The sequence below is a fragment of the Luteibacter sp. HA06 genome, assembly GCF_054061215.1.
On record NZ_JBSSDZ010000001.1, the window covers coordinates 3,343,545 to 3,401,215 of the forward strand.

47 protein-coding genes and 1 pseudogene (2 of these 48 cut by a window edge) are annotated in these 57,671 nt (G+C 64.8%); 16 read left to right on the top strand and 32 right to left on the bottom strand.

Going from position 1 to position 57,671, the window contains the following annotated elements:
- Positions 1-124, top strand: the 3' portion of a protein-coding gene (locus ACVWWJ_RS15395) for a hypothetical protein (RefSeq protein WP_456968557.1). Its footprint begins 533 nt before the window's first position; the window shows 124 of its 657 coding nt (coding positions 534-657); its start codon lies off the left edge, out of view; its stop codon occupies positions 122-124.
- Between the two features lie 587 nt (positions 125-711).
- Here the strand turns inward: ACVWWJ_RS15395 and ACVWWJ_RS15400 are convergent.
- The 6 genes from ACVWWJ_RS15400 to gltX all read right to left on the bottom strand — a co-directional run bounded on the left by ACVWWJ_RS15400 (position 712) and on the right by gltX (position 4,866).
- Entirely contained in the window at positions 712-879 is a 168-nt protein-coding gene (locus ACVWWJ_RS15400; protein WP_159893793.1) for a 30S ribosomal protein THX, read from the bottom strand.
- Positions 880-963: 84 nt separating this feature from the next.
- Positions 964-1,929: a cation diffusion facilitator family transporter gene (locus tag ACVWWJ_RS15405; protein WP_456968559.1), complete on the bottom strand. Its 966-nt coding sequence runs from the start codon at positions 1,927-1,929 to the stop codon at positions 964-966.
- Positions 1,930-1,965: 36 nt separating this feature from the next.
- Positions 1,966-2,424, bottom strand: a complete 459-nt coding sequence (locus tag ACVWWJ_RS15410; protein ID WP_159893850.1) for a MerC domain-containing protein — start codon at positions 2,422-2,424, stop codon at positions 1,966-1,968.
- Between the two features lie 223 nt (positions 2,425-2,647).
- Entirely contained in the window at positions 2,648-3,121 is a 474-nt protein-coding gene (locus ACVWWJ_RS15415; RefSeq protein WP_159893797.1) for a transcriptional repressor, read from the bottom strand.
- A gap of 40 nt (positions 3,122-3,161) precedes the next feature.
- A complete protein-coding gene (locus ACVWWJ_RS15420; protein ID WP_456968560.1) occupies positions 3,162-3,470 on the bottom strand; it encodes a hypothetical protein in 309 nt (102 codons plus the stop codon).
- Positions 3,463-4,866, bottom strand: coding sequence for a glutamate--tRNA ligase (gltX, locus tag ACVWWJ_RS15425; RefSeq protein ID WP_456968561.1), 1,404 nt, complete (start codon positions 4,864-4,866; stop codon positions 3,463-3,465). Before gltX ends, ACVWWJ_RS15420 begins: the two co-directional genes overlap by 8 nt.
- A 133-nt stretch (positions 4,867-4,999) precedes the next feature.
- Between gltX and ACVWWJ_RS15430 the strand changes: the two genes are divergently transcribed.
- Positions 5,000-6,160: a glycosyltransferase family 4 protein gene (locus tag ACVWWJ_RS15430; RefSeq protein WP_456968562.1), complete on the top strand. Its 1,161-nt coding sequence runs from the start codon at positions 5,000-5,002 to the stop codon at positions 6,158-6,160.
- Positions 6,132-6,674 carry a phosphatase PAP2 family protein gene (locus ACVWWJ_RS15435; RefSeq protein ID WP_200851777.1) on the top strand — a complete coding sequence of 181 codons (543 nt, stop codon included), beginning with the start codon at positions 6,132-6,134 and terminating at the stop codon, positions 6,672-6,674. The genes ACVWWJ_RS15430 and ACVWWJ_RS15435 overlap by 29 nt, the downstream gene beginning before the upstream one ends.
- Positions 6,675-6,693: 19 nt before the next feature.
- Here ACVWWJ_RS15435 and ACVWWJ_RS15440 read toward each other — a convergent pair whose 3' ends face one another.
- The 14 genes from ACVWWJ_RS15440 to ACVWWJ_RS15505 form a co-directional block, all read right to left on the bottom strand.
- Complete coding sequence (locus ACVWWJ_RS15440; protein WP_456969720.1) at positions 6,694-6,933, bottom strand: XRE family transcriptional regulator; 240 nt, start codon at positions 6,931-6,933, stop codon at positions 6,694-6,696.
- A gap of 435 nt (positions 6,934-7,368) precedes the next feature.
- Positions 7,369-8,247 (bottom strand): acetyl-CoA carboxylase, carboxyltransferase subunit beta, encoded by an 879-nt coding sequence (accD, locus tag ACVWWJ_RS15445; protein WP_456968563.1) that lies wholly within the window; start codon positions 8,245-8,247, stop codon positions 7,369-7,371.
- Positions 8,248-8,284: 37 nt separating this feature from the next.
- Positions 8,285-9,085 carry a tryptophan synthase subunit alpha gene (trpA, locus tag ACVWWJ_RS15450; RefSeq protein WP_456968564.1) on the bottom strand — a complete coding sequence of 267 codons (801 nt, stop codon included), beginning with the start codon at positions 9,083-9,085 and terminating at the stop codon, positions 8,285-8,287.
- Positions 9,085-10,296, bottom strand: coding sequence for a tryptophan synthase subunit beta (trpB, locus tag ACVWWJ_RS15455; protein WP_159893813.1), 1,212 nt, complete (start codon positions 10,294-10,296; stop codon positions 9,085-9,087). Before trpB ends, trpA begins: the two co-directional genes overlap by 1 nt.
- A 10-nt stretch (positions 10,297-10,306) precedes the next feature.
- Positions 10,307-10,918, bottom strand: a complete 612-nt coding sequence (locus tag ACVWWJ_RS15460; RefSeq protein WP_456968565.1) for a phosphoribosylanthranilate isomerase — start codon at positions 10,916-10,918, stop codon at positions 10,307-10,309.
- A complete protein-coding gene (gene truA, locus ACVWWJ_RS15465) occupies positions 10,915-11,682 on the bottom strand; it encodes a tRNA pseudouridine(38-40) synthase TruA (RefSeq protein ID WP_456968566.1) in 768 nt (255 codons plus the stop codon). The genes ACVWWJ_RS15460 and truA overlap by 4 nt, the downstream gene beginning before the upstream one ends.
- 175 nt (positions 11,683-11,857) lie before the next feature.
- A complete protein-coding gene (locus tag ACVWWJ_RS15470; protein ID WP_456968567.1) occupies positions 11,858-14,368 on the bottom strand; it encodes a FimV/HubP family polar landmark protein in 2,511 nt (836 codons plus the stop codon).
- Positions 14,369-14,536: 168 nt separating this feature from the next.
- A complete protein-coding gene (locus ACVWWJ_RS15475; RefSeq protein ID WP_456968568.1) occupies positions 14,537-14,827 on the bottom strand; it encodes a hypothetical protein in 291 nt (96 codons plus the stop codon).
- Positions 14,827-15,855, bottom strand: coding sequence for an aspartate-semialdehyde dehydrogenase (locus tag ACVWWJ_RS15480; RefSeq protein WP_456968569.1), 1,029 nt, complete (start codon positions 15,853-15,855; stop codon positions 14,827-14,829). Before ACVWWJ_RS15480 ends, ACVWWJ_RS15475 begins: the two co-directional genes overlap by 1 nt.
- Before the next feature lie 31 nt (positions 15,856-15,886).
- Positions 15,887-16,888, bottom strand: a complete 1,002-nt coding sequence (locus ACVWWJ_RS15485; RefSeq protein ID WP_456968570.1) for a 2-hydroxyacid dehydrogenase — start codon at positions 16,886-16,888, stop codon at positions 15,887-15,889.
- A complete protein-coding gene (aroC, locus tag ACVWWJ_RS15490) occupies positions 16,885-17,997 on the bottom strand; it encodes a chorismate synthase (RefSeq protein ID WP_456968571.1) in 1,113 nt (370 codons plus the stop codon). The genes ACVWWJ_RS15485 and aroC overlap by 4 nt, the downstream gene beginning before the upstream one ends.
- An 18-nt stretch (positions 17,998-18,015) precedes the next feature.
- The gene (gene prmB / locus ACVWWJ_RS15495; protein WP_159893825.1) at positions 18,016-18,936 is read right to left on the bottom strand and encodes a 50S ribosomal protein L3 N(5)-glutamine methyltransferase; all 921 of its coding nucleotides are present in this window, start codon (positions 18,934-18,936) and stop codon (positions 18,016-18,018) included.
- 257 nt (positions 18,937-19,193) lie between these two features.
- On the bottom strand, positions 19,194-21,347 hold the full coding sequence (locus tag ACVWWJ_RS15500; protein WP_456968573.1) for a phosphocholine-specific phospholipase C: 2,154 nt from the start codon (positions 21,345-21,347) through the stop codon (positions 19,194-19,196).
- A gap of 7 nt (positions 21,348-21,354) precedes the next feature.
- On the bottom strand, positions 21,355-22,146 hold the full coding sequence (locus ACVWWJ_RS15505; protein WP_456968575.1) for an inositol monophosphatase family protein: 792 nt from the start codon (positions 22,144-22,146) through the stop codon (positions 21,355-21,357).
- Between the two features lie 169 nt (positions 22,147-22,315).
- On the opposite strand from ACVWWJ_RS15505, the gene ACVWWJ_RS15510 reads away from it, so the two are divergent.
- From ACVWWJ_RS15510 to ACVWWJ_RS15535, 6 genes are all read left to right on the top strand, one after another.
- Positions 22,316-23,317 carry an extracellular solute-binding protein gene (locus ACVWWJ_RS15510; RefSeq protein ID WP_456968577.1) on the top strand — a complete coding sequence of 334 codons (1,002 nt, stop codon included), beginning with the start codon at positions 22,316-22,318 and terminating at the stop codon, positions 23,315-23,317.
- 29 nt (positions 23,318-23,346) lie between these two features.
- Positions 23,347-24,348, top strand: a complete 1,002-nt coding sequence (locus ACVWWJ_RS15515; protein ID WP_456968580.1) for an ABC transporter ATP-binding protein — start codon at positions 23,347-23,349, stop codon at positions 24,346-24,348.
- Positions 24,345-26,003 carry an ABC transporter permease subunit gene (locus ACVWWJ_RS15520; RefSeq protein ID WP_456968582.1) on the top strand — a complete coding sequence of 553 codons (1,659 nt, stop codon included), beginning with the start codon at positions 24,345-24,347 and terminating at the stop codon, positions 26,001-26,003. The genes ACVWWJ_RS15515 and ACVWWJ_RS15520 overlap by 4 nt, the downstream gene beginning before the upstream one ends.
- Positions 25,993-26,748, top strand: coding sequence for a DeoR/GlpR family DNA-binding transcription regulator (locus ACVWWJ_RS15525; RefSeq protein WP_456968583.1), 756 nt, complete (start codon positions 25,993-25,995; stop codon positions 26,746-26,748). The genes ACVWWJ_RS15520 and ACVWWJ_RS15525 overlap by 11 nt, the downstream gene beginning before the upstream one ends.
- Positions 26,749-26,867: 119 nt before the next feature.
- On the top strand, positions 26,868-29,882 hold the full coding sequence (locus ACVWWJ_RS15530) for a TonB-dependent receptor (protein ID WP_456968585.1): 3,015 nt from the start codon (positions 26,868-26,870) through the stop codon (positions 29,880-29,882).
- Between the two features lie 10 nt (positions 29,883-29,892).
- The gene (locus ACVWWJ_RS15535; protein WP_456968586.1) at positions 29,893-31,836 is read left to right on the top strand and encodes a CocE/NonD family hydrolase; all 1,944 of its coding nucleotides are present in this window, start codon (positions 29,893-29,895) and stop codon (positions 31,834-31,836) included.
- A gap of 210 nt (positions 31,837-32,046) precedes the next feature.
- Here the strand turns inward: ACVWWJ_RS15535 and ACVWWJ_RS15540 are convergent, their stop codons facing one another.
- The 6 genes from ACVWWJ_RS15540 to ACVWWJ_RS15565 form a co-directional block, all read right to left on the bottom strand.
- Entirely contained in the window at positions 32,047-32,982 is a 936-nt protein-coding gene (locus tag ACVWWJ_RS15540) for a LysR substrate-binding domain-containing protein (protein WP_456968588.1), read from the bottom strand.
- Entirely contained in the window at positions 32,973-34,139 is a 1,167-nt protein-coding gene (gene hemH, locus ACVWWJ_RS15545) for a ferrochelatase (RefSeq protein ID WP_456968589.1), read from the bottom strand. Before hemH ends, ACVWWJ_RS15540 begins: the two co-directional genes overlap by 10 nt.
- Before the next feature lie 2 nt (positions 34,140-34,141).
- The gene (gene hemA / locus ACVWWJ_RS15550) at positions 34,142-35,401 is read right to left on the bottom strand and encodes a 5-aminolevulinate synthase (protein WP_456968591.1); all 1,260 of its coding nucleotides are present in this window, start codon (positions 35,399-35,401) and stop codon (positions 34,142-34,144) included.
- A gap of 66 nt (positions 35,402-35,467) precedes the next feature.
- Positions 35,468-36,904, bottom strand: coding sequence for a catalase (locus ACVWWJ_RS15555; RefSeq protein WP_456968593.1), 1,437 nt, complete (start codon positions 36,902-36,904; stop codon positions 35,468-35,470).
- A gap of 912 nt (positions 36,905-37,816) precedes the next feature.
- Positions 37,817-38,029 carry a tautomerase family protein gene (locus ACVWWJ_RS15560; RefSeq protein ID WP_159895551.1) on the bottom strand — a complete coding sequence of 71 codons (213 nt, stop codon included), beginning with the start codon at positions 38,027-38,029 and terminating at the stop codon, positions 37,817-37,819.
- 9 nt (positions 38,030-38,038) lie between these two features.
- Complete coding sequence (locus tag ACVWWJ_RS15565) at positions 38,039-38,773, bottom strand: SDR family NAD(P)-dependent oxidoreductase (protein WP_456968594.1); 735 nt, start codon at positions 38,771-38,773, stop codon at positions 38,039-38,041.
- A gap of 98 nt (positions 38,774-38,871) precedes the next feature.
- On the opposite strand from ACVWWJ_RS15565, the gene ACVWWJ_RS15570 reads away from it, so the two are divergent.
- Positions 38,872-39,786 (top strand): LysR substrate-binding domain-containing protein, encoded by a 915-nt coding sequence (locus tag ACVWWJ_RS15570; RefSeq protein WP_456968596.1) that lies wholly within the window; start codon positions 38,872-38,874, stop codon positions 39,784-39,786.
- Between the two features lie 190 nt (positions 39,787-39,976).
- Here ACVWWJ_RS15570 and ACVWWJ_RS15575 read toward each other — a convergent pair whose 3' ends face one another.
- Entirely contained in the window at positions 39,977-40,597 is a 621-nt protein-coding gene (locus tag ACVWWJ_RS15575; protein WP_456968597.1) for an autotransporter outer membrane beta-barrel domain-containing protein, read from the bottom strand.
- Positions 40,598-41,234: 637 nt separating this feature from the next.
- Positions 41,235-45,470, bottom strand: a pseudogene (locus tag ACVWWJ_RS15580) (beta strand repeat-containing protein); the annotation flags it as partial.
- Between the two features lie 269 nt (positions 45,471-45,739).
- Between ACVWWJ_RS15580 and asd the strand changes: the two are divergent.
- On the top strand, positions 45,740-46,594 hold the full coding sequence (gene asd, locus ACVWWJ_RS15585; RefSeq protein WP_456968599.1) for an archaetidylserine decarboxylase: 855 nt from the start codon (positions 45,740-45,742) through the stop codon (positions 46,592-46,594).
- A gap of 127 nt (positions 46,595-46,721) precedes the next feature.
- Positions 46,722-47,165: a hypothetical protein gene (locus tag ACVWWJ_RS15590; RefSeq protein ID WP_200851783.1), complete on the top strand. Its 444-nt coding sequence runs from the start codon at positions 46,722-46,724 to the stop codon at positions 47,163-47,165.
- A gap of 10 nt (positions 47,166-47,175) precedes the next feature.
- Here the strand turns inward: ACVWWJ_RS15590 and ACVWWJ_RS15595 are convergent, their stop codons facing one another.
- The gene (locus ACVWWJ_RS15595) at positions 47,176-48,720 is read right to left on the bottom strand and encodes a transglycosylase SLT domain-containing protein (protein WP_456968600.1); all 1,545 of its coding nucleotides are present in this window, start codon (positions 48,718-48,720) and stop codon (positions 47,176-47,178) included.
- A 133-nt stretch (positions 48,721-48,853) separates the two neighbouring features.
- Between ACVWWJ_RS15595 and ACVWWJ_RS15600 the strand changes: the two genes are divergently transcribed.
- Genes ACVWWJ_RS15600 through greB form a run of 3 tightly spaced genes read left to right on the top strand, consistent with a single transcriptional unit; the run spans position 48,854 to position 52,124 of the window.
- Positions 48,854-50,362, top strand: a complete 1,509-nt coding sequence (locus ACVWWJ_RS15600) for a helicase HerA-like domain-containing protein (protein WP_456968602.1) — start codon at positions 48,854-48,856, stop codon at positions 50,360-50,362.
- 2 nt (positions 50,363-50,364) lie between these two features.
- Positions 50,365-51,627, top strand: coding sequence for a hypothetical protein (locus tag ACVWWJ_RS15605; protein WP_456968604.1), 1,263 nt, complete (start codon positions 50,365-50,367; stop codon positions 51,625-51,627).
- On the top strand, positions 51,624-52,124 hold the full coding sequence (gene greB, locus ACVWWJ_RS15610; RefSeq protein WP_159893900.1) for a transcription elongation factor GreB: 501 nt from the start codon (positions 51,624-51,626) through the stop codon (positions 52,122-52,124). The genes ACVWWJ_RS15605 and greB overlap by 4 nt, the downstream gene beginning before the upstream one ends.
- Positions 52,125-52,230: 106 nt before the next feature.
- Here the strand turns inward: greB and ACVWWJ_RS15615 are convergent, their stop codons facing one another.
- Entirely contained in the window at positions 52,231-55,788 is a 3,558-nt protein-coding gene (locus tag ACVWWJ_RS15615) for an ATP-binding protein (RefSeq protein WP_456968606.1), read from the bottom strand.
- Between the two features lie 81 nt (positions 55,789-55,869).
- Here ACVWWJ_RS15615 and ACVWWJ_RS15620 point away from each other — a divergent pair, with 81 nt between their 5' ends.
- Positions 55,870-56,505, top strand: a complete 636-nt coding sequence (locus ACVWWJ_RS15620) for a response regulator (RefSeq protein WP_456968608.1) — start codon at positions 55,870-55,872, stop codon at positions 56,503-56,505.
- Positions 56,506-56,527: 22 nt separating this feature from the next.
- Here ACVWWJ_RS15620 and ACVWWJ_RS15625 read toward each other — a convergent pair whose 3' ends face one another.
- Both ACVWWJ_RS15625 and rimO read right to left on the bottom strand, forming a co-directional pair.
- Positions 56,528-57,325: a DUF3025 domain-containing protein gene (locus ACVWWJ_RS15625; protein ID WP_456968609.1), complete on the bottom strand. Its 798-nt coding sequence runs from the start codon at positions 57,323-57,325 to the stop codon at positions 56,528-56,530.
- A gap of 5 nt (positions 57,326-57,330) precedes the next feature.
- On the bottom strand, positions 57,331-57,671 hold the 3' portion of the coding sequence (gene rimO / locus ACVWWJ_RS15630; RefSeq protein WP_063574184.1) for a 30S ribosomal protein S12 methylthiotransferase RimO. 976 nt of this gene lie beyond the right edge of the window; the window shows 341 of its 1,317 coding nt (coding positions 977-1,317); the start codon falls outside the window, past its right edge; its stop codon occupies positions 57,331-57,333.

Sequence of the window (57,671 nt, forward strand, 5' to 3'; positions counted from 1 at the left end):
TCTCTACAACGTCGACAACCACGCCGGAATCGACAGGAACATTTTCCCTGGCATCGTCCAGCAGAACGCGATTGCGGCCCCGGCGGACAGCCATGTCGACTTCGGTGACCGGCTCGAACTCTGATCCGGTCTTCTGAGACAAAAAAGGGTTCATCGCGGGCTACCGGGGCTTGGGCGCTCGCCTTCGGCCTCGCTGGCTCGGCTTCGCCATCGCTTTCTACACTTGGGCGTTTCGCGGGGAGACCTTGGTGTCCACCCTCGCTGCTCAGACAGGTCCTCCGCGTTCGAAAAGGAAAGCCGCTCCGCGGCCATGTTCTTACTGGCCTACGGCCGCTCCACTTGTGCGGAACTCGCCTCGAGGGTGGACACCAAGGTCTCTCACGACGATACGGTCAGCTGAAAGGAGAGACGGCAGCCGAAGCGGCTTTGCTTCGTCGGCTCGACCCGCACGGACCTCAGGGTCCGGGAGAGCCTTCGGTGCCCACCCTCGAGGCGAGTTCCCGACAAGTGGAGCGGCCGGAGGCCAAATAAGAACACGGGCCGCGGTAGCGGCCTTCCGGTACGAAACGCGGAGGGGTGTCTGAGCAGCGAGGGTGGGCACCGAAGGCTCTGCGCCTTACCCTCCGACACGTTCGGCGTCCGCGGAATTTCGCGATGACCCAAACAAAAAGCCCCGCGATGCGGGGCTCTTCGTCTCACGCTGGAAGGAAATTAAGCCTTCTTGCGCGGGGCTGCCTTCTTGGCAGCAGCAGCGGCCGGCTTGGCAGCGGCCGGCTTTGCAACGGCTGCACCGGTGACAACGTCAACGTGCGGACGAGCATTGCCATAGCTCTGACGGTTGATCTTGCCGCGACGGGTGCGGCGATCGCCCTTGCCCATGGGAAACTCCTTGATTCGGAATGATGAAGAGGAACGGCCGGCCATCGTATCAGCGGCGGCGTAAATGGCAAGCCTGAAGGCGGTTCAATGAGCGCGCTGGCTGCCCTTGCCGCAGCCTTCAAGCTCATCGGGACAGCGGCCCGGGTCGAACTGGACCGTGGCGTGACCCACCTGCCAGCGCTCGACGAGCATGGTCTTTATGGCCGTGAGACAGCGCGCCGGATCGGCGCCGGGCCTCAGTTCGGCGTGTAGCGTGGCCATCCTCGAGCCTGCCGTGACCTGCCAGACGTGCACGTGGTGGATGTCCAGGATGTTCTCGTCAGCCTCGCGCAGGCCCTTTTCAATGTCGGCCAGATGCACTCCCTCGGGGGTACCTTCGAGCAGGATATGACCCGACCGGCGCAGCAGCGACCAGGCGCTGCGCAGTATCAACAGCGAGACCAGGATCGAAAGCAGCGGATCGGCCCACAGCCAGCCGGCCCAGCGGACAGCGAGGGCGGCGAGCACCGCCGCCACGGAACCAAGCAGGTCGCCGAGCACGTGCAGGCTGGCGCCGGCGATGTTTACGTCGTCCGGATCGTGGCCGTGCAGGGTGCGCAGGACCACGATATTGGCCAGAAGGCCGACGACCGCGACCACCAGCATCACGCCGGAAAGGATCGGCTGCGGCGCGAACAATCGCTGCACCGCCTCGATGATGATGAAAGCGACCAGGGCGAACTGGGTCAGCGCATTGACGAGACCGGCGAGCACCTCGATGCGCCCGTAGCCGAAGCTGCGCCTTGCGTCGGCGGGTCGCGCCGCGAAACGCGCACCGAGGAAGGCGAGCAACAAGGCCAGCGCATCGACCAGCATGTGACCGGCATCGGCCAGCAGCGCGAGCGATCCCGACACCAGGCCACCCGCAGCCTCCACCAGCAACATGAGCAGGGTGATGACGAACGCGAAGAGCAGCTTCTTCTCGCTGCTGCCCTCAAGGTGGCTGTGATCGTGCGTGTGCGCCCCGCCGTGCGAATGGCCGGCGTGGTCGTGGGAGTGATCGTGTGCCATGCGCGAAGGCTAGGTAATCGTGCCGCGGTTACACAATCACGGGTGCGAGCACGACGGCCCGTGGATGTGCCCCGCATGGGCGCTGCGGTCTACACGCAGGTTGACGAAGTGCGCCGAGGCCAGCAGGAAACCGCCACAGGTGACCAGCACGCTATGCAGCAGCAGCGAGTCGTTGTGCATGAAGGTCACGCCCAGCACCAGCAGCATCAGGCCCGGCGTGGCCAGCACAAGCGGCAGCCGACGGCGATGCCGACGAAAGCCCGAGATGAGGGCCGCGCTGGCAAGAACACAGGCGAACGCCACAAAGCCGGCCTCGAAGCGGTGGTCGGCCAGGAACGAAAGGCCCAGCACTGGCAGCAAAGCCAGCACGAAGGGCAGCGCCGCGCAGTGGATGGCACACAGGAACGACGCCATCGCACCAACGCGATCGGCCGCATGCCACCAGCGACGGGGAGCTTCGGGATCGATCGGTGATTCGACGGGGAAATCGGTCATGGGATACATAGCGTGACTTCTTGCACGGGTGCAGGCAAGCGATGATACTTTATAACATCGCACAAGCCAAGCGAGCGCTTGCCGACCTGGACTCTCTCCGGGAGCCCTTAGTGGGCGCCGATTCATCGGCGAATGGGTGCTTGCCTCACCTGCCCCGCTGCCGCGGGATCGCCGATGAATCGGCTCCCACAAAAGCTGCACAGCGCCTTCTACAACGCGCCGGTTAGCGGCAGTTCTTGCAGATGCCGTGGACTTCCAGGGTCTGGGCTTGCGGACGGAAGCCAAGCGCCTTGGCCTGCGCTTCGATCAGCTCAGCGACACGCTCGTCGCAGACTTCCTGGGCGCACTGGCATTTGTCGCAGATCAGGAAGGGCACCTGATGCGCTTCGGCCGGGTGATGGCAGGACACGTAGGCGTTGATCGACTCGAGCTTGTGGATGAAGCTGTTCTCGAGCAGGAAATCGAGCGCCCTGTAGACCGTGGGCGGCGCGGCATTGCCGTGCTTTTCGCGCAAGCGGTCAAGCAGGTCGTACGCCTTCACGGGCTTGCCCGCGCCTGCTACCAGCTCCAGCACTTCCCGGCGCAACGGAGTCAGCCGCAGCCCACGCTCGCTCGAGGCGTGCTCGACCGCCGCGACGAAGCTGCGTGCGTCGTCATGGTGCTCGTGATCGTGTCGGTGGGCGGCTTGCGTGGTCACATCGAAATCCTCGTGTGCGTCAGTCTAACATGAGGCCGCGTCAGCGCTTTTTCGAGCCCGGCAGGGGCGGTGGAAGCGGGCCGCGCCCCACTGGCGGCGACGGAGAGGCACGCTTCGGCAAGAATGGGACGACCCAGCCGAAGGGCCCGAGGATGAGCGCCGCAATGATGCCGGCCTTCGTACGGCCCCGCCACCAGCCCAGCAAGGCGCCGACCAGCACGAAGAAGACCTGCCATGCGACCAGGTTCCACCAGGGCACCAGGGCCATGAGGTTGCTGAAAATCTGCAGCGACGCCGCAGGGTCGCCGGGATCGACGCCCTGCATGGCCCTGGCGAGCAGTTCATCCACGCGAGCGGGCGAGCGCCTCGTCGACACGCGAGATGGCGCCCTCGCGTCCAGCCAGGTAGATGGTGTGCTCGATCGAGGGCGAGACCTGGGTGCCGGTCATCGCCACACGCAGTGGTGCCGCGACCTTGCCCATGCCCAGCTCCAGCGAAGCCGCGATCCGCTCGACGGCGCCGTGAATCGCTTCCGGTGTCCATTCGGCTAACGCGCTGAGTTCCGCCTTCGCTGCCTCGAGGGCAGCCGGCGCCGTCTCGGTACGCAGGTGCTTCTCGATGGCCTTGTCGTCCCACTCGACGATCGGGCCGTACCAGATCTTCGCGCGCTCAGCCATTTCCTTGAACGTCTGCACGCGGTCGCGCAAGGCGACGACGACATCCGCCGGATTCGGGCCCTTCGAGGCATCGATGCCGATCTTCCCGAGGTGCCAGGCCAGTTCGGGACCGAGCAGGGCCGGATCGTCCGTCTTCAGGTAGTGCTGGTTGAGCCAGGAGAGCTTGCTGACGTCGAAGCGCGATGCTGCCTTGTTCACGTCGGCGACGTCGAACAGGGTCTTCATCTCATCGACCGAGAAGATCTCCTGGTCGCCGTGCGACCAACCGAGGCGAACGAGGTAATTGAGCAGCGCGTGCGGCAGGAAACCATCGTCGCGGTACTGCATGACGCTCACCGCGCCGTGGCGCTTGGACAGCTTCTGGCCGTCCGGACCGAGGATCATCGGCAGGTGCGCGAACTCGGGGACCGGAGCGCCCAGCGCCTTGTAGATGTTGATCTGGCGCGGCGTGTTGTTGACGTGGTCGTCGCCACGGATCACTTCCGTGATACCCATGTCGATGTCATCCACGACCACAGCGAAGTTGTAGGTCGGGAAGCCGTCAGAGCGGAAGATCACCAGATCGTCCAGCTCCTCGTTCGACCACTCGATGCGACCCTTTACCTTGTCGTCGAAAACGACGCTGCCGGTGGCCGGATTCTTGAAACGAATCACCCGGTTCGCATCATCGCGCGCTGGCTCGTTGCGATCGCGGTAGTAGCCGTTGTAGCGCGGCTTCACGCCCGCTGCCATGGCGGCGTTACGCATCGCCTCGATCTCTTCCTTCGTCTCGTAGGCGTAGTACGCCTTGCCCTCGCGGAGCAGTTGATCGGCAACCTCGCGGTAACGCTCCATGCGCAGCGTCTGGTAGTACGGGCCTTCATCGTGGACCAGGCCAAGCCAGGACATGCCATCGATGATCGCCTGCACGGCTTCCTGCGTGGACCGCTCGCGATCGGTGTCCTCGATGCGCAGCACGAACTCACCGCCCCGGCGGCGGGATTCCAGCCAGCAATACAGCGCGGTGCGGGCACCGCCGATATGCAGGTAGCCGGTGGGACTGGGAGCGAAGCGGGTACGGACGGTCATCGTGTGGGTCGTTCGGCAGGCAAGACCCCGATTTTAACCCACCGTCGCTGTCATATGCCGGTCATGCCTTGATAACCGCCCGGACACGCCGCTACGGGAGGATGCATCAAGCCAGGCCAGAAGGGGCACCGCCATGCGAGTGGGCATCGTCACCGAGACCTATGCACCGGACGTCAACGGCGTAGCCATCACCGTCCAGGCGCTAGCCCGTGGACTCGTCCGGCGGGGCCACACGGTCGACCTGATCCGGCCGACCCATCCCCAGACGCCGCCCCTCGCCGACCCCGGCATGGATGTCATGGAAGTCGACGGTGCCGCCCTGCCCCGCTATTCAGGCCTTCGCTTCGGCCTCCCTGCCCGCTTTCGCATCGAACGCCGCTGGCGCTCGGAGCGCCCCGACGCCATCTATGTGGCCACGGAAGGTCCTCTCGGCTGGACGGCCGTCAGCGCCGCGCGGAGGCTCGGCATCCCGGTCGCTACCGGCTTCCACACGCGTTTCGATTTTTACGTCGGCCACTATGGCTTCAGCGCACTCACCCCGTTCGTGCGTCGCTACCTGGCACGCTTTCACCGCCGGGCGCAGACCACCCTCGTACCGACCGGCCAACTCGCTGGTGAACTGAACGACCTCGGCATCCACGATGTGCGCGTATTGCGCCGTGGGGTGGATACCAACCGCTTCCACCCCGAACGTCGGGACGATGAGCTTCGTGCGCGCTGGGGAGCGGGCCCGGATACACCGGTCGTGCTCAGCGTGGGTCGCGTGGCGCCGGAAAAGAACCTGCACGTTGTGATCGCCGCCTACCGCGCGCTCGCGCGCCGGGTACCGGGGGCACGCTGCGTCATCGTCGGCGACGGCCCCGGCCGTGCCGCCCTCGAAGCCGCCAACCCGGATGTGATCTTCGCCGGCACGCGAAACGGACATGAGCTGGCGGCGTTCTACGCCAGCGCCGATCTCTTCGTCTTCCCCAGCCTCACTGAAACCTTTGGCAACGTCGTGCTCGAGGCGATGTCGTCCGGCGTCCCGGTCGTGGCCTATGCCGAAGCCGCCGCGCGCGAATTCATTCGCAACGGACAGAACGGCATCCGCGTGGCACCGGGCAATGAAGGCGGTCTCATCGAACGCGCCGCGACCCTGGGCGCCGACGCGGCGCTACGCATGGCCATGGGGCATGCCGCTCGCAGCTCCGTCGCTGGTCTTTCGCCCGAGTCCGTCGTGTCCGACTTCGAAGCCATCATGCGGTCCCTTTCCGAGGAGAATGTCCATGAGCGCAGCACCGCCGTCGCCGCGTAGGGCGAGCCTCGATCGTCGCGTGTGCGTCGCCGCCAATCGCTGGGGCGCGCGCCGGGCCATCGGAATTTTCTTTGGCGCCGTCAGCCGTCTCGGTGATGGCGTTTTCTGGTATTCGCTGATGACGGTCATCGCCATTGTCGGCGGCTGGCATGGTGTTGCGGTCGCGGCACAGATGGCTGTGACCGGCCTCACTGCCTTGATGCTGTATCGGGTGCTGAAGCGCTGGACACGTCGTCCGCGTCCGTTCCGCACTTGCCCCGGTGTCATTGCCCATGTGCCGCCGCTGGATGAGTTCAGTTTTCCGTCCGGGCATACGCTGCAGGCCGTCGCGTTCACTGTCGTTGCGGTGGCGCACTACCCGATCCTGGCGCCCTTCCTGATCGGCTTCGCAGCACTGGTCGGCGCATCCCGCGTGGTGCTCGGACTGCATTATCCGAGCGATGTGTTGGCTGCCACCGCGATCGGCGCGGGGCTTGGCACACTGTCGCTGTGGGCGGAGCGCGTTTTGGTTTAAAGCTTGTAGGCTAACGGGCCTACGCGTAATCCACTGCGCGAGCCTCGATGCGACCCACCGGCTCCGGCTCAAACGACACCATGACGCCTACGCGGATTCGACCCATGTAACCGTTGAGGGTCGCGGAAGACAATGCGGTGATCTTGCCCGTCATCAGCTCGCTCACCCTCGGCTGCGGTACACCGAGCGCCTCGCCAATTTGCCCTTGACTCATGCCTTTTGCTTTGAAGAATTCGCGAAGCGCGACACGGCGTGGGATGGGCTCTAGTGCCTTCTACACTTGGGCGTTTCGCGGGAAGATCTTGGTGTCCACCCTCGCTGCTCGGACACGTCCTCCGCGTGCTGGTACGACATTCCGGCGCGCTGAGCGACTTCCTCGCCGCTGCGCCGCCTCGCGCGGACGATCGCGACTGGCGGGCTGGTTGACCGCTTGACGATGTCGATGACCCGACAGCCGAAGCGGCGTTGCTTCGTCGGCTCGACCCCCCGCGAACCTAGGGGCTGGGGAGAGTCTTCGGTGCCCACCCTCGAGGCGAGTTCCCGACAAGTGGAGCGGCCGTAGGCCAAATAAGAACATGGGCCGCGGTAGCGGCCTTCCGGTACGAAACGCGAAGGGGTGTCTGAGCAGCGAGGGTGGGCACCGAAGGCTCTGCGCCGCTACGTCCGGGCCCGCCGTGGCGTGAGCTGGTCGCCATCACGCCGCGGCGCGCGGCGCCTTCTGCATGATGCCAAGCATCGCGCCGAGCTTGTCGCGCATCTCGCGGCGGTCGACGATGACGTCGATGGCGCCGTGTTCGACCAGGAAGTCGGGACGCTGGAAGCCTTCCGGCAGCGTCTCGCGCACCGTCTGCTCGATCACGCGCGGACCGGCAAAGCCGATCAGGGCCTTCGGCTCGGCGACGTTGATGTCGCCCAGCATGCCCAGGCTTGCCGATACGCCACCCGTGGTCGGATGCGTGAGCACCGAGATGTAAGGCACGCCCGCATCGCGCATGCGCGCCAGTGCGGCCGAGGTCTTCGCCATCTGCATCAGCGAGAACAGGCCTTCCTGCATGCGTGCACCACCGGTGGCGGCGAAACAGACCAGCGCACTCTTGTCGGCCAGGGCGCGCTCAGCGGCACGGGCGAACTTCTCGCCGACCACCGAGCCCATCGAGCCACCCATGAAGGCGAATTCGAAGGCGACCGATACCACAGGGCGCTCGAGCAGGCGGCCGGACATGGCGATCAGCGCGTCCTTCTCACCCGTAGCCTTCTGCGCCGCGGCGACGCGGTCCTTGTACTTCTTCTGGTCCTTGAACTTCAGCGCGTCGACCGCTTCCATCTTGGCCCACAACTCAGTCGTGCTGCCTTCGTCGAAGAACGCATTCAGGCGAACGCGAGCGCCGATCGCGTGATGGTGGCCGCACTTCGGGCAGACCATCAGCGATTTCTCGAGCTCCGGCTTGTAGAGAACGGTGCCGCAACCGGCACACTTTTCCCACACGCCCTCAGGCACCTTGCCCTTGTTGTCGCCGGCCGCGCGCTGCTGCGCGCGGGTCTTCGGCGTCATGATTTTCTGCAGCCAGTTCATCGTTTTCTCCGTGTACCTGTTCTAGCCCAGCGGCCGTTCAGCGCGCGTCGAGCGCGGCGCGGATCGGTGCGAGGAAATCGTGTGCCCTGCCGGCGAGGTCATCCGCCGAGGTCGCGCCGGAGAGGCGGTCGACCAGGGCGCTACCGATGACCACGGCGTCGGCGAAGGCGCCGATCGCCACGGCACTGGCCGCGTCACGAACGCCGAAACCGACGGCCACCGGTGCCTTCGACCGGGAGCGGATCCCCGCCACGCGCTCGGCGATATCGCCGGTGCTCAGCTGGGCCGCGCCGGTGATGCCAGCGAACGACACATAATACAGGAAGCCCGAAGCGGCCTCGCTCAGGGCAGTCAGACGAGTCTGGGTGGTGGTCGGAGAGGCCAGGAGGATCTGGTCCAGCCCGGCCGCGCGAAGCGGCGCGAGAACGTGCGACTCTTCCAGCGGGCAATCCACCATCAAGACGCCATCAACGCCCTTTTCGACTGCATCTTCGGCGAACTCCGCGTAACCGTACATTTCTACCGGATTGAGGTAGCCCATCAGCACGATCGGCGTTTCGTCGTCCGTCTCACGGAAGGCGGCGACCCAGGCGAGCACATTGTGCAGGCCCACTCCCTTGGCGATGGCGCGCTCGCTGGCGTGCTGAATCACCGGGCCGTCGGCCATCGGGTCCGAGAACGGCACGCCCAGTTCGATGACATCGGCGCCAGCGGCGACAAGCGCATGCAACATCGGCACCATGGCGTCAGGGAGCGGATCGCCCGCGGTCACGAAGGGAATCAGGCCGGTCCGACCGGCAGCCTTCAGGGCCGCGAAGCGGCGTTCGATACGGCTCATCAGAGTTCGATCCCTTCGCGCTCGGCAATCGTGTGTACGTCTTTGTCGCCGCGGCCGGAAAGATTGACGAGCACCAGGCCGTCTTTCGGCAGCTCCCGGGCGAGCTTGATGCCCTGCGCGATTGCGTGACTCGACTCCAGCGCGGCAAGAATGCCCTCGGTGCGCGCCAGCAGGTGGAAGGCTTCCAGCGCCTCGTCGTCGGTGATGCCGACGTACTCGGCACGGCCGGCGTCCTTCAGGAAGGCATGCTCCGGGCCGACGCCAGGGTAGTCCAGGCCAGCCGATACCGAATGCGTCTCGACGATCTGGCCGTTCGCATCCGACAGCACGTACGTGCGATTGCCGTGCAGCACGCCCGGTTTGCCGGCAGCGAGGGAGGCAGCATGACGACCGGTTTCGATGCCATCGCCGGCAGCCTCGGCACCGACGATACGGACGTCGTGGTCGTTCAGGAACGCATGGAACAGGCCGATCGCGTTGGAGCCACCGCCGACACAGGCCGTGATGACATCCGGCAGGCGACCGAACTGTTCGAGGACCTGCTCCCGCGCTTCACGTCCGACAATGGCATTGAAGTCACGAACCATCTGCGGATAAGGGTGCGGGCCAGCCACCGTGCCGATGATGTAGAAGGTGTCGGCCACGTTGGTGACCCAGTCGCGCATCGCTTCGTTGAGGGCGTCCTTCAGGGTCTTCGAGCCCGAGGTGACGGGGACCACGTCGGCGCCCAGCAGGCGCATGCGGTAGACGTTGATCTTCTGGCGCTCGATATCGACCGCACCCATGTAGACCACGCACTTCAGGCCCATGCGCGCGGCAACCGTCGCGCTGGCCACGCCATGCTGGCCGGCACCGGTCTCGGCGATGATCCGCGTCTTGCCCATGTGCCGGGCGACGAGCGCCTGGCCCACGGTGTTGTTGATCTTGTGCGCGCCCGTATGGTTAAGGTCTTCGCGCTTGAGCAGGATGCGTGCGCCACCGACGTGCTTCGACAGCCGCTCGGCGTGGTACACCGGGCTGGGGCGACCGACGTAATACTTCAGGTCGCGATCGAGCTCGGCGATGAAGGCGGGATCCGTGCGCAACGTTTCGTAGGCAGCGGTCAGTTCGGCGAGAGGCTCCATGAGCGTCTCTGCGACATAGATGCCGCCATAGGCCCCAAAGCGCCCATGCGCATCCGGGTAGGCGTGGAAATCGACGATCTCGGTCATTGCCTTCTCGTTATCTTCGTACTGCAGAAATGAAGCGTTCCATCTTAGCCCGATCCTTGATACCGGGCGAAGACTCGATGCCGCTGGACACGTCCACCGCCCAGGGCTGCGCCACGCGAAGTGCCTCGGCAACGTTGTCGGCGGTGAGGCCGCCAGCGAGGATCAGCGGCTGCGCAAGATTCTTCGGCATCAGCGACCAGTTGAAGCGCTGACCGCTACCGCCCTGCTCACCCAGGCCGTGGCCGTCCAGGAGCAGGCCGGCCGCGCGCGGAAAATGGTGCAGGCGCTCGAGCGCCGCGGCGCCCTCGCCCATCGCAATCGCCTTCGTGTAGCGCACTCCATGAGCGGCGCATGCCTCGTCGGTTTCGTCACCGTGAAACTGGAGCATGTCCGGGCGCAGCACGCGCAGCATCTCGGCGATGTACGCGGGTTCGTCGTCCATCACCAGCGCCACGGTCGTGACATACGGCGGGACGGCGTCACGCAGCAGTGCGGCGGCGGCGGGATCGATGAAGCGTTTGCTCTTGCGCGTCATGACGAAACCGATCGCGTCGACACCCAGGCTGGCCGCCAGTTGGACATCCTCCAGGCGAGTGAGCCCGCAGAATTTGATCCGCGTCATAGCGTCACCTCCGGTGGCAGTCCCCAATGGGCTTCATACATCGGCCCCAGGAAGGTCAGGCCTTCCGCAGGCGCTGTCGCACCGGCGACATCGCGATCGCGACCGGCAAGCAGCTCGGCCATCCAGCCGACGGCTTGTTCGCCCCGGCCGATCGGCAACAGGGAGCCGACGATGTTGCGCACCATGTGGTGGAGGAAAGCGTTCGCTTCGATCTCGACGACCACATGGAGGTCATCGCGAAAAACCCGGATCGAGCGCACGTTACGCCGCGCATGCGCGGCCTGGCAGGCGATCGCGCGGAAGGCGGTAAAGTCATGTTCGCCAACGATGGCCTGCGCTGCTTCGTTCATGGCATCGGCATCGAGCTGCCGGCGCTCCCAGGCGACGAAGCGCCGATCGAGCGCCGGGCGAACGAAACGCGGCAGGATGCGGTAGCGATAGCGGCGCGCCCGCGCGGAAAAACGTGCGTGGAAATCGTCCGCAACCGGCTGTGCCCACGTGACGGCCACCGAATGCGGAAGGTTGGAACAGGCCCCAAGGATCCAGCCGCGCATCTCGCGAACCACGTCGGTATCGAAGTGCACCACCTGGCACCGCCCATGCACGCCCGCATCGGTGCGCCCGGCGGCAGTCACCTCGATCGGGGCATGGGCGACGAAGCTGAGCGCCTGCTCCAGCGAACCCTGCACGGTCTTCGCATGGCTCAGCCGCTGCCAGCCAAGGAAGTCGGTGCCGTCGTATTCGACGCCAAGGGCAATACGCATGGGGTGGTTTGGGGGCGGTGGAAACGGTAAAGGGTAGCACCCCGGGTGGCCGCGACACCTGCGGGAGCCGCTTCAGTGGCGAAAGGCAGGTCGCTGCGACCCCATCGCCGGCATAGCCGGCTCCCACAAAAAGCAAAGCCCCGGACGGGCCGGGGCTTTGCGGGGTCGTTTTCGGTCAGACGATATCGTTGAGGATCCGTTTGGCCGTGTCTTTCTGCATCTGGGTGCCTTCGGAAATCACTTCGTCGAGCATCAGGCGGGCGCCTTCGGCGTCGCCCATGTCGAGGTAGGCGCGGGCCAGGTCGAGCTTGGTATCGACCGGGTCATCGCTGAAGCTTTCCGGGTTGTGGTCGGAGATCGGCTCTTCGTCGGCGAAGTTCGGCTCGTCGAAGCGGGGAAGATCGTGGGCGGACGTGGCGGCCGCTTCATTCTCTTCCGTGAAGGACCACGACGAACGCTCGTCGGCCAGCGGTGTCGGCTCGACACCGTCGTGCGCGACCGATCCGTTCGCCGGAACCTCGGTGTAGAGCGAGTCCGGCGCGTCGACATCGAACACGTCCGGTGCATTCGGACGGTGCTCGGCCTCGGCGCGCTGCACCGGGGTCAGGTCGAAGTTGAAGTGGTACTCGCTGTGCTTCTGCGGCGCCGGGACGGCAGGACGATCGTCCTCGTCCGCACCCGTCACATACGTGCCGAGATCGAACTGCTCCAGCGCGGCCGCCTCATCGACCGGATGCACGTGACCCGGCTTGTAGCGGTCGTGCCCGTCGTCCATGCCGAGGTCGTGATCGTACGGCTCGTCGGTCTCGTCCATCGGGACGCCACCGAACAGCGGATGCGTGGGCGCAAGGTCTTCACCCATCGCGACCACGTCTCGCCATTCCGGCTGCTCGGGATCGGCGACGTGGGCGAACATCGCCTCGGCGGCGGCTTCGAAATGCTCGACGTCGCGGCGACCGTAATAAAGGCTCACCAGTTCCAGGTGCAAGCCGATATCGTCCGGATGCTCGGCCAGCGCGTCGAGGATCTCGCGCTGATCCTGATCCATCGCCTCATTATGGCCGAAGGTGTCGAAGTTCGGCTCACGACCGAAACGATCCGCCAGGGAGGCGGAAGCCGGGCCGGAGGCGACGGGCTGCTTCTTGCGGCCGAACACGGCCGCGACGAGAAGCAACAGGATGACGATCGCGCCGCCGCCCCATGCCCAGGTCTGCATGTACCACGGATCTTCTTCAACGACCGGTGCCGGCATGACCTTGTGCACGGGCGGCTTGGTCGCCGGTGCGGGCGATGCCGCCGCCGGCGCCGGAACGGGCGTCGTAACGACGGCAGGCGAAACAGCCGTGGCGGCGCGGGCCGGCCCGGCGGCAACGATCGCCGCCGTGGACGCTGTGGCCGGCGCGGAAGCGGGAGCCGAAGCAGGCGTAGCGACCGCCGGCTTGGCGGCTTCGACCACGGCCGGAGCCGGAGCCGGAACCGGCGCTGCCGCCGTCGCAGCCGTCGCAGGCTGACCCGCGGCCTTGCGCGTTTCAGCCAGCTTGCGCTGGAGCTCGGCGATTTCCGAGTCCTTCAGGCTGATCAGCCGCTGGTTCTTGGTGTTGATTTCTTCGAGGTCGCCAAGACGCGACTTCAGCTCGGCGCCCTGCTGCTTGAGCGAAGCGACGGACTCCTGCGAGGTCGTCAGCTCCTGCTTCAGGCCGGCGATCTGCGCGTCGCCCTTGCCGTCCTTCGTGCCGGCGCGGGTCGAAGCGGCGTCACCGCCCTCCTTCGAGGGAACAATGGCGAGGCGGTCGTTAGTGGGAGCGGCGGCCTTGGCCGTGCCTTGGCCGGCACCCGTCGATGCGGCGTCCGCGACCACCGATGGCGAGCGGGCGGAACCCGAGCGCCATGCCTCGTTCTGACGACGCACTTCGGCGAGCGCGGCCGTAGCCGACTGGGCCTGGACGTCGTCCGCCGAGGGAATACGCAACACCGCACCGGTCTTCAGCGCATTGATGTTGTCGCGGTAGAAGGCGTCTGGGTTGGCCTTGTGCAGGGCCAGGAGCATCTGGTTGATGTCGGCACCGCTCGTGTGGTCACGGGCGATCGTCGACAGGTTCTGGCCACGTTGCACCGTGACCGAACCATCGCTGGCACCCGACGAAGCGGCCGCGCGGGCCGGAGCCGGCGTCGGCGTCGCTTCGCTGCGCGAGGCACGCGGCTCACTGTGCGCGGGGACGCGGGAAGGCACGTCGGACGTCCGCGACGGCTTGGCTGCCGGCGCGCTGGCCGTCGTGCCGGACGTCGAGGCGGGCGTGCCTGGCGGATCGAGCAGCATCGTGATCTCGCGGACGACCTTGTTGCCGTCGGTGGAGACCTCGACAAGGAAATCGAGATAGGTATCGCGCACCGGTGCGGTGCTGGTCACCTTGATGACCGGCTGGCCGCTGGCGTTCTTGCCCACCGCGAAGCTCAGCGCGACCGGAAGGCCGCCGCGGTTCAGGCCCGCGCGGGAGAACGCCTCTTCCGAGGCAAGGGTGACATGGACGTTATCGGCCTTCGCCGATACGCCGTTCAACGGGATTTCCGCTACCAGCGGCTGGTCCATGGTCGAGCGCACCTGGACCGGGCCCAGGTCCTGCGCCAGGGCGTGACCGCCCCCCGTGGCAAGCGCCAGCATGATCGACAGCTTCAACGTACGGTTCATTACTCGCTTCCCCCGAACTAATACCATGCTGACGGCACGCCTCTTTCGGGCGGTCGGCCGCGAAGGCGCCACTGTAGTGCACCCCAGCAACAACTAACAATAGCGACTACGGGCAGTTACGCGACAACGTTGAGTCGTTCGCGAGGCCCGTACACGCCCCCCTGACATTTATGGCTTGCGCTGGGCGTCCAGCTGGCGCTCGAGTTCGGCGATTTTCCGGTCCCGGTCGTCCAGCTGGTGGCTTGCGGCTTGTGTGTATGACTCCAGCGCGTCAACCCGGGCCTTGAGCTGCCTCACGTTGGCGTCCTCGGACTGCGCCTCCCCGTGAACCGCCGCTACCTTTGCTCGGGTAACGGCGGCCGGGTCGGCCTGCGCCGCCTTCGTCTGAGGTTGCTGGGCGCCCATCGCCAGAGGCGAGGACACGACAAGCAGGCAGGCGATGGCGGCGCGATGATTCATTACAGATAGTCCTCGATCAGGATCTCCGCGATCTGTACGGCGTTGAGTGCCGCACCCTTGCGGATATTGTCGGCCACGACCCACAGGTCGAGACCGCGCTCGTGGGAAATGTCCTCGCGGATGCGGCCCACAAAGACCGGGTCCTTGCCTGCGGCATCGCCGACGGGCGTCGGATAGCCACCCGCCTTGCGCTCATCCTTCACGACGACGCCCGGCGCGGCTTCCAGGAGTTCCCGGGCGCGCTCGACCGTGATCTTGTCGCGGGTCTCGATGTGCACCGCTTCCGCATGGCCGTAGAACACCGGCACGCGCACGGCGGTCGGGTTCACCTGGATCGAAGGATCTTCCAGGATCTTCCGGGTCTCCCAGACCATCTTCATTTCTTCCTTGGTATAGCCATTGGGCTGGAAGTCGTCGATCTGCGGAATGACGTTGAAGGCGATCTGTGCCGGGAACTTCTCGCTCTCGACCGGCTGGAAATTGAGCATCTGGGCCGTCTGCTTGCCCAGTTCCTCCAACCCGCTGCGACCCGCACCGGACACCGACTGGTAGGTCGCGACATTGATCCGCTCGATGCCCACCTCGCGGTGGATCGGCGCCAGCGCCACGAGCATGCCCATGGTCGAGCAGTTCGGGTTGGCGATGATGCCGCGCACCACGTACTGGGCGACCGCGTGCGGGTTCACTTCCGAGACCACCAGGGGGATGTCGTCCTGGTAACGGAATTCGGAGGTGTTATCGATGACCACGGCGCCGGCCGCGGCAGCGCGTGGCGCGTGCTCGCGACTGACCGAACCACCGGCCGAGAAGAAGGCGATGTCCACGCCCTCGAAGTCGTATTTGGCGAGATCCTGGACGACGTAAGGTTTTCCGCCGAAGTCGACCGTACCGCCCGCCGAGCGCTCGCTCGCCAGGGGAACCAGTTCGCTGACCGGGAAGTCCCGCTCGGCGAGGATCGAAAGGAGGGTTTCGCCGACCGCGCCGGTCGCACCCACCATGGCTACCTTGTAACTCGTCTTCTTGCTCATTTTCGCTTTCGTCAGGGCGTGGAGAAACAGGTCAGCTGGCGTCGGCCAGCACACCCGGATTGATGATCGTGGGTGGCCGGCCGGCGTGAGGACCATGTCCGAACGCCGCCAGCACATTGTCCACAGCCAGCGCCGCCATATCGCGACGTGTGTCGCGACTTGCGCTGGCGATGTGCGGACTGAGCACGATATTTTCGATTTTCAGCAGATCGGGGTGCACCGAGGGCTCCCCCTCGAACACATCCACCCCCGCCGAGGCGATCGTGCCATCGGCCAGCGCACGGGCCAGCGCGGCGTCGTCGACGATGCCGCCACGGGCGATATTCACCAGCACGGCGGTTGGCTTCATGGCCTTCAGCTCGGCCTCGCCGATAGTGTGGTGGTTAGCCGGCGTGTACGGCAGCACCAGGATCAGGTGGTCGGACTGGGCCAGCAGGGTGGCCTTGTCGACATACGTGGCCGCGCACTCGCGCTCGAGGGCGGGATCGAGCTGCGAGCGGTTGTGATAGATGATCCGGGCGCGGAAACCAGCCGCCCGTCGGGCGATGGCCTGGCCGATACGGCCCATGCCGAGGATGCCGATGGTCTTGCCGTGCACGTCGGCGCCTAGCCAGCCCTCGAACCGGGAGCCGTGCCACTGGCCGTCGCGCAGCCAGCGCTCGGCTTCACCGACACGGCGCGCCGCAGCGAGCATCAGTGCCCAGGCGTAGTCGGCGACGGTCTCGTTGAGGACATCCGGCGTATTCGAGGCACCCACACCGCGCTGGGTAAGGGCATCGATGTCGAGGTTGTTGTAGCCCACGCCCAGATTGGCCACGAAGCGAAGCTTCGGTGCACCTTCGAGCACCTTGCCGTCGATCTTGTCGGCGAGGCCGACAATGGCGGCGTCGCTGTTTGCAAGCCGCTCGGCCAGTTCGGCGGGCGAGAAAGCGCGCTCTTCGGCCTCGGCGTGGACGTCGAAGTGGTCGCGGAGGCGGTCGACGATGTCCGGAAAGAACGGGCGGGAGATCCACACCTTCGGCTTGCCGCTCATGCGATGCCTCCCTGCAGCGTGCCGGGAATCCGCGGCGGCACCGTACCCACGTCGCCGCACTGGGCGCGATGGCGCAGGGCCTGGTCCATCAGCACAAGGGCCAGCATGGCCTCGGCAATCGGCACGGCGCGAATACCTACGCAGGGGTCATGACGACCCTTGGTGACGACTTCGGTCGGCTCCCCTGCCCGGTCCACGCTGCGGCCGGGAATCAGAATGCTGGAGGTCGGCTTGAACGCCATGGAGACCACGACCGGCTGGCCAGAGGCGATACCGCCAAGGATGCCGCCCGCGTGATTGGAGAGGAAACCGTCGGCGGTCATCTCGTCGCGATGCTGGCTGCCACGCTGGGCGACGGCGGCGAAACCGTCGCCGATCTCGACGCCCTTCACCGCATTGATCGACATCATGGCTGCTGCGAGTTCGCCGTCGAGCTTGCCGTAGATGGGCTCGCCCCAGCCGGCCGGCACGTTGTCCGCCACCACGGTGACCTTCGCTCCGACCGAATCGCCCGACTTGCGCAGGGCATCCATATAGGACTCAAGCTCAGGAACCTGCGCCGCGTCCGGCCAGAAGAACGGGCTGGTTTCGACGGCGTCGGCGTCGAAGCTTCGCGGAACCACATCGCCGATCTGCGCAACGTGGCCACGCACGGTCACCCCGTAGCGCTCGGCCAGCCATTTCTTGGCAATGACGCCGGCAGCGACGCGCATGGTGGTCTCGCGGGCCGAGGACCGACCGCCGCCACGAGGGTCACGCACACCGTACTTCTGCCAATACGTGTAATCGGCGTGCCCCGGGCGGAAGGTGTCGAGGATGTTGCCGTAATCCTTGCTGCGCGCATCCGTGTTGCGGATCAGCAAGGCGATCGGCGTGCCCGTGGTGACACCTTCATACACGCCCGAAAGGATCTCGATGTCATCCGCCTCGCGGCGCTGCGACGTGTGTCGCGAGCGCCCGGTGGCACGGCGCTCGAGATCGGCGCGGAACTCGCTGGCATCGAGGGCGAGGCCAGGAGGACAGCCGTCGATCACACACCCGATCGCCGGGCCGTGGCTTTCGCCGAAGGTAGTGACGGAAAGGAGCTTGCCGAACGTATTGGAGGACACAGTGCTTCCGATAAGGGTTTAGTTTCTCGCGGCGCGCGCAGCGGAGATGTCAGCGGCATGCTCGAGTAGATCGCGGCGTTCCAGCGCGAAGATGCCCATCTGACCGACCTTGAACTCCAGCCAGACGAAGGGCAGACGCGGCAGCAGCGCGACCAGTGCATGCTCGCTGTCACCTACTTCGACGATCAGCAGGCCATCTTCGCTGAGATGGTCGGCGGCCTCGTCGAGGATGCGCAACGTGATGTCCAGTCCATCATCGCCGGATGTCAGGCCGAGGACCGGTTCATGACTGTATTCGGCCGGCATGGCGGCATATTCGTCATTCGTGACATACGGCGGGTTCGACACAATGAGGTCGTACACCACGCCCTTGACGCCGGCAAAGAGGTCGGACTTGATGGCCCGGACGCGGTCTTCGACGTGCTGGTAGGCAATATTCTCGTTAGCCAGCGACAGCGCATCGTCGCTCACGTCGACCAGGTCGACCTGCCATTCCGGGTTGTACTCGGCCATGGCGATGCCGATGCACCCCGAGCCAGTGCAGAGATCGAGCGCGCGCTCCACGTGGCGGTCGTCCAGCCACGGGGTGAAACGGCTTTCGATCAGCTCGGCAATGGGTGAACGCGGCACGAGGGCGCGGCGGTCGCTCTTGAACTTGAGGCCGGCGAACCAGGTTTCGCCCACCAGGTAAGCCACCGGGACACGCTCGGCGATGCGACGCTCGATCAGGGCGAGGACTTTCTCGCGCTCATCCGAAACCAGCTTGCCCGTGCCATAAGCCGGCGGCAGGTCCGGCGGCAGATGCAGCGCGGCCAGGACCAGGTGGGTGGCCTCGTCGATCGGATTGTCGTGGCTATGCCCGAAGGTCAGGCCCGCGGCCGAAAAACGGCTGGCGCCGTAGCGGATGAAATCGATGATGGAGGACAGTTCACTGGTCACGGGCTGGGACTTTCGGTGTGGCTGGCTCGTGAGTATAGCGGCCCGCACCTGTGGGAGCCCCTTCATCGGCGAATGGGCTGCTGGCTGCCCTTGTGGGAGCCGCTTCAGCGGCGAATGGGCTGCTGGCTGCCCTTGTGGGAGCCGCTTCAGCGGCGAAGGGTGCTGGCGGCAACCTGGCCCGCTGCCGCGGGATCGCCGATGAATCGGCTCCCACAGGTAAGGGATCGCCGATGAATCGGCTCCGACTGAAGGTGAGATTAGTCGGCGTTCGGGCCGGGGTCGCTCGTAGAAGGGCGGCCGTCTTCGTGATGGCCTGCGAATCGCCTCATATAACGAGGGGCATCGGGAGTGGTGATAGTGATGTCGTACCAGCCGGCGCTGGCCGTCAGGTCGAGCGCGACCGTCTGAGTCGCACCAGGCGCGAGGCTCACTGACTGCGCCTGCCCCTCCGCTTGCCCGAGCGACTGCCTCTGCGCGTAGGCGTTCGCGATATGGCAGCTGACGGGTTTCTTACCCGCGTTGGTCAGCGCGACTTCGACGCGACGGGCTCCCGGAACGCCGCGCACAACTGCCTCGAGCACGTCATCGACCCCGCCACGCAGCGCCGCGAAATAGCCATTCGGCCCATGAATGCGACGGTGATAGGCGTCGCCGGCGCTGGCGAGCTTCCAGTCGTCGGTGATGGTGGCCCCGGCGCTCACCGCGTAACGGCGCGGGGGCGCGTCGCGGTCCAGTCCGTCGTAAACGAGGAAGGCTGCGCCTGCGGAACCCGCGTTGGCGAAGGTCAGGCGACTCCGGCTGTCGTCGAGACGGTGCTCGACGACCCACGCATAGCCAAGCGCGCGGGCCGGCCGCACGCCCGGCTCCTGCGTGGGCATCGCCTGTTCGCTCGGCACCCGGATAGGCGCCTTGCCGTCGGAGGCCTTGGGCACGCCTGGCTTCGGAACATGACTGTCCGTCGAGCCCGCGAAGTCGAAAGCGCTCGTCAGATCCCCACACATCGAGCGACGCCAACTACTGATGTTCGGCTCGGCGACGCCGAAACGTTTCTCGAGGAAACGCAGCACCGACGTATGATCGAACGTCTCCGAACACACCCAGCCGCCACGCGTCCACGGCGAGACAACGATCATCGGTACACGATTCCCCAGTCCCACCGGTTGCTTGCCGCCCGGATCGCTACCCGTTACCAACGGTGCAACGATGCGCGGGTGCGCATCGAGGTCGACGAACTCATCGGCGAGACCGCCGACCAGATCGTCCGACACGACGCCTTCACCGCCCTGCCCGCTTTTCAACGGCGGCGCGGGAGGAATCACGTGATCGAAGAAACCGTCGTTTTCGTCGTAGTTGAGGAAGAGTACGGTGCGCCCCCAGACCTTCGTATTCGCGGTGAGCGCGTCGAGCACGCTACGGATGTAGAACGCACCGTCCGCTGGCGACGACGTGGGATGCTCGCTGTACTTATACGGCGCGACGATCCAGCTCACCTGCGGTAGACGATCATGCAGCACGTCCTCGCGGAGTTCGTGAAGCGTATGGGTGGACACACCATTGCGGACGAGCGAACCCGAAGGATCGGCGCCCTCCTTTACCTGGTATTTCGCAAAGAATTCGAGTGAGTTGTCCGTGTAGTTGTCGGTGGGTGATCCCGCCTCGCCCGTACCGCCCTGGTAAACACGCCAGCTGACGCCGGCTTGCTCCAGCCGCTCGGGATACGTGGTCCAGCTATAACCGTTAGCGTCCGGACGCTCTTCGCTGCCCGGCCCGTTCGGCTTGCTGCCCAGGTGACCGGTCGGATCACAGGTGCCACTCCATAGATAGATACGATTGATCGCCGTATCGGCCAGCGCAGACGCGTGGTAGGCATCGCAGACGGTGAAGGCATCGGCCAGCGCGTAGTGAAACGCCGCGTCTTCACGACGCAGGTGCGCCATCGTCAGGACGTCCTGCTTCTGCTCGATCCACCGGTCGCTGCGACCGAGGTTCCACGCGCCATGGCCGGTGCTCCAGCCGTGGTCGGTACCTTCGTGATGATCGCCGCTGGCACGCGTATCGAGGTGAAAGGGATAGACCCAAGCCACGTCGTCGGCGACACCACGCGACTTCCAGTACTTCGTGTGGATCGTCGCTACGGGTTGCTGCCAGATCGGATCGCCGTTGGCCAACTCGGCGACACGAGGATCGGCAAAGCCGCGCACGCCGCGCAGGCATCCGAAGTAGTGGTCGAACGAGCGATTCTCCTGCATGAGAATCACGACGTGCCCGACGTCCGCGATGGTGCCCGTTCGACGATCAGGCGCTGTCGTCAGCGCCCGTGCGATCGAGGCCGGAAAGCCCTGGGCGATCAGCGAAGCGGCGACCGTGGCCCCGGCGGCATGGAGGAAACGGCGGCGGTCGCGGGAGAACATGAAGGGGTCAATCCTTGGCGAGCGATTCGATCAGGGCGGCATGCAGCGCCGGTGTCGCTGCGGCGACCACCCGCCCGCCGCTGTCGAGGCCGAGTACACGGCCCTCCCAGTCGGTAATGACGCCGCCGGCCGCCTGGACTACCGGGGCGATCGCCAGATAGTCGTACGGCATGAGGTTCGCTTCAATCACGGCGTCGATATGACCGGAGGCCAGCATGCCGTAACCATAGCAGTCGCCTCCGAACCGGCGCGCGTACGCAGCGCGGCTGGTGCGGTCGAAACGCGCCCATTCGTCGGCAGTGAACATGTCGGGCGTGGTGGTGTACAGCGTCGCCGCTTCGAGGGCGGTGCAACCGCTGGTGCTGCAGACCTCGCCATTCATGGTGGTCCCGACACCGACATGACCGATCCAGCGCTCGTCCAGCGCCGGCATGTCGAGAATGCCGAGAACGGGCGTGCCGCGATGCAGCAAAGCCAGCAGCGTGCCCCACAGGGGCCAGCCCGAGATGAAACTGCGGGTGCCATCGATCGGATCGATCGACCAGACGAATTCGGCATCGGTTCGCGTGGCGCCGAATTCCTCGCCAAGGAGCCCGTGTTCGGGCCAGGCGTGCCCGATACGCTCCCGTAGCATGGACTCCACGCCCCGGTCTACGGCTGTCACGGGGCTCATGTCACCCTTGAGGGTGACGTCGACCGGCTGGCGGAAGCGTGGCAACGAGAAGGCGCGTGCATCGTCGGCAATGCCTGTGGCAAATACCTCGAATTCCTTCCGCTCCGCGGCGGACAACGATTCCATCAATGACACTCCTGGGCTGAAAAAAACGTGCGCGATCTAGCGTTTGCACGTTTCGGATTGATGACAAAAACGAAAATTCTCTACTGGACCGTTTGCCCCATGTTTGCAAATATACCCAAATCGCCACACGGATGTGTCATCTTTCAACCTTGGGACAGAATCGGCTGCCATGCATCCATACCGCCAAATCGGAAGCGTCCTCGCGCTGCTCACGGCATGCGGTGCCGTGCGTGCCGGGGACGTCACGGTGTATTCGGCGCTGGAAAGCGATGAGATAGCCATCTATCTGGCGGCGGCGAAGAAGGCCCTGCCGGATATCGATGTCCACGTGCTGCGCCTGTCCAGCGGTGATCTCGCCGCACGACTGCTGGCCGAATCGACTGAACCACGCAATGACGCGATCTGGGGCATGGCCGTCACCGACATGCTCGATCCGCGCATCGCCAGCCTGCTTACCCCGGTGCACGGTAGCAATATCGACCGCATGCCGGCGAGCTTTCGCGGTAGCGACGCGACATGGTTCGCACCTACCGGCTATCTCGCCGCGCTCTGTGTCAATCGCGAAGCACTGGCCGAACGCGGGCTACCCATGCCACGGACGTGGCGTGACCTGACCTCCCCGATGTACCGCGGCCAGATCGCCATGCCCGATCCGGCTTCGTCGGGCACGGGATACATGGTGCTTTCCTCGCTATCGGACGCCGGACGCAATAGGGAAGACATGCGTCTGGTCACCGACATCGCTCGCAACGTCGGCCAGGAAACGCTTTCCGGCTCGGCTCCCTGCAAGCTTGCGCGCATCGGCGAATTCCCCATCGGTATCTCGTTCGCGTTCTCCGCGATGCAGTCGATCCGCCAGGGTTACCCGGTGACCATGGTGATTCCCAGCGACGGCATGGGCTACGAGCTCGAGGGCTCGGCCCTGATGAAGAGCGCCGTAAACACTGTGGACACGAAGCGCTTCCTCGATTGGACGGCTTCGCCGGCTGCCGCCGGGCTATACCGCGGCTTCAAGGAAATTGTCGCCACGCCCGGAAGCGAGCCCACGGACGAACAGCTACGACAAGGCCTGCCCGCCCATCTCGTCGCGACGCTACCCGCGCGCGACTTCGCCACCGCCGCGCGTGAGCGCGCGGCACTCATTATCAGATTCAAGCAACTGACGCGCTGACGCGTCGGCTGCCGGGGGAGACGAGGGGAATGCATCTTCGCATTGACGACATCCGAAAAGGCTGGAGCGGACAGGCCGTGCTCGACGGGGTGTCGTTTCATGCCGGCGAAAGCGACTTCGTCTGCCTGCTGGGTCCCAGTGGTTGCGGCAAGACCACGCTGCTGCGCATCGTTGCCGGCCTCACCGCGCCCGACAGTGGCCGGGTCATTCTCGACGGCCGCGACATCACCACCCTGCCCGCGCGTGAACGTCGCATGGGCCTGGTTTTCCAATCCTATTCGCTGTTCCCCGACATGACCGTCGCGGCAAATGTCGGCTACCCCATGCGCCTGCGTGGTGAAACGCCGGCATCAGTGACAACACACACCGGCGAGTGGCTGGAACGCGTCGGCCTCGGCGCACTGGCTGCGCGCTTTCCTGACCAGCTGTCCGGAGGCCAGCAGCAGCGCGTGGCTCTTGCTCGCGCACTGGCCGCGAACCCGTCCATGCTCCTGCTCGACGAACCGCTTTCCGCACTCGACCCGGCCATTCGTGCCCAGTTGCGCGGGGAGATCCGCACACTGCAGCGGTCGCTTGGCATCCCCACGATCATGGTCACGCACGACCAGGATGAAGCACTGGCCATGGCCGACACCATCGTGTGCATGAACCAGGGACATGTCGAGCAGATCGGAACACCGCGCTGCCTCTACGAGCGGCCGCGTACCCGCTTCGTCGCCGACTTCATCGGGCATGCCAACCTGCTGCCGACCACGTTTATCCGCGAGACGTTGCCCAGTTTTCTCGAGCGTCGGCCGCCGGGACCGGACGACACGTTCGAACTATGCCTGCGTCCGGAAGACCTGCTGATCGACGCGGACCCGCGCGGCGAAGGCGTCATCGAGGACATCACCTTTCTCGGCAACCTGGCTCGCGCCAACATCGCCTGGCGCGGTCGCCGCGTGCTCGCGGAGCTGCCGGGACGTAGCCCGTTGATGCGTGGCGAAGCCGTGTCGATCGACGCCGTACGCGGCGCCTGGGTGAGCACATGAGCAGCATCGTCGCGCCGCGCGCCGTCGCCCGTCCACGCTTCGGCACCGCCCTTCTCCTTGCGGTTCCGCTGCTGGGCTTGCTGCTGTTCTTCGCGTACCCGCTGATGACCGTGCTCTGGCGCAGCGTCACCGATGCGGGTGGCGCCTTCACGCTCGCCAACTACGCACGGCTTTTCGACGATCCAGGCCTGCCACGCGCCGCGGTCCACAGCCTGAATATCGGCATCGCCACGACCTTCACGACGATGGCATTCGGCCTCTGCCTCGCCATGGCCCTGCACCGCTCGCGTCTGCCTGGCAAGGCGCTCATCCGTGCCGCCCTGCTCTTGCCGATGCTTGCACCCTCGCTGGTACTCGGCCTCGGGTTGGTCTGCCTGCTCGGCCGCAATGGACTTATCCATCGTCTCACTGGCTTGCCAACCGACATCTACGGCTTCTGGGGCTTGCTCATCACCAACACGCTGTACGGCCTGCCGCAAGTCGTCATCATCGTCTCCGCCGCGCTCGAGCGGACACCGGCACGTCACTACGATGCCGCCGAATCGATGGGCGCACCGCCGTGGCGGCAGTTCGTCGACGTGACGCTGCCGCGCCTGCGTTTCGCGTTACTTGCCGCGGCCTTCCTCGTGTTTACCGAAACCCTCACGGACTTCGGCAGCGCCGTCGTCGTCGGCGGCAGCTATCGCGTGCTCGCCATGGAGATCTACAGCGAAGTCGTCGGTCAGCTCGACTTTGCCATGGGTGCCACGCTTGGCGTCGTGCTACTGGCACCCGCGCTGCTGTCCGTCTGGCTTGGCCGCCTAGCCAAACGCCGGCAGGATAGCGGTGATGCAAGTCCAGGGCGCGCCCTCGTACCGGCGAAGCACACCACCCGCGATGTGTTGCTCGGTGCCGTGGCGATCATCACGCTGGTACCGGTGGTCGCCGTGGTGGGCACCGTGGCCTATGTCAGCATCGTCAAACTCTGGCCTTACGACCGCACGCTTTCCCTGGCCAACTACACCGGCGGCATGCCTGACGGTTACGGGCCGGTAGCGACCTCGCTCGGCGTCGCCCTGCTCGCCGCCGTCGTCGGTGTGGTGATGATCTTCGCGCTCTCAGCCGGATTGCGTCGCGCGCCGCCGCACATTGCCCGACCGCTGCAGGTGCTCGCCTCACTGCCTGCCGCCGTGCCGGGCATGGTGCTCGGCCTCGGCTACGTCCTCACCTTCAACCATGGCGCCTTGTCGGGCTGGCTTTATGGCAGTGCCGCCATCGTCGCCGCCTGCAGCCTCTATCACTATCACGCCCAGGCCTTCCTCACCGTGCAGACCGGCATGCGCCAGGTGCCCGATGCGCTCGAGGATGCTGTCGCCTCCTTCGGCGGCGACACGCGCCATGTGCTGCGCGACGCGGTGCTGCCGTTCGCCATGCCCGCGGCCATCTCGGCCTTCTTCTACCTGTTCATGCGCTCGCTGGTAACCCTGTCGGGCGTGATCTTCCTCGTGACACCGGGCCTGGGGCTCGCTTCCGTCGCCGTCATGCGGCTGGACGAAAACGGCTTCCTCGCCCAGGCCGCGGCGTACGCCATGTGCGTCGTCGTGGCCGGCGCACTCGCCCTGGGGGCGATGCGACTCCTCCTCCACACACTCAAGGACCGACGCCATGTGGCATGAAGAACGGCACACCCGCATCCGCGACCTGCTCCGCACCAGCGGCCAGGTGTCCGTCGAACGCATCGTTACCGAGCTGGGCGTGTCGCGCGAAACCATTCGCCGCGATCTCGTCGAACTGGCCGAACGCGGCGAGATTCGTCGCGTCCACGGTGGTGCCGTGCTCACGGGCGACGAGCCACCGATCGATGTGCGCCACGCCACCCGCGTGCGCGAAAAGCGCGCTATCGCGAAAAAGGTTGCCAGCCTGGTCGAAAGCGGCCAGACCATCTTCATGGATGCCGGCAGCACGATGACCCTGGTGGCCGAAGCGCTCGCCACGCGCAGTGGCCTGACCATCGTCACCAATGCGGTGGATGTGGCTGCGCGCTTCGCCGCGCGCACGGGCAACGAAGTCCATCTGCTCGGCGGCCGCTTCAACGCGCAGATCGGTTGCACCGACGGCTCGGGCACCATCGCAGAGATCGCACGTTATCAACCCCACCTGGCGATTCTCTCGCCGGTCGGCATCGAGGCGAAAGCCGGTGCCAGCAGTTTTGAAATGGAAGAAGCCGAGATCGCACGGGCCATGTGCGCGAACGCACGCCGCATCGTGATCGCGGCCGACCATTCGAAGATCGGCGTACGCAGCCGCGTCGCCTGGTGTCCCGCGGATCGAATCGACGTGCTGGTCACTGACCGGCGCTCGGAAAAGTCACGCGCGATCGCTGCGATCGGCAAGGCCATCGGTGAGATCGAATATGCCTGATCACATCGAAGCCTGAAGAGCCGCCTGAAACAACAAAACGCCAGGAAGGCCCTGTTCCGCCCGACGTTTAAATCGATTCAAACCCACTGTCACGTTCAAATTCCTTCCGGAGCATCATCATGAGTTCCCGCCTTACCCTCCGACGCACCCTGCTCTGCGCCGCCGTCGCGGCCTCTCTGACTGGCATCGCCCACGGCCAGTCGACCTCCGGCCGTATCGCCGGCCAGGCCCCCGTCGCCGCCGGTGAAACCGTCCTCATCGAGGGCAGCAACGGCATCGTCCGCGAAGTCAGCGTGGACGCACGCGGCCACTATGTCGCCGAAGCGTTACCCCTGGCGACCTACAAGGTCTCGCTCAAGTCCAACGGCAACGTCGTCGACTCGCGAGACAACATCACCCTGCGCGTCGGTGCCGCCACCGACGTGTCGTTCGACAGCGGCGCGCCCGCCACGAATGCCCAGGAGCTCTCGGGCGTCACTGTCTCCGCCAACAACCTCCCGAAGATCGACGTGGCCACGGTCGCTTCGAGCACGGTGATCACCGCCGCCGAGATGGCCCGCCTGCCACTCACGCGCACCGCCGAAGGCGTCGCCCTGCTCGCTCCCGGCGCCGTGGCCGGCTACAGCGGCTTCAAGGGTGCGATGGGCAACGCGTTGGTGAGCTTCTCCGGCTCGTCGGTCACCGAGAACGCCTATTACATCAACGGTATGAACACCACCGACCCGCTCAGCGGCTTCGGCGGTATCAGCCTGCCTTATGGCGCCGTCGATCAGGAAGAAGTGCTCAGCGGCGGCTATTCCGCCATGTACGGCCGCTCCGACGGTGGCGTGATCAGCCAGGTCGGCAAGCGCGGTACGAATGAATGGCATTTCGGCGCCCAGGTGCTGTGGGAGCCGGATTTCGCCCGTGCCGATGCGCGCAACATTACCTTCGGCCAGAACAACCCGCATCCGCCGGGCACGATCGAGCAGCGCAACGACCGGAACAACGAGTGGACCTCAACGGTAAGCGCGTACGCCGGCGGCCCGCTGATCAAGGACAAGCTGTACATCTTCACCGCGGTGGAAATGGCTCGCAGCGAAGGCAACTCGGTCGGCGACATCAACCACTCGTACGACACGCAGTACACGTACAAGGACCCGAAGTGGTACGGCAAGATCGACTGGAACATCAACGACAGCAACATCCTCGAGCTGACCGGTGTCAGCCAGACGCATCGTACGAACGGTAACGAGTACGACTACGACTACGACACGAACACGAGGAACGGGTTCGTCAGCACCGACTCGACGTACAAGACCAAGGCCATGGTCTATACCGCGAAGTTCACCAGCTACATCACCGACGACCTGACGCTCACCGCGCTCTACGGCAAGTCCAAGCTCACCTACTACAACGAGCCGCCGAACACCGGCGTCACCGGTCCGTTCATCGGCAACTCGTCCGGTGAAAACCTCGCGCTGACCGGCGGCTCGCCGATCACCAACGGCCAGACGCTGGATACCGTCGACAACCCGGACCACACCTCGACCAACCGTAACCTGCGCGTCGACCTGAACTACAAGATCGGTAGCCACTCGATCACCGCCGGTATCGACAACCAGGATTCGCACGACATCGACGATGGCACCACCATCGGCGGCGACGGCTACGAGTTGTGGTACGCGAAGGGCGATCCGAACCTCAACATCAGCGACAGCCCCTTTGTCGACAAGCCGGGCAACTACCCGGGCGGCGAGACCGGTTACTACGGCTATATACGTCACTACAACACGCTCGCCTCGGTGCGCGTGAAGCAGCGCGCGCAATACGTGATGGACGACTGGCAGGTCTCCGACAAGCTGCTGCTCTCGCTCGGCGTGCGTAACGACCAGTTCACCAACTACAACCCGGCCGGCCAGCCCTACCTGCGCCTGACCAAGCCGCAGTGGGCGCCGCGCCTGGGCTTCAGCTACGACGTGCTTGGCGATTCCAGCATGAAGGTGTACGGCAACGCGGGCCGCTACTTCCTCGCCATGCCGGCCTCCGTGGCCCTGCGTACGTCGGCTGGCTCGCTCGCGACCAACCAGTACTTCACGTACACCGGCATCGATACCAGTGGCATGCCGACCGGCATGACCTTCATCAACTCGGCTACCGGTGGCGCCGTCTCTCCGAACGGCGAATACGGCCAGCCGCCCGACCCGCGCACGGTCAGCGCCAAGAACATCAAGTCCGAGTACCAGGACGAGTTCATCCTTGGCTTCGACCAGCAGCTCAACGCGTCGTGGATCTGGGGCACCAAGGCCACCGTGCGCAAGCTGCGTAACGCGCTGGATGACGTGTGCGACAACGGTGCGATCACCCGAGCCGCCGTCGCCCAGGGTGCCGATATCGACGCGACCACGGTGGGTAGCTGCTACCTGTCCAATCCGGGCCGCGCCAACGTGTACCAGCTCGCGCAGCAGGGTGGCGGCTACTACGACGTCAAAGTCACCAATGACGACTTCGGTTTCACCCAGCTCAAGCGCAACTACTACGGCCTGGATACCTACCTCTCGCATCCGTTCGACGGCACGTGGTCGCTCAAGGCCGACTACCTGTTCTCGCGCAGCTACGGCAACACGGAAGGCCAGGTGCGTTCGGACGTGGGCCAGGGCTCGGTGTCGGCGTCTCGTGACTGGGATTACGCCACGCTGATGGAATACGCCAACGGCGATCTCGCCAACGATCGCAAGCATCAGTTCAAGATCTACGGTTCGTACCAGATCACCCCGGAGTGGATGGTCTCGGCCAACCTCACCGTGCAGTCCGGTACGCCGAAGTCCTGCCTGGGTCGTTACGGTGCGAACGAGAGCGATCCGTCCGGCTACGGCAGCTACTACCACTACTGCTTCGGCGTACCGTCGCGTCCCGGCGACAAGGGTCGCAACCCGTGGGAAGAGCTCGTCGATGCAAACATCGAGTACCGTCCGCTGTGGGCCGAGCGCAAGCTGGCCTTCAACGTTTCTGTGTTCAACCTGCTCAACCAGCAGCGGGCGCAGGCGCTCAACCCGGTTTCCGGCAGCACCAACTCGGTGAATGACGGTTACAACCAGGTCATCAGCTATACGCAGCCGCGTTACGCCCGCTTCGGCATCACCTACGACTTCTGACGGAGAGGTCATGCACGCACTACTGCGACTGGGTATCGTCGCGCTCGCCGCCGGGGTCCTCGCGACCCCGGCGGTCGGCGGCGAAAAGACCTACAAGGACCTGCCGACGGAAACGCCGGCCCATTTCACGCCGGTGAATGCCGGCTTCGATTTCGAACGCCGCACCGTCGACATCCCCATGCGCGACGGGGTGAAACTGCATACGGTGATCCTGCTACCCAAGGGCGCGAAACGCGCGGGCATGCTGCTCACGCGCACGCCTTACGGTGCCGACGGCATGGGGCATCGCGGGGACAGCCCACATCTTGGCCCGACCCTGCGCGGCTATGACAATCCGTCGGATGTCGTCGTCCAGGACGGCTATATTCGCGTCATCCAGGACATTCGCGGCAAGCACGGTTCCGAAGGCGACTTCGTAATGAACCGCCCGCCCATCGGCCATGGCAATCCTACGCCGGTCGATGAATCCTCGGACATCTACGACACGATCGACTGGTTGGTGAAAAACGTCCCGGAGTCGAACGGCAAGGTCGGCATCATCGGCATTTCGTACGATGGCTTCGAAGCGATGATCGCCACGATCCATCCGCATCCCGCGCTCAAAGTGGCGGTGCCGATCAACCCCATGATCGACGGCTGGATGGGCGACGACTGGTTCCATCGTGGCGCGTTCCGCCAGCAGATGATTCCCTACATCTACGGTATGGTGAACTCGCGCGAGAGCAACATCGGCTGGACGAGCGGCTATCGCGACGACTACGACCTGTACCTTCGTGGCGGTTCGGCGGGAGACATCGGTCGGGCCTATGGCATGGAAGCGCTCGGCTTCTGGCAGAAGGTGCTCGCCCACCCGGCCTACGACAGCTTCTGGTCGGAGCAGGCGCTGGACAAGATCGCCGCGAAGGAACCCCTGACCGTGCCGACGATGCTCGTGCACAGCCTGTGGGACCAGGAAGACAATTACGGCGACATGGCCGTCTTCCGCGCGCTCGCACCGCGCGACCCGGACCACAAGAAGGTGTGGCTGGTGATCGGGCCGTGGCGGCATGCCAAGACCTGGGAGAAGGCCAACACCATTGGCGCGGTGGATCTGGGTAGCGATACGGGCACGACGTTCCGGCAGGACATTCTTCGACCGTTCCTTGCGCAGTACCTGAAAGACGATGCACCGAAGGCGGATATCGCGCCGGTGAATGCGTTCGTTACCGGCGCCAATACGTGGCGCAAGCTGGATGCGTGGCCGTCGGGCTGTCGCTCAGGATGTGCACCGACCATGCAGCGCTGGTACGCAGAGGCAGAGGGTGGCCTTGGCGTGGCGACGCCATCGTCCGGCTCCGACGACTACGTTTCCGATCCGGCCAAACCGGTGCCGTATCGCGTCCGTCCGATTCAGGCGTGGTCGCACGGGACGCCAGACCAGGTCGACAGCTGGCCCGAGTGGCTAGTGGACGACCAGCGCCAGTTTGCGACACGCACCGATGTGCTTACCTATGTGTCGCCTGTGCTGGACAAGGCCATGGGTGTCTCCGGCGAACCGCTCGTGCATCTTCTCGCCTCCACCAGCGGCACGGACAGCGACTGGGTAGTCAAGCTGATCGACGTCTACCCGGACGACGTGGAAGAGAAGCCGTCGATGGGGGGTTACCAGCTGCCGATCGCTATGGAAATCTTCCGCGGGCGTTATCGCGAGGGCTATGACAAGCCCATGGCGATTACGCCGGACAAGCCGCTGGACTACCGTTTTCCGCTGCCCACGGTGAACCACGTGTTCCAGCCAGGCCACCGTGTGATGGTGCAGATCCAGTCGAGCTGGTTCCCGTTGTACGACCGGAATCCGCAGACGTTCGTGCCGAACATCTTCAATGCGAAGCCTGCGGATTATCAGAAGGCAACGCAGAAAATCGTGCGGGACGGAAGCAACGGAACGTTTGTGGAACTGCCGGTCGTCAGGTAGGAAACGTTTCGCGATTCGGGAGGCTATCGCCGATGAATCGGCTCCCACAAGGTCAGTCGACCGCACATGGTCAGTCGACACTGTAGGAGCCGATACTATGGGAGCCGACACTGTGGGAGCCGATTCATCGGCGATCCGGCGGCAGCCGGCAAGTTGAAGACAACATCCGGGATCTTCAGCAGCCGTCGCGTTACCGGCAGGACCCCGAACCTAAGACAGCCGCGGATGCTTCGCCGCCCTGAGCGTACGCGCTAATGCGCGAAAATCGTCCGCCCGCGGGTCCGACTTACGCCAGGCAAGTACGATGGTCCGCGCAAAATCATCCGGTAATGGCAAATAACGCATACCCACGACGCGCGTCGTCGCAAGCTGGGGCATCAGCGTGCAGCCCTCCCCAGCGGCGACCATGTAGCGGAGTGTCTCAAGGCTCGTTCTCTGTCGTTGGTCTGGGGCGACGTCATCGCAAGCAGCAAGCGCTTGGTCGCGCAGACAATGACCCTCTTCGAGAAGCAGGCGTTCACGAGGTTTGAGCGACGCCCATAGATCGCCGGTTTCTGTTGTCGCCGGATGATCGTCACGACATGCGAGCCTGAACGGCTCCTGGAAGATCGCCACGCAACTTACCTGCGTGTCGGTAACGGGCGCGGACATGAGCACCACGTCCAGTTCGCCACGGAGCAAGGCATGGACAAGATCATTCGTCTTGCCTTCGCCGAGTTCGAGCGCGACATCGGGGAAAGCTTTCTGGATGTCCCCCAATACATGCGGAAAGTAATACGGGCCAAGCGTCGCTATCGCCGAAAGTCGCAAGGTCCCGCCGAAGGCGCGCTCGGGCCGCAGCGCCATGTCCAGCAACCGGCGCCCCTCAACGAGTACCTTGCGCATCTGTTTCACCAGGCGGGCACCCTGCTCCGTCACAAGGATCATTCGCGTCGTTCGTTCGAAGATGACCGTACCCAGGCGGGTCTCCACACGACGGATCTGCACCGAGAGCGAGGGCTGGGTAACGTGGCAGCGCTCGGCGGCGCGCATGAAGTTGCCCAGATCAGCCACCGCAACGACGTACTCGAGGTCGCGTAGGGACAGTCCGGCGAGGTTACCCTGATCGGCGAACGGCTCGGGAAGTGCCGCCTGCTTCACAGCCATCCCTGCGTCTCCTCCAGCACGCGGTCGCATAGGACCGCCATGCCGTCGTCGCTATCGTTGAGGCAGGGAATCAACGTGAAGGCCTCACCGCCCGCCTCTCGAAAGTAGTGTGCGTTCTCGCGGCCGATCTCATCGATCGTCTCGATGCAATCCGCTGCGAAGCCCGGTGATATCACCGCGACGCGACGGACACCTTCGTGGGCGAGTTGGCGCATGGTGGCATCGGTATACGGCTGGAGCCAGTCCGCATAGCCAAATCGCGACTGGTAGGTGATACGGAAACGTGTGGGTGGCAGGTTCAAGGCATCGCGAAGCAATTCGCCGGTGTGCTGGCACTGCTCGTAATAGGGGTCACCCAAGGCAATGTTGCGCTGGGGAATCCCGTGGAACGAGGCGACGATCACCTCGGGCTCCTCCGCGATGGTTTCCAGCGTGGTGCGCACGGAACGGGCCAGTGCTTCGATGTACGACGGCTCGTCGAAGTACGACGGCACCACGCGCACCGCCGGCTGGTTGCGCATGGCGCGTAACACCTCGAACAGCTTGTCGTTAGCCGTCGCCGTGGTGGTCGCGGAATACTGCGGGTAGAGCGGGAACATCAGGATGCGATCGCAGCCCTGCGAGGTCAGGCGAGCGACGGCATCCTCGATCGAGGGGTTGCCGTAACGCATGCCCCAGTCGACGGCCACACTTTCTTCTCCGAATATCTCCGTTGCCCACGACGCCAGCTTCGTAGCCTGGTTGCGAGTGACGGTTTTCAGTGGACTCTCGTCGAGTTCGCGGTTCCAGATGCGCGCATAGTCCTTACCCTTGACTGCCGGCCGGCGCAGCAGCACCACGCCCTGCAGGATGGGCTGCCAGACGAGTCTCGGCAGTTCGATCACCCGCTGGTCGGAGAGGAACTCGGCGAGATAGCGGCGCACGGAACGGTAGTCGGTGCCGTCGGGGGTGCCGAGGTTGGAGAGGAGGATGCCGACCTTGCCCCGGGTTACGGCGGAGGAAGATGTTGTTCGCGGATGCGGTGCCGTAAGCGGTGTGGTTGTTGCTTCGGAGGAAAGGCTTCGCCGCTGAAGCGGCTCCCTCATACCGGGTGGGTCGGAGCGCCGGGGCGGGTCCCATGCGTGGAAGGAAGTGGCGTTTGGGTTTGCGGTGGTCATGGTCAGCCTCCAGCGGCTACCGTGAGCGAGGGGTGGCCGCGCTCGGCTACCTGCTCGCCGAGTGGCAAGCCGAGTTCGATCCAGACATCCAGGAGGGCGCTACTGAGCGCTTCTACCAGCGCGGCGTCGTGGAAAGGCGTCGGCGTAATGCGCAGGCGTTCCGTGCCACGCGGCACGGTGGGATAGTTGATCGGCTGGATGTAGATGCCGTGGCGGTCGAGCAACAGGTCACTCGCGCGCTTGCACAAGTCCGCATCACCCACCAGCAGCGGCACGATGTGTGTTTCGCTCGGCATCAGCGGCAGCCCGGCCGCAGCGAGCGCGGCCTTGGTCGCCTGCACCGCACGCTGCTGGCCCTGGCGCTCCGTCTGCGATGCTTTCAGGTGTCGCACAGATGCTGTGGCCGCGGCGGCCACCGGCGGCGGGAGTGTCGTGGTGAAGATGAAACCTGGCGCGTGCGACCGCACGGCGTCGATGACCACCTTGCGACCGGCGATGTATCCGCCCAGGGTGCCGAAAGCCTTCGCTAACGTACCTTCGATAACGTCGATGCGATGCGCCAGGCCTTCACGCTGGGCGATACCGCCGCCGCGTAGCCCGTACATGCCCACGGCATGCACTTCATCGACATAGGTCATCGCATTGTATTTCTCGGCGAGGTCGCAGATCGCCGCGATGGGCGCGATGTCACCGTCCATCGAATATACACTTTCGAAGGCGATCAGCTTCGGCCGATCGCCTGCGCGAACGAGAAGATCTTCCAGGTGCGCTAGATCGTTGTGACGCCAGATGCGCTTGTCGGCACCCGAGGCGCGCACGCCTTCGATCATGGAATTGTGGTTGAGCGCGTCCGACAGGATCACGCAATCCGGCAGCAGCCGGGCAATCGTGGCGATACCAGCGAGGTTTGACACATAGCCCGAGGTGAAGACCAGAGCAGCCTCCTTGTCGTGCAGGTCGGCGAGTTCGTTCTCGAGTTCGATGATCGCGTGGTGGTTGCCGGAGATGTTCCGGGTCCCACCCGCACCAGCGCCCATGGTGTGAGCGGCGTGGCTCATCGCCTCGATCACGGTGGGATGCTGGCCCATGCCGAGGTAGTCGTTGGAACACCATACGGTGACTTCCTTCGCGCCATCCGGGCCGTGGAGCATGGCCTTCGGGAAGCGGCCCACCTGGCGTTCCAGGTCGGCGAACACGCGGTATCGGCGTTCCTGCTTCAGAGCATCGATGCTGCGTTCAAAGTAAGAGAGGTAGTCGACCATGGTTGCCTCGTGGTTCTTGCTTAAACGAGAGGGGCCGTCGCCGGCCCCTCTGTTGTCACTGCGCTATCAGCCGAGTTTCGCCACGGCGTCGGCGATGCCCTTGCCGTAGTCCGGGTGGCAGGCCGTGCAGTTGTCGATGTGACGCTGGACCACCGGCTGCGAGGCACCCTTGATGGCGCGGGCCGTGTTGTCGAACAAGGTCTGCTTCTGTTCCGGGCTCATCATTTCGAACAGCTTGCGCGGCTGCGAGAAGTAATCCGTGTCTTCGCGGTGGTTCCAGCGCTTGGCCACCGTCTCGCCGATTTCCAGCGGCGGCTCGGAGAAGTCCGGCTGGGCCTGCAGCGCGCCACGGCTGTTCGGCTCGTAGCTGGTCGAGCCACCGCCGTTACCGTCGACACGCATGGCGCCGTCACGGTGATACGAATGCACGGGGCAGCGCGGTGCATTGACCGGAATCTGCGCGTAATTCACGCCAAGCCGGTAGCGCTGCGTGTCGCCGTAGGAGAACAGGCGGCCCTGGAGCATCTTGTCCGGCGAGAAACCGATACCCGGCACGATCACGGCCGGCGCAAACGCGGCCTGCTCGATGTCCTGGAAGAAGTTCTCGGGGTTGCGATTGAGCTCGAAAAAACCGACTTCGATCAACGGGTAGTCGGCGTGCGGCCAGACCTTGGTCAGGTCGAACGGGTTGTACGGTGTGTTGGCCGCTTCGGCTTCCGGCATAACCTGCACGAACAGCGTCCAGCGCGGGAATTCCTTGCGCTCGATGGCCTCGTACAGGTCGCGCTGGTTGCTTTCGCGGTCCTTGGCGACGACCTGGCCCGCTTCGTCGTCGGTCAGGTTCTGGATGCCCTGCTGGGTCTTGAAAGTGAACTTCACCCAGAAGCGCTCGTTGTTCGCGTTGATGAAGCTGTACGTATGGCTGCCGAACCCATGCATGTGGCGGAACGACTTCGGTACGCCGCGCTCGCTCATCACGATCGTGACCTGGTGCAGCGCCTCGGGCAGCAGCGTCCAGTAGTCCCAGTTGTTGTCGGCGCTGCGCATACCGGTGCGCGGGTCGCGCTTGATCGCGTGGTTCAGGTCCGGGAACTTCAGCGGATCGCGAATGAAGAACACCGGCGTGTTGTTGCCGACCAGATCCCAGTTACCCTCTTCCGTGTAGAACTTCAGCGCGAAGCCACGAATGTCGCGCTCGGCGTCCGCAGCGCCGCGCTCACCGGCGACGGTGGAGAAGCGCGCCATCATCTCGGTCGTCTTGCCCACGTTGGAGAAGATCTTCGCGCGCGTGTACTTCGTGATGTCGTGGGTGACCGTAAAGCTGCCGAAGGCGCCGGCACCCTTGGCATGCATGCGGCGCTCGGGAATCACTTCGCGGTCGAAGTGGGCGAGCTTCTCGAGGAACCAGACGTCCTGCAGGAGGGCCGGGCCACGCGGTCCGGCGGTCATCGTGTTGTTGTCGTCTGCGACAGGCGCGCCGAAGACGGTGGTCAGCTTGCTCATGGGTCTTACCCTTGCTGGTGTTCGTGGGAGAGGCGTGCGGTGGGGCCGCAACGTGGGGGCAACGTTAGGTCCCACCGACTGATAAGGGAAATTCATATTTATGACGGGGCCGATAGGGACTGGCTATGAGTGGCTCAAGTGCCTCCCCGCATAGAATCAACGACGCCATATCATCGGCGCTTGGAAGATCCGACGAAAAAAGGATTCATCGCGGAATTCAGAGCCTTCGGTGCCTGACTGGCAAGGCGCAGAGCCTTCGGTGCCCACCCTCGCTGCTCAGACACCCCTCCGCGTTTCGTACCGGAAGGCCGCTACCGCGGCCCATGTTCTTATTTGGCCTACGGCCGCTCCACTTGTCGGGAACTCGCCTCGAGGGTGGGCACCGAAGACTCTCCTGAACCCTGAGGTTCGTGGGGTCGAGCCGACGAAGCAACGCCGCTTCGGCTACCGGCTCGTCGCGATCGCCAAACGCTCGGCTCCAGCGCGCCAGTCGCGATCGTTCGCGTGAGTCGGTGCAGCGGCGAGGAACCACTTACCGAACCGGAATGCATGCGCCAGCGCGACTGCCGTGTCGGCCGGCTTCGGCCGCCACGCCGCCCAACGGCTCTCCGTCCAGCTAACCGTATCGTCGTGAGAGACCTTGGTGTCCACCCTCGATGCGAGTTCCGGACAAGTGGAGCGGCCGTAGGCCAAATAAGTACATGAGCCGCGGTAGCGGCCTTCCGGTACGAAACGCGGAGGACTGTCTGAGCAGCGAGGGTGGACACCAAGGTCTCCTCGCGAGACGCCCAAGTGTAGAAAGCGATGGCGAAGGCGAGCCATGTGCGAGTTGCGAGGTGCGAAAGAATGCCCCGGCAATCAGCGATGAAACGAAACGCCGCCGGGCTTGGCCAGCGGCGTTCGGTGTTTGCGTCAGACCGGGCCGGGATTCGGTGGTCGTAGCTGCGAGGTTGGCAGGCCTTTATAGCCCCAGTCTTCCATGGGTACTTCATCGATGACCACGAAGGTCACCTCCGGTGGCTTGCCGAGAACACGCTGGAGCGTCTCGGTGATTTCGGCGATGACCTGGGCTTTCTGCTCAGGTGTATTGCCTTCTTTGGTGATGCGAACGTTGACGTAAGGCATGGGGGGCGATTACCAGCGACCGGCGGTGCCGCCGCCGTCGACCGGCAGGACAACGCCATTGATGAAGGAAGCTTGCGCGAGGTAAACCACGGCCTCGGCAATCTCTTCCGGCGTACCCAGGCGACCTGCGGGATTCAGGCCGCTGAGGAATTCATGCGTCTCGGGCGAATGCATCGGCGTATCGATGACGCCGGGAGCCACAGCGTTGACGCGAACGTTATGGCGCGACAGCTCAATCGACAGTCCACGCGTGATCGCGTTGAGGCCACCCTTGGTCAGGACAGCCATCGTGCCCGGCACGTTGCGATCCGGCTGCATGCTCACCGAGGCGGTTACGTTAACGATGCTGCCTTCGTTGCGCGACACCATGTGGCGTGCGACGACCTGCGTCGGGTAGATGAAGCCGCGCAGATTCGTATCGATCACCGAGTCGATCTCGGCGGCGGTGAAGTCGACGAAGTCGCGCGCCACGAAGATGCCTGCGTTGTTTACCAGCACGTCCACCTGACCGAAGGCTTCGAGGGCGTGATCCAGCAGGCGCTCCGCCGTTTCCGGAAGGCTGATGTCGCCGGCCACGCCAAGAAAACGATCGGAATGGCCCAGCTCGGCGTGCGCAGCGTCCAGGCGCTCCTGGGTGCGGGCATTGCCGACGACGTTGTAGCCCAGGTCGAGGAAGGCCTTGGCAATGGCGAAACCGAGCCCGCTGGAGGCGCCGGTGACGATAACGGTCTTGTTGCTACTCATGGGGTTTGCACTCCGAAGGAATGAAACACAATCTATTGCTGCGGCAGGCGCGGATAAATAAGATCCGGGGCACAAGACTCATTACACGGTGTAACACCATGCAGCGGCAGTTCGACGACCTGATGTTGGGCAGCATCGAACTGTTCTGCCTGGCCGGGGAACTCGGTGGCTTCACGGCTGCGGCCACCGCCGCTGGCGTGACGCCCGCTGCGGTGAGCCGCTCCGTAGCCCGCCTGGAGGCCCGACTCGGTGTCCGCCTCTTCGTGCGCACCACCCGAAACATCCGCCTGACCGAAGCCGGCCGCGTCTATCTCGACCAGAGCCGCCAGGCCCTTGCCCAGTTCGCGGAAGCCGAGCAGATGGCCACAGGGCAGCAGGGACGCGCCGCGGGTCGCCTGCGCATCAGTGTGCCAACCACGTATGCGCACTATCGCCTGCTCCCTCTCCTGCCCGCGTTTCATCGCGAGCACCCGGATGTCCAGCTCGATCTGCATATCAGCAATCGCAACATCGCCTTCGCCGATGACGCGTTCGATCTCGCCATTCGTGTCCGCGCGCAGGCGGATTCCACGATGATCGTGCGCCTCCTGGAAGACGCCGCGCTTGTAGCAATTGCCTCTCCTGACTACATGAAAGGCAGGCGCGCACCACAGACCCTGGCCGACCTTGCCACCCTGGAGTGCATCCAGTTCGACCTGCCCAGTAGTGGACGACGTATTCCGTGGCTGTTCCGCGAGGATGGCGAGGACGTGGAGTTCGAGGCGGAGAGCGCGTTTACCGTGGGTGAGGATGTGCTGGGTGGGGTGACACTTGCACGCGCGGGTGCGGGGGTGTTCCAGACGTATCGTTTCATCGTGGAGAAGGACCTTGCCGAGGGTTCGTTGGTTGAATTGCTGCCGCAACTGGCCGGGCGGTCACGGCCGTTCAACCTGCTTTATCCGCACAGCCGGTTTGTGCCGTTGCGGGTGCGGGCGTTTATTGATTTTCTGACGGGGCGCGTTGCGGCTGGTTGATCGTCTGTCGCGGGCCGTTTCGCCGATGAATCGGCTCCCACACAGAGCCACTGAGCCCTTGTGGGAGCCGGCCTCTTATGGGAGCCGGCCTCTTACGAAAGCCGGGCTCTTGTGGGAGCCGGGCTCTTATGGGAGCCGGCCTCTTGTGGGAGCCGAGCTGTTGTGGGAGCCGATTCATCGGCGATAAGCGTCAGAAGTCCCAGCGCGCTCCAAGATTGAGCCCCCAACCCCGCGTCCCCGCATCCCCCAGATTCTTCTGCCAATCGGCCTCGCCATAAATCGACACCCGGTTCGCCCAACCCACGGTTCCGCCAAAGCCGATCTCGCCCATTCGCCCGAAACTGCCGCCGACGAACTGCTGCGTAAGATCAAGGCCTTCCGCACCGACATCCAGCTTCGTGTTGCCGCCCCAGCCACGGATGTAATTCACCCGCACATACGGCGTCGCCTTGCGACCGGTGTCGCTTACCCAGGTGCGGTCAAAACGCAGCCCCGCACGGCCAATGGTCTGTTCGAATGTCTGGTAATGCGTCGTTACCCCGTCGAGATCGACCTGGTCGTGCATCGAAATATTCTGGCGTGTGAGCTGCAGCTGCGGCTCGAGTTCCCATCCGCCATCGAAGCGCCACGGGTAACCGGTCTCTACGGAACCCGTCCAGCCAGACGCATGTAAACGCCGCCGCACCCTTGGCACGCGCGGTGTCGACATCGCCCTGCTGCCGGTCGCCGGACGCGACCACATCGACGTAGAACCCGTTGGTACGCTGCCAGGTGACAAACATGGCAAACGAATTGCCATAGAACTTCGCATGGCTGTGGCCGTCTACCGCGTGCGGATCCAGCGTCGTTGTACCGTGCGTATACGCGATGCCCGCACGAAGCGTGGATGCCTCTGAATCCAGGGCGAAGATGTTCGTGCCGACCTGCACCGCGCGCGTATCCACGTCCGCATCGTAGCCAAATTCCTTGAACGAACGATCCGTCGAAGTCGTGTAATCGCCGCCGATGAAGCGGACGAAGGGTTCGCCGCCGAGGCCTTCGCCCTTGTCGTCCATGTTGCGTATCTCACCGAGGCGGCGGTGCAGGTTATCCACGTTTTGATAGCTGTACAGCGCCAGCGCCGAAGGCGAGACGATGTACGCAGGTACCTGGGGAACAACAGCAGGCCGGGCATTCGCCGGCGGCAGCGAATCCACCGTCGGCATGAAGGCCGGCGGGCCACCAGGCGTTGCCGCCACCGCGCCGGGAGGCGGCGGCGGTGCGACATACGGCGTACCTGCGGGAGGCGTGGGTGCCGGCGTAATCGTGGTTGGCGCGGGACACGGGCCATCGCACACCAGCACATTGGCGAGCCGGTAATCCCAGAAGTTATTGCCCGACGTAGCACCACCCACCACGCGCTGGGATGCCTCGCTGCTACCGGGCGAGAATGCATAAAGGCCGTACTGCCACGGACCGACGGCGAGATAGCCGCCATTGAGCCGGAATGCGCCGCCGTCCGATGCGCCAGCCACCTGGACCACGGAAATACCCTCGCCCGCGCTCACGTAGCCGTTCGCATCGAGGTCGGTCAGGGCCCCTGTACTCGCCACAGCGGGCGTGATGTTGAGCAACGTCTCGCCGCTTGCGTTGCCACGCACGAGCAGGCGGTCGGTTGCCTGGTTGCCCAGTACGCCGCCCTCGTTGAGATCGGTCACCAGATTGATACGCCCGCCGTTACCCGCATAGGAGCCATCGATCGTCAGGCTATTACCCGGCGACCCCGCGCCATTGGTCAGGTCGATCGTGCCGGCGTTCATCACGTTGGCCGATCCTGGCGACGCACCCGAGATAACCGGATGTACGTTGTCGCCAGCGAACAGCGTCGAGGTCGAGTCGATGGTCACGTCGCTGTTCGCGAGGTGCACATCATCGGTGAGCGTGAAGTTCGCCCCGTTGGCGAAGGCAATCGTGTTCCAGCCGTTGCCGAGGTTGATGCCCTTGCCGAGATCATCTGCGGCGAACGAGCCACCCCGTGCCTGTGTCCCACTGAAGGTGAGTGTGTTCCCGCCGCCGGTACCGGCCAGGAGGTGATACGTGCTCGACGTGTCGACGGCGCCTACGTTCGCCACGTTATTGGCGCCGTCGCCCATCGTGACACCGCCGTTGAGCGTGCCACCCGTCCAGTTCACGATGTCGCTGCCGGCGCCCGTGACTACGTCGCCCTGAATCGACCCGGCGGAGATACTCACGGTGTCGTTGCCGCTACTGCCGCGCACGGCCACGGCGGCAGGAGACACCGCGGTCACCGCCCCACTGTTGCTGAAGCTCGTTCCCGATCCATTGGACAGATCCACGACAGGCGCGGTGTTGCTCACTGATGTCAGGTTGCCGCTGTTGAATACCGACGATGCCGTGCCGGCCAGTAGTGCGGGCCCGCCCGCCGCGTTGAGGATGTTCACCGTTGCCGCACTGGTCACCGCACCGGTGGTCAGCGCCTGGATACCCGTCGCACCAACACCGTTCCCGTGCACGACGAAGCCCGGTCCGATTGCAAAATCCGTACTGGCTGCGCTGCCGTCCGCGCGGCGGAACGCGTAACCGACGCCCGCACCGTCGACTTCCACATTCGCCGTCGACGCCGGATCGATTGGCGTCGCCGTGCGCAGGCCGGCGCCATTGGCTACGCGCAAGGTTGCACCGCTCAGGGTGATGGCGCCGATCTCGGCGGCATTTTCGATCGCATTGCCCGTGCCCAGCGTGGTGATCGTCGTGCCGGTAGCCGTCAACGATGTTGCGCCGGTATCCAGGAGGATGCCGTGGGCAGACCCGTTGGTCACGATCGCTGAATCGCCGCTACCCAGCGCGAGCCCGGCGCCGCTGATCAGCTGCACGCCGGCGAGGCCATCGTCGACCACGATCGACCCGGCAGGATTAAGGCGCTGCGTGCCCGCTCCCTCCACGCGCACGCCCGTGCCGCTCAGCACGTGGATGCTGCCGTTGTTGGCGAACGTACCGCCGGTACGCAGGATGGCACCGGTTGCCGATGGTCCGCTCAGGTTCACGGCAGCGTTGTTGGTCGCCGCCGCATTGGTTTCCACAATGAAGCCCGTCGCGCCTGCACCGCTGAAATTCACCGCGCCGGCATTCATCAGCGAGGCGCCGTTACGTGCGATGTATCCGGTCACGCCCGTCTGCGATGAGGTCAGGCTGGCCATGCTGTTGAGCGAGGTACTACGCACGACGGAACCACTGTTCGCTCCAGTGAGGTCGTGCTTCTGGCCGTCGGCGATGCCGGCTATCGCACCCACGCCCGTCAACGACATCGTCGTCGCCGCGTCGATGGTGGCGGCCGAGCCACCTTCGGCCACGACACCCTGCGCGGCAGCCCCGGAAACGGTGATATTGGCGTTGCGCGTATTCAGCACCGACCCCGTACCGCTGCCGAGAATACCGGTGGACTGCGCACCCGAAGCACTCATGGTCAAACCGGTACCGTCGAAATCCGCACCGCTGTCCAGCCGGAAAAGCGTGGACTGCGTGGTCGCTACGTCGAGGTTCGAGCCACCGACGACGTTGATATGCGCATCGTTGCCGAAGGCAAAAAAACCGATCTGTTTACTGCCGCTGGTGAAAGCCGGGGCCGCACCTGCCGCCACCGTAACGGTGGCACGACCACGTGCATGAATGCCGATGGCGCCGTCACCGAGGAGGTTGACCGGGCCCTGCACGTTCGCCCGCGCGGTGCCCGTGCCCTGCCCCTCCGCCCAGACGCCGAAGTTGCGCGTGCCACTGGAAGGATCGGCGCCGCCGGCGACATTGATCGTGCCTGTCGAGGTCACGTTGGGCGATACCGCACCGGTAGACAGGGCCTTGAGCCCAACACCGTTTACACCGTTGACGTTGATGGTGCCGCTGTTGACCACGGCACCCGTGACGCCACCGTTCTGCACAAGGATTCCGTCGTTCTCGCGTGGGACGGCAGCGGCACGGCCATTTACATTGATCGTGCCGGAGCTGGTGACGTTCGCCGTCGGTGAACTCACCAGGATGCCCGCCGCGTTCTGCGTAAGGTTGCCGATGGTGATGTTGCCCTGGTTGTTCACCGTGCCGCCAACGGCCACGTTGATACCCGTGGTGACCGCCTGTTGGTTGATCGCGATATCCGCAGGTGCGACAGCGGGATCCTGCTGCGGTCCCCGCCCGATGTAGATCGTGCCGCCTGCCGTGTTGGTGAACGTCGCCGAGGCATCGTTGAGGTAAACGCCGTCCATCGAGCCGTTCGAACGCGACCCGGTCACGCCGACATTGACGATGCCGGTGTTGATCGCGGTCGCGCCGGCACCAACACGAATGCCAGTCGATTTGCCTGCGCCGTTGGAGTTGCCGGTGGCGAGGTTGAGGATCCCGGCATTGGCGAACGTGCTGTTCGATTGCACATCGACCACGTTGGAACCGAACTCACCATTGGTGATCAGCGCGCCCGCCCCGACGGCCTGCCGGAAGAAGTTGCCGTTGATGACGCCGTTGTTCGTGCCTGAGCTGCCGCCCGTAAGAATCACCGCCGAACCATCGCCCGTGGTGTGCGTGGTCGCCAGCGTGCCCTGAATATTCACGGTGGCCCCGCTTTCGCCGCGCACCGCGCCGTTGTTGGCATTGACCACTTCGAGCGTGGCACCCGGTGCGATCGTGCCGTGCGCGTTGGCACCGACGAGATGCATCACGATGCGATCGCCGATCGGCTGGGCCACCTCGTCAGGCGGACTGTCGGCGCTCTGGCCGTACTTGATCTGTTCTGTCGTCGAGGTGTAGCCGCGCGCGAAAAGCGCGTTGTATTGAGCAGGGTCGAGGTTACCCGCCTGCAGTTGACCGATCAGGAAATCGTTATACGAACGCAGGTCGGCATCATTATTCACCGTGTGCGACGTGGTAACCCCGTCACTGGTGGTGACGCTGAATGTGCCGCCGTAGTGCGCAACGAACGAAACACCGAAGTTGTTCGGCACCGTCGGGTCGGCGACGGCACCCGTGAAGGTGATCCGGTTGTTCGAGGTCCAGTCGATGTTGCTGGCCGCCGTGCCGGTACCGTCCGCGTAGAACAGCGACGACTGCTTTGCCGCCATCGTCCAGCCGTTCGTAGCCGCCGTGGATGCCGCGCCCGCTGTTCCGATATTGACGTTCAGCGTCCCGCCTGCCGCGGTCACCGTGCCGACGCGTGCGTTGATGTACTGCTGGTTGTTGACGTTGACCACATCGGGCACCGTCGTATTCGCGTCCACCGGAGCCGTCGGATTGAGGTTGGCTGTCGCGTACGTCGACACCACGCGCCGCCCACCGGTAATCGGATCGGGCACGCTCACCCCGAAATTCTGGCTTCCGGGGTTCAGGCGCGCGGCGCCGATCCACTGCGTGCCGGAGATCAGCCGTCCGAGGGCATCGAGCGCACCGAGCGTGGTGTTGCGGGTCCCCGAGTCGCCGGCGGCGAAAAGTTGGGGGCCCGAGATCGTGACGTTGCCCCCACCGGGAACCACGGTCTGTCCGACCAGGTTGTCGTTCACCGTGGGGTCGTAGCCGGGAAGGGTGACCGTCTGTGCGCTGGCTGGCCAGGAGGCCGGGGCAAGGGCTGCCAGAATGGCCAGGCACAGGACATCCTGCCGCCGCGCCATCCGTACCTGGCGGCGTGTCGTCGCGTAACGCGTTTTCATGCTTCGTACCCCATTCACCGCTTTCCATGCGGCTGAGTTGCACGTCCGGCCATCCCTTTCCGCGGCAAGGCGAGGTCCCCCCTCCCTACGCTCCCACCCGGTCGTCGATGACCTTCAGTGCGGAGCGGCGATCCGCACGTTGCCGTTGCGAATCACCCCATGGGCCCTTCTTAGGCGGCGGCAGATGAAGAAAACGTGCACGCAGGGATCACGAAAGGTGAACGGGCCGTGGGCTGAACGAGGTCGCAACCTCCCCTATACTCCCGCCGATGAAGCCAAACGTCCTGCTGCAGTACATCCTCCCGCATCGGTTCCTTTCCCGCATCGTCTACTGGGCGACACGATGGGAGTGGGCGCCATGGAAGGACTTCCTGATCCGGGAGATCGTGCAGCGGTACGACGTGGACATGAGCCAGGCGGCCCAGCCGGACCCGCTGAGCTACGCGCATTTCAATGCGTTTTTCACCCGAAAGTTGAAGCCCGGCGCGCGCAGCGCCGACCCGGATCCGCAGGCGATCCTCTGCCCGGCTGACGGTCGGATCAGCCAGTCGGGTCGCATCCGCGAGGGGCGGATCTTCCAGGCCAAGGGCCAGGAGTACACGGCCGCCGAACTGCTCGGCGACGAGGCCGCTGCCGTGCCATTCCGCAACGGCAGCTTTGCCACGATTTACCTGTCTCCACGCGACTACCACCGCGTGCACATGCCCCTGGCCGGCGAGCTCACCGGAACCACCCACGTGCCCGGACGCATCTTCAGCGTCGCGCCTTTCGCGGTCGCCGATATTCCCCGGCTGTTTGCCCGCAATGAACGCCTGGTCTGCAAGTTCAACGGCGACCACGGCCCCTTCGTCTCGGTCATGGTCGGCGCCATCCTGGTGTCCAGCGTGGCGACGGTCTGGGACGGCATGGCCATCCCGCCGTATGCCTCGGACATCATCCGGGTCGACTGCGCGGGGCGCGATATCCGCCTCGAGCGATTTGCCGAAATGGCCCGGTTCAACATGGGTTCGACGGTTATCCTGCTGCTGCCGGAGGGCTATGAACTGGATGCCCTCCAGCCGCAACAGGCGGTCGTTGTGGGACAACGGATCGGCCGCTGGACAGGACCCTCGTCACCGACGTGACCGGGGACGTCACTTTGTGACGAAAACGTCTTACATTTGACGTACGGGCAGCGTATGCTTCGGGCCTCTGGTGCTCCTCGGGGGAAGGGCCTGGACCGAAGAAGCATCCGTCTAGGGGAAGTCGTCCATGCGTCTCGTCAGTCATCTCATTGCCGTCAATCGCGAAATCCGCCTTCGCAGGCAGCTCGCGGATATCGAGCGCGTCGTCCTGGCCCTGCCGGTACGTGCGCATGCCGACCTGCAGCAGCTGGTCCGCCGCGAAATGGAACAGGCCGCCGCCTGTGACTTCCCCCACCTGTACGGCACGCCGCCCGAAGAACGCTACAGCACCTACGGACACGGTCCGGATATCGGCCTGGGCAAGGCCCGGTCGGAAAATCCGCTGATCGCCACCCGTGGCGTGGCTTTGTGGATCGCCTCGGTTTACCACGAGACGCTCGACGCCCGTCGGCCGAACATGGAAGACCTGCACCGCCAGATCCTTCGCCTGATGCGTCAGATCAAGGAGCTCTCCGCTCCCGGTCGCGGCGATGCGAGCGATCGCTGGATGGAACCCCACGCCGTAGCGTGAGGCACCTCCGTCACCGGCAGACCGGTACGCGGATCGACTGACCCACCTTCAACGCATGGCCCTTGAGGCCATTGATCTTCGCGATGTCCTCGACATCCGCGCAGCTGCTCTTGCGCGCAATGCTCACCAACGTGTCGCCACGGCGTACGGTGTAGCTCTTCGACGAGCTACCCGACGACTTCGACGATGACGAAGAGCCCGAGCTCGACGCACCGCTTGCCAGCGCTGCCGAGGTGGCAGCCGGCGGTGGCGGCGCGATGATCTTCACCGCGTTATGCAGGTCGCTGGCGAGGATAGGCCAGGGGCCGTCCGCGCAGCTGGAAGCGTAGGCCCGTTCAAGCTGCTTGGGCACTTCCAGGCGCGCACCGACCGGCTGGCTCACCTGAGGATCAAGACGCGGGTTGAGGTTGCGCAGCGTGCGGAACCAGCCCTGCGGCATGTCCTCGGCCGAGCCCAGGCAGACCGTGAGCTCGGACAGCGATGCCGGGCGCTTCAGGACAATCTGCCCGCCTTCACCGTCGATCTTCGGCCACTTCAGGTGATAGCTGTCCGGATGCAGGAACAGCCACGCAGCGGCCAGCACCATCGGCACGTAGTCGCGTGTTTCAGCCGACATCTGGCCGTAGATCTGCGGGTCGTAGAAGCTCGCGCCCGGGCTGCCGGCGGCAATGCGGCGCATGCGCCCTTCACCGCCGTTGTACGCGGCCAGCGTCATCTCGAGATTGTTGTTGAACGCACCGAGCTGCTCGTCGATGTACTCGGCGTTGGCCTGCGCGGACATGGTCGGATCGAAGCGCTGGTCGAAACCGTCGGCGTTGGAGAGGCCAAAACGCAGGCCCGTCGCATACATGAACTGCAGGGGGCCGGAAGCACCCGAACGGGAAACAGCGTGGACCTTGCCGCCGGATTCCTTGGCCATGATGCCGAACAGCAAGGCCTCCGGGAGGTCGGCCTTCTTGTAGGCCGGCCACATCTTGTAGCGCATCATCTGGTAATTGACGTACGCGTCCATGAGGTTCGGACGCAGCTGGGTCAGCCACATCTCGAGGGCGGCCTTCACCGGGCCGTTCATCACCATCATGTCGGAGAACTGCTGACCGCGAAGCATCGTGACGCTGCGCTGTGCCTGGGGAAGCGTACCGACGGCCACGGTGCCCGAGGCATCGCCCGGCTGGGCACCGACTTCAGCCCCCTGCTCGGTATCGTCGGCGTCTTCGCCCTCGATGAAGCTGCCGTCCTTCAGGCGCAACAGGCGATCGAAGACCGCGGCGAAACGCTGGGGATCACACCCGGGCGTCAGGCCACAACGGGCCGAGGCATCCTTGAGCTGGTCCAGCGCCTGCTTGCGGGTCTGGGCCGCCTGCGGGGTGTCGCCACGGCGAGCCTGGTCGATCGAGGACTCGTAGCCCTTGCTTGCCTGGTTCATCCGGTCGTACAACGCATTGACCTCGGGCGTTGCGGCGGCCTTACCCGGACGCGGAGCGCCACTGGAAGCACAGCCGGCCAGAATGGCCAGCGGCAGGAACAAAAGGGAACGGGGGACGCGAACAGGCATGCAGGGCTCGGGGTCGGACAATGCCGGCCACGTTACCCCTGGCGCCCCCTCGACTCAAGCGGCGTGATGCGAAATTCTCCGTAACGGCATGCTGTTGCGTAAACTTGTTCAGGACATCCTTAAGGACGAAGCCATGCCAAATATCCTGATCGGCCGCAATGAAGACGCCGCCGTGGAACTGGATTCCCGCTACGGCAACCGGCACGGCATGATCGCCGGCGCCACCGGCACGGGTAAGTCCGTCTCGCTGATGTTGCTGGCGGAAGGCTTCTCCCGGCTGGGTGTGCCCTGCTTCCTGGCCGACGCCAAGGGCGACCTGGCGGGCCTGTCACAGGCGGCCAGCGCGCCGTCAGACAAGCTCACCGCCCGCCTGGCGAAGCTCGGCCTCACCGACTGGAAGCCACAGGCCAACCCGGTCGTGTTCTGGGATATCTACGGCAAGCTCGGCCACCCCGTGCGCGCCACGGTGTCGGAGATGGGCCCGACCCTGCTCTCGCGCATCCTCGAGCTCAACGACATCCAGGAAGGCGTCCTCGAAGTGGTGTTTCGTGTCGCCGACGACGAAGGCCTGCTCCTGCTCGATCTCGCCGACCTGCGCTCCATGCTCGGCTTCGCCGCCGACCATGCGAAGGACATCTCCAGTCGCTACGGCCTGATCAGCGCGCAGAGTGTCGCCGCCATCCAGCGTTCCTTGCTGCGGTTGGAGCAGGATGGCGCAGACTCGTTCTTCGGCGAGCCGGCGCTCGAACTGGCCGACCTGATGCGCCAGGACATGAGCGGCCGCGGCGTCATCAGCGTACTTGCCGCCGAAATGCTGATCATGAAGCCGCGCCTGTACTCCACCTTCCTGCTGTGGCTGCTTTCCGAGCTGTTCGAGCAATTACCCGAAGTGGGCGACCTGGACGTGCCGAAGATGGTCTTCTTCTTCGACGAAGCCCACCTGCTGTTCGACGATGCGCCAGCCGCGCTACGGCAGCGCGTGGAACAGGTGGTGCGACTCATCCGTTCGAAGGGCGTTGGCGTGTACTTCTGCTCGCAGAATCCGGACGACGTTCCCGGCGAGATCCTCGGCCAACTCGGCAATCGCGTGCAGCATGCGTTGCGTGCCTTCACGCCTCGCGACCAGAAGGCCGTAAAGGCTGCCGCGGAAACGTTCGCGCGCAATCCCAAGCTCGACGTGGTCGAAACCATCGGTACGTTGGGCACCGGTGAAGCGCTGGCTTCGACGCTCGGCGATGGCGGTGTGCCATCGCCTGTGCAAAAAATCCTGGTCGCGACACCCGTTTGTCGTATCGGCGCCATCACCCCGGAAGAACGCAGCGCCGTACGTTCGCGCTCGCCGGTGGGCGCCAAATACGACACCACGGTGAACCGCGAGTCCGCGGAAGAAATGCTCGCCGCGCGTGCGTCTGAAAAAAGCGCGCCCGATGCGCCTCCCGCGAAATCCGCCGGTGGCAAGACCGATGACAGTGAGGCCGATGCGGGCTGGAGCGGCGCCGTGCGCGATGCCGTGTTCGGCACCAGGCGCCGCCAGGGCATGATCGAAACCATGGCCAAGTCCATGGTCCGCACGGCAGGCTCGCGCGCCGGCCAGCAGATCGTTCGCGGCATTCTTGGCAGCATCTTTGGCGGAAAGCGCTGACCATGCCGCGACATGCCCTTGCCGACGCCAGCACGCCGTTTGCACAGCGGATCCTCCTCGGTGTGCGCTATCCGCTCCGCGGCGCCGCGCCGGTCACGATTCTCGCGGTCGCGGCGTTCGAGCTGCTGACGTTTTTTCCCATCACGTTCCTGCGCGTCATCGTCATGTTCTTCGGCTGGATCGCGACTTATACCTATGCGATCGAGTGCCTGCGCCATACGGCTGACGGCTTCGCCGATCCGCCGGAGGTGGCTCTCAATACCGACGATCGCACCAGTGTTGCCCTCATCGTCATCCAGCTCACCGGCAATGCCATGGCTGTCCTCGCGACGCTGTACCTGGGCGCTCCGGGCCTGCTGGTCCTGCCGCTGTTCGCATTCGTGTTGCCGATCATGACGATGTCGCTGACCTTCGACGGTGTCGAGGCGGCGCTGAACCCGCTCACCTGGTTCCGTGTGGTTGGCCGGCTCGGAAGCGACTACCTGCTGCTGTTCGTAGTCGTGACGACCGCCACCCTGCTCCAGGCCGGTGCCTTGTATGCACTGGCGGAGCATGGCCCCGCCTTCCTGGGCACGGCCGCGTTCTACGTCATCGCCAACTACCTCACCATCTACACCTTCCACCTCATGGGCGCGCTCATCCATCATCGCCATGAGTCCCTGGGTTACCAGCCCGAATCCGAGGTGATCGCCGAGGCCGCCAACCCGGATGATGACAACGCCCTGCTGGGCCATGTGAACCTGATCGCCCGCGACGATATCCCCGGTGCCACGGACATCCTCACCGAGCGCCTGCGCGAAGGCATCGCACCGACCGCCCTGCACACGCGTTATCGCGAATTGCTTCGCGTGCAGGGCCGCCTTCCCGAATTGCTCGTGCACGGCCAGATCTGGATCGCCGCGCTGGTGCCGGCGCATGAAGAACGTCGCGCACTCGGCGTCGTGCAGGACTGCATCGATGTGGATCCTGCCTTTCTTCCCGATGCGACGATCACTTGTGGATCCCTCGCGGATACGGCGGCCCACGGCGGCATGACTCGCCTTGCCCTTCATCTTGCCCTCGGCTATCTCCGTACATGGCCGGGCGACATGGGCGCACCGCATTACGGGCTGCTTGCCCTGCGCATGCACGAGCGCCAGCATGAACCCGCCGAGGCGGCGGCGCTGGGACGCCGCCTGCTTACCGCTTACCCCGATCATCCCTTGCGCGTGGATATCGAGGCCTTGCTCGACACACTGACGACAACGCGCAAGGTGTCGACGTGAGTCGCTGGCGTCCACCGGCACCGTCGTCGACCGCCATCATCACGCGGGACGGATTCGAACGGCTGAAGAGCGAGCTCGACCATCTCTGGCACACCGTACGCCCCGAGGTGGTAAAGGCCCTGGCTGCTGCCGCTGCCGAAGGTGATCGCTCGGAGAATGCGGAATACACCTACCGCAAGAAGCAGCTCGGGGAGATCGATCGCCGTGCCCGCTACCTGAGCAAGCGAATCCCGGTGCTCCAGGTGGTCGAGGCCGTGGCCTCGCAGCGGGACGCCGTGTTCTTCGGCGCGACGATGGAAATCGAGAATGTCGAAACCGGGGAAACCGTGCGTTATCGCATTGTCGGCCCCGACGAGACCGACGCACGCAAAGGCTGGATCAGCATCGACTCTCCCATGGCGCGAGCGGTGTTGAAGAAACGCGTCGATGACGAATTCGACGCGGATCTGCCCGGGGGACGAACACGCTTCGCGGTGATCGCCGTCGAGTACCTCTAGCCACCCACAGCTGTTGTAGGAGCCGAGTAGCAGCAGCTGTTGTAGGAGCCGATTCATCGGCGATAGCGATCTTGCCGCGAGCACCCATTCGCCGATGAATCGGCTCCTACAAGGGAGAGGCGATCGCCAGGCGGTTGGCGATGGACTCGAGGCCGTCGGTGAATTGCACCACTTCCCGTGCGAACGCTTCGACCGCACCACGGTCAACCTCACCACCCTCGCGCAAGCCCAGCTCCAACCGCTCCCCATGCTCCGCCACGGGCGAGGCACCGAACACGTTCACCCCGCCGAGCACATGGTGAATCCAGCCCGCCGCCTCGTCGGCATCGCCTCGCTCGATCACAGCCGGTAGCCGCCCCAACGCCTCCCGTGTCGCCTCGACGCCCGCGCGAATCACGGCACCGATGTTTTCGTCGGAGCCGAAGGCCCGGCGTAGCCGGTCCATATCGATCACCGGTTCGACAGAGGCTTTGTCTTCCAGCCAACGCGCGACGGCGGCATGGAAGGCCTCGAGGCGGATCGGCTTGCGCAACAGGTCGTCCATGCCCGCGGCAAGACACAGCTCGCGCTGGTTCGCGCGCGCGTCGGCCGTCATGGCGACGATCGGAAGATGGCGGCCCGTTCCGCCCTCACGACGACGTACCTCACGAGCCACCGCATAGCCATCCATTTGCGGCATATGACAATCCACGAGCAGGAGATCGTAATCCTGCTTCTGCATCGCCTCCATCGCCGCCACGCCATCTTCGACGACATCGCAGGTGTATCCGCGCAAGCCCAGCTGCACGCGAACGAGCGCCTGGTTGACCGGGTGATCCTCGGCGAGGAGGATGCGCGCGTCCGGGCGGGCGGGCTGCGCTGGCCATGACGTATCGGCGCGCACCTCGGCAACAGGCAGGGGCAGTTCGGCGATTGGCAGGTCCAGCGTCACGGTCACCGTCGTGCCCTGCCCGGGCTCGCTGTCGATGGCGATGTGGCCACCCATGCGTTCGATCAGGCGCCTCGAAATGCTCAGGCCCAGGCCCGTTCCGCCGAAGCGACGCGTCGTCGACGACTCGGCCTGGCTGAAGGGGGCGAAGACGTGGCGTAACTTGGCCGCATGGATGCCGATACCGGTATCGGCAACGATGAACCGCAGTCTCTGGCGCGAGGCGAGTGTCTCATCCACACGCACTTCCACGCCAATCTCGCCGGACGCCGTGAACTTGATCGCATTGCCGATAAGGTTGAGCAGCACCTGGCGCAGGCGCCCGTCGTCGACCAGGACGCCGGCGGCGAGTGCCTCGTCGAATCGCGTGTGCAATTGAAGACCTTTTGCGTCCGCCTGCGCGGCAAGGATAGCCACGGCACCCTCGACGATGCTGCGCGGATCCGAGGGCCGTGCATCGAAGGTCAGGTGACCGGCCTCGATCTTCGAGAAATCGAGCACGTCGTCGAGAATATGCAGCAGTGCCTCGGCCGAGTGCTCGATGGTTGCGACCATCTTGCGTTGTTCCGCATCCAGCCGCGTGCGTTCAAGGACGTCTAGCAAACCGATGACACCGTTCATCGGTGTGCGGATTTCATGACTCATGGTGGCGAGGAAATCGCTTTTCGCGCGCGTTGCCGCTTCCGCTTCGTCGCGCGCACGCGCCAACCCGCGAGCTGCCTGCTCCTGCGCGGTAACGTCCACCCAATAGCCATTCCAGCGGACTGTGCCGTCGGCGGCAGCCAGTGGCACGGCATCCGAACTGAGATAGCGAACACGACCACCGACCTGCGCCCGCACGGTCACATGGAGCGGCGTGAGTTCACGTGCCGAACGCTCAAACGCAGCGTGCAATGCTTCGCGATCTTCGGGTGGTACGGGTGCCAGCATGGCGTCGCCACCGCCAAGAAGCTCACCCGGCTCCATCCCGAGGACGCGTTGGGGGTCGCCACCGATGTAGGCCATCGCGTAGCCGCCCTCGGTGCCGCGGACCGCTTCGTAGACCACCGCCGGCACGTGATCGGTGACTTCGGCAAGCCGGCGCTCGGTCCGTTCGCGACGTCGCGTTTCGCGGCGAAGGTTGAGGTAGGCGTAGCTGATCGCGATGAGCGAAAACAGCAGGACCGCCACGAAGGGCAAGACGCGTCCGGCCACTTCTCGCCAGGTCGGGCCGACGACGTAATGCGACGCAAACCAGGTATTACGGATTTCCTGTTGGCGATGCGTGGACAGGTTCACCAGCACGCGATTGACCAGCGGCAACAACGGCGCCAGTTCCCGCCGCACGCCGATGGCGATCGCTTCCGATTCGCCCGTCGGTGCGGCAACCTTCAACTGGCCAAGGAAACTCTCGCGAATCAGGTAGTCCACCGAGGCAAGGTTGCCTACGAAGGCGTCCCCTTCACCGGCGGCGAGGCGGCGCAGCCCCTCCGCTTCGGTGTCCACCGGGACCGCCACCACGCCCGGTATGCGCCCGAGCAGACGCCGGATCGGCTCGCGTGTCATGTTGGCAATCACGCGCTTGCCCGCCAGATCGTCACGACCAGCGATCGTAGGCGAGCCCTCACGGGTGACGATCATGATCGGGAAGTCGAGGTACGGAACGCTCGCTTCGAGGTGGGGAAACGTAGCGCTTTGCGGGTTGATGGCCGCCACGAGGTCCACTTGCCCCGTCTTCACCCGCTCGACCGTGCCCGCCCAGTTCTCGCTAGGCACCTGGGTAATCCGGATACCCAGTTCAGCAGCGATCTCTCGCACATAGTCGAGGGAGAGACCCTCGGCCTCGCCTTGCTCCGTGATCAGGCTGAAAGGTGCATAGCTCGGATCGACGCCAAGACGCAGAGGTGGCAGCGCACCCAGCCAGGCCTTCTCGCGCTCGCTCAGCGGGATGCCGGCAAGACGTGGACGGGGGGCAATGTCGCGGCCCACCCAACGCGCGCGCAGGCGTCCGTGATCGGCGGCGGTCAGTTCGCCGAGTGCGTGGTCGATGGCATCGCCCAGCGGTGCGCGATCGGCCGGCACGGCGAACGCGAGCGCACTGATCGGCAAGGCCAGCGGGCCGCCCACGCGCAGTTCCTGCTCGAGGCCCAGGCGCGCCACGAATTCGCGCGCGGAATAGGGATTGTCGATATAGGCGACGACGCTGCCGGACTTCACGAGCGAGAGCGCCTCGGCGGTCGAGGCGGTCTCTACCAGGATCGTTTCCGGCAACTCGCGACGAAGCGCGCCGATGTCGAAGTAACCGGCGTGCACGGCCAGGCGCTTGCCGCTCAGTTCGCCTGGACGATGAATAATCGGCACATCGACGCGCTCGACCAGCGCGGGGAGCGATTCGAAATAGGTCGCGCCCACACGGATGCCGGGCATGCCCTTTTCCAGGGGCGTCACCGAGGTCGCGACATCGATCTCTCCACGGGCCAGCGCCTTCAGCAAATCGGGCCAGGTCGCGTAGGTCTTTGTCTGCAGGGTGACCCCCAGCTCGCCCGCGATCTCGCGTAGGTAATCGGGCCCGAGACCTTCCAGGTCACCGTCGCGCAACTCCTCAAACGGCGGGTAGCCCTCGCGGTAGGCGCCTACAGTCAGCACCGGATGGTGGCGCAACCACTCCGCGTCTTCGCGCGGCAACGGCGTATCGGGCCGGGCCGAGACCGGTCCCGCGAGCACAACCAGTATTAACAGAAGGAATCGTCGAATCACGTCGCAGGCTTCGTCAGGGGAACTTCATGGGCATAATCGGCTCTATACGGCGCGTTGACACGCCAACAGGAGACACAAGGCATGCCACTCAAGGTCATTCTGGCAGACGATCACCCCCTCGTTCTGGTTGGGGGAAGGCTTGCGCTGGAGAATGCGCACATCGACGTGGTCGCGACGGCCAAGGCGGCGGACGAGCTTTTGAGCATCCTCGCAGAGCGCGAATGCGACGTCGTCATTACGGATTTTCTCATGCCGAGCGATCGGCAGGACGATGGCTTCCCCCTTCTCGAGAAGATCACCAAGCAATATCCACACGTCGCGTTGATCGTCCTGACCATGATCAATCGCCCTGCGGCGCTGCAATCCATGCTCAGTCGTGGTGCCCGTGGCATCGTCGACAAACGTGCACCGATGGACGAACTGGCGACAGCTGCGCGTGCGGTGCACGAGGGCGAGACCTACCTGAGCGAAACCCTGCTCGACATCCTCAACGAGGCAGACGAAACCTCAGTGGCCATGCCCGGCACGCCGTTGTCGCCGCGCGAGGTGGAAGTGGTCACCATGTTCGTCCGGGGCATGTCGCTACAGCAGATCGCCGACCAGGAAGGCAAGTCGGTGAAGACCATCAGTCGGCAGAAGCGCGACGCGATGCGCAAGCTCGGCGTCGATCACGACAGCCTGCTGGGCGAATACGTCCGCGACCACGGCCTGGCCTGAGGCTAAAGCCGGGTTCGCCAGCTCAGGCGTCTGCCAGCGGAGCCGGATACGTCCGGCCCGCGCGCAGCGGCTGGAAGCACGGCGCCGCCGTATAGAACGACTCGTCGCCGGTGTCGGCATGCCACCCTGGCACACCGGACACCGGCAGCGGACGCAGCTCCTGCGGATCGTTGAGCACGACGCTACTTGCAATGGCGCGGGCGCATACCGCGTTGGCGTCGCCCTCCCCCATCACCACCAGAGCCTTGCCGACCAGCAGCTTGTCCGGTGCGAGCGCGTGCTCGAGAAGGGCGTGCCCGAACACGTCGACGCGTGCCCTGCCATCCAGCCACGCGTCGCGGTGGGTCCAGAACAGGGTATGCCAGTCGTGCACGTCCCAGGCTTCGAGCATGGTGCGGTCCGTGAGCCTCACGACCATCCCGGCTTCGTCGAAATGCGTCAGTGCACACTGCGCGCGCGAACGCTCACGTGGTCCCATCAGCGCGATCTCGGCCATCTGCCGCGCATTCAATGCGCGCTTGAGTTCGCCGTGGCGAAGCCAGACGAAGGCATTGAAGAGGTCGTGCCAGTTTTCGGGACGCGTGGCGATGGCGCCATGACGCGCAATGCGTTCTTCGTAGTGCAGGCCGTCGCTCAAGAGCGCGAGATCCTGACCGACAAACCGGACGTCCGATGCATCCGGCAACAAGGCATTCAGCGCGTCGATCGTGGGCCATTCGGGCCCATCGATCAACGCGGCAAACTCGTGCCAATGGGACAGTGGCGGCGACACGAGGACGCTCCGCTCGAGCGTGTCACGCGCGGGCGCCACGTACCGCATGGGACTTACGCCAGGCGACCGTAAAGGTCGTGCGCGTCGGCTTCTTCCACCAACACGTCGACGAACTGACCCGGCTTGAGCATCTGGCCATCGTCGATGCGCACGGCACCGTCGATTTCCGGTGCGTCGGCGCTGGAACGACCCCAGGCACCATCGGCATCGATCTCATCGATCAGCACCTTGATGGTGCTGCCGACCTTGCGCTGCAGCTTGGCCGCGGAGATTTCCGCCTGCACCGCCATGAACTGCTCGAGGCGATCTTCCTTGAGCTCCTCGTCGATCTGGCCGGGAAGGTCGTTCGCCTTCGCGCCGTCCACCGGTGAATAGGCGAACGCGCCGACGCGGT

Bases quoted from the DNA above. Each gene is read 5' to 3' on its own strand.
- ACVWWJ_RS15400 (WP_159893793.1), bottom strand. From the start codon at position 879: ATGGGCAAGGGCGATCGCCGCACCCGTCGCGGCAAGATCAACCGTCAG.
- ACVWWJ_RS15405 (WP_456968559.1), bottom strand. From the start codon at position 1,929: ATGGCACACGATCACTCCCACGACCACGCCGGCCATTCGCACGGCGGG.
- ACVWWJ_RS15410 (WP_159893850.1), bottom strand. From the start codon at position 2,424: ATGACCGATTTCCCCGTCGAATCACCGATCGATCCCGAAGCTCCCCGT.
- gltX (WP_456968561.1), bottom strand. From the start codon at position 4,866: ATGACCGTCCGTACCCGCTTCGCTCCCAGTCCCACCGGCTACCTGCAT.
- ACVWWJ_RS15430 (WP_456968562.1), top strand. From the start codon at position 5,000: ATGCGAGTGGGCATCGTCACCGAGACCTATGCACCGGACGTCAACGGC.
- ACVWWJ_RS15435 (WP_200851777.1), top strand. From the start codon at position 6,132: ATGAGCGCAGCACCGCCGTCGCCGCGTAGGGCGAGCCTCGATCGTCGC.
- accD (WP_456968563.1), bottom strand. From the start codon at position 8,247: ATGAACTGGCTGCAGAAAATCATGACGCCGAAGACCCGCGCGCAGCAG.
- trpA (WP_456968564.1), bottom strand. From the start codon at position 9,085: ATGAGCCGTATCGAACGCCGCTTCGCGGCCCTGAAGGCTGCCGGTCGG.
- trpB (WP_159893813.1), bottom strand. From the start codon at position 10,296: ATGACCGAGATCGTCGATTTCCACGCCTACCCGGATGCGCATGGGCGC.
- ACVWWJ_RS15460 (WP_456968565.1), bottom strand. From the start codon at position 10,918: ATGACGCGGATCAAATTCTGCGGGCTCACTCGCCTGGAGGATGTCCAA.
- truA (WP_456968566.1), bottom strand. From the start codon at position 11,682: ATGCGTATTGCCCTTGGCGTCGAATACGACGGCACCGACTTCCTTGGC.
- ACVWWJ_RS15470 (WP_456968567.1), bottom strand. From the start codon at position 14,368: ATGAACCGTACGTTGAAGCTGTCGATCATGCTGGCGCTTGCCACGGGG.
- ACVWWJ_RS15475 (WP_456968568.1), bottom strand. From the start codon at position 14,827: ATGAATCATCGCGCCGCCATCGCCTGCCTGCTTGTCGTGTCCTCGCCT.
- ACVWWJ_RS15480 (WP_456968569.1), bottom strand. From the start codon at position 15,855: ATGAGCAAGAAGACGAGTTACAAGGTAGCCATGGTGGGTGCGACCGGC.
- ACVWWJ_RS15485 (WP_456968570.1), bottom strand. From the start codon at position 16,888: ATGAGCGGCAAGCCGAAGGTGTGGATCTCCCGCCCGTTCTTTCCGGAC.
- ACVWWJ_RS15500 (WP_456968573.1), bottom strand. From the start codon at position 21,347: ATGTTCTCCCGCGACCGCCGCCGTTTCCTCCATGCCGCCGGGGCCACG.
- ACVWWJ_RS15505 (WP_456968575.1), bottom strand. From the start codon at position 22,146: ATGGAATCGTTGTCCGCCGCGGAGCGGAAGGAATTCGAGGTATTTGCC.
- ACVWWJ_RS15510 (WP_456968577.1), top strand. From the start codon at position 22,316: ATGCATCCATACCGCCAAATCGGAAGCGTCCTCGCGCTGCTCACGGCA.
- ACVWWJ_RS15515 (WP_456968580.1), top strand. From the start codon at position 23,347: ATGCATCTTCGCATTGACGACATCCGAAAAGGCTGGAGCGGACAGGCC.
- ACVWWJ_RS15520 (WP_456968582.1), top strand. From the start codon at position 24,345: ATGAGCAGCATCGTCGCGCCGCGCGCCGTCGCCCGTCCACGCTTCGGC.
- ACVWWJ_RS15525 (WP_456968583.1), top strand. From the start codon at position 25,993: ATGTGGCATGAAGAACGGCACACCCGCATCCGCGACCTGCTCCGCACC.
- ACVWWJ_RS15530 (WP_456968585.1), top strand. From the start codon at position 26,868: ATGAGTTCCCGCCTTACCCTCCGACGCACCCTGCTCTGCGCCGCCGTC.
- ACVWWJ_RS15535 (WP_456968586.1), top strand. From the start codon at position 29,893: ATGCACGCACTACTGCGACTGGGTATCGTCGCGCTCGCCGCCGGGGTC.
- ACVWWJ_RS15540 (WP_456968588.1), bottom strand. From the start codon at position 32,982: ATGGCTGTGAAGCAGGCGGCACTTCCCGAGCCGTTCGCCGATCAGGGT.
- hemH (WP_456968589.1), bottom strand. From the start codon at position 34,139: ATGACCACCGCAAACCCAAACGCCACTTCCTTCCACGCATGGGACCCG.
- hemA (WP_456968591.1), bottom strand. From the start codon at position 35,401: ATGGTCGACTACCTCTCTTACTTTGAACGCAGCATCGATGCTCTGAAG.
- ACVWWJ_RS15555 (WP_456968593.1), bottom strand. From the start codon at position 36,904: ATGAGCAAGCTGACCACCGTCTTCGGCGCGCCTGTCGCAGACGACAAC.
- ACVWWJ_RS15560 (WP_159895551.1), bottom strand. From the start codon at position 38,029: ATGCCTTACGTCAACGTTCGCATCACCAAAGAAGGCAATACACCTGAG.
- ACVWWJ_RS15565 (WP_456968594.1), bottom strand. From the start codon at position 38,773: ATGAGTAGCAACAAGACCGTTATCGTCACCGGCGCCTCCAGCGGGCTC.
- ACVWWJ_RS15570 (WP_456968596.1), top strand. From the start codon at position 38,872: ATGCAGCGGCAGTTCGACGACCTGATGTTGGGCAGCATCGAACTGTTC.
- ACVWWJ_RS15575 (WP_456968597.1), bottom strand. From the start codon at position 40,597: ATGCGAAGTTCTATGGCAATTCGTTTGCCATGTTTGTCACCTGGCAGC.
- asd (WP_456968599.1), top strand. From the start codon at position 45,740: ATGAAGCCAAACGTCCTGCTGCAGTACATCCTCCCGCATCGGTTCCTT.
- ACVWWJ_RS15590 (WP_200851783.1), top strand. From the start codon at position 46,722: ATGCGTCTCGTCAGTCATCTCATTGCCGTCAATCGCGAAATCCGCCTT.
- ACVWWJ_RS15595 (WP_456968600.1), bottom strand. From the start codon at position 48,720: ATGCCTGTTCGCGTCCCCCGTTCCCTTTTGTTCCTGCCGCTGGCCATT.
- ACVWWJ_RS15600 (WP_456968602.1), top strand. From the start codon at position 48,854: ATGCCAAATATCCTGATCGGCCGCAATGAAGACGCCGCCGTGGAACTG.
- ACVWWJ_RS15605 (WP_456968604.1), top strand. From the start codon at position 50,365: ATGCCGCGACATGCCCTTGCCGACGCCAGCACGCCGTTTGCACAGCGG.
- ACVWWJ_RS15620 (WP_456968608.1), top strand. From the start codon at position 55,870: ATGCCACTCAAGGTCATTCTGGCAGACGATCACCCCCTCGTTCTGGTT.
- ACVWWJ_RS15625 (WP_456968609.1), bottom strand. From the start codon at position 57,325: ATGCGGTACGTGGCGCCCGCGCGTGACACGCTCGAGCGGAGCGTCCTC.